Raw genomic sequence first — 56289 nt, forward strand, 5'->3', positions numbered from 1 at the left:
GTGCCGCCAGCACCCCCAGCGGAACCCCCACCGCTACCGAGAGGATCACCGCGGTCGCGGCCAAGGCCAGATGCCGCCACAGTTCTTCCGTAAACTCCTCGCGCCAGGAGGCCAGCTCCACTAGCGGGCCCAGCCGGTCGAAGGCCCCTAGCCCGACCAGAAGGCCCAGCGCAAGGGGTAAGGGAGCCAGCGAGAGGAGCCCGCCCCGGCGATAGGCCGCGAAATACCCCACGTAGAAGGCCAGGATGGTCAACCAGAACCCCGCAGCAGGGGAGGCCCGGGCGCTATCGGGCTGGGCTTGCAGGTAGTGCTGAGCCATCCCACCGGCCAACAGGCCCCAGGCCAGCACCGCCAACCCCAGCAACAGGCCCTGGAGATGGCCTCGAGCCCACCCGACCAGCCCCCACAGCAAAACCAGAGCGCAGGGCCAGAGCGAATTCCACTCCCAGAGGGTGCGAAGAATCCCCCCAGCAATCCGATTGGGTTTGATCTCGAGCCAGGGCAACCCCACCGCCACCAGGCCCAATCCAGCCGCCAGCAAAGCGATGGGCTCGAGGCTTCGCCCAGATCGGCCCTGCTGCGCGGCAGGGAGGGGGTTGGAGCCTGGAAGCATGGTCTACTTCAGGAACCCCTTGGATTTCAAGTAGGCCTGGGCCACATCGCGGGGGTTTTTCCCATCTACTGCGATCTGGGCGTTGAGGCGGGAGAGGGTGGCCTCGTCGAGGGTCTTAAACACGGGGTCAATCAGCTTCTCCAGTTCGGGGTACCGGTCGGCCACACTCTTGCGCACGATGATGGCGGGCTGGTAGACCGCAACCGCCCCCTTGGGATCTGTGAGGGCCACCAATCCCAGCGCAGCGATCCCCCCATCGGTGCCGTAGGCCATTGCCGCATTGACCCCGTTGGTGCCCTTGGCCGCGGCCTGTTCGGTCTGGGTGGTGTTGCCGCCCGGTAAAACAAGGAGCTGGTCAGGCCGGAGGCTAAAGCCGTACACCCGGGAGAAAGCCTTGAAGGCGTCCTCACGGTCGAGGAATTCCTGGCTGGCCGCCAGCTTGATGGGCTTCCCCGCATTCACGTACCTGGCCAGATCCGCCAGGGTTTTGAGTCCTTCCTTATCTGCCAAGGCCTTGGGCACCGCGATGGCCCAGGTGTTGTTGGCCGGAGCCGGCTGAAACCACACCACGTTGTTCTTGAGCTCCACCTCCCTCACTTTGGCGTAGAGCTTGGCCGGGTCGTTGGTCTCAAACTTGACGTCTTTGTACTCGGGGAAGTACGCGGCGGTACCCGTGTACTCTGGATACAGGTCAATCTCGCCGGAGAGCAAGGCCTTGCGCACCACATCGGTGGTGCCGGTGGAGGAGCGATCGTTGACCTTGAAGCCATTGGCCTCGAGCACCAGCCGCACCATCTGGGAGAGCAGGGCTCCTTCGGTATCAATTTTGGAGCCGATGGTGATCGGGCCTTTCTGAGCCAAACCCAGCCCCAGGATTAGCGTGAGCAGGAGTGCAACTCTACCTTTCATCTCTCCTCCTTTGGGTCCAACCTCTGCACCATAGCACCTTGCAACGGGGGATTTCGTCAGGAAGATTACTGAAAAGTCTAACCATATTAGCGAATTATGCCCACAGCAAATCGGGCGGCTGGGCGAGGGGACTGGAACCCCCGTGGATCCACTGAACCCGCACCCAGGCAGCCTTGCGGCTATTGCGGGGTAAAAAAGAAGGCCAGGGCCAGAAGGGCATACACCCCCAGCAGCAAAAAGCCCTCGAGCCAGTTGGTCTCGCCGTCCCGCACCACCGCATTGGTCGCGATGATGCTGGCGAAGAGCGCCCCCAGCTCGAGGGGGTTGCGCAGCACCAAGTCCAGCGGCTTTCCTATGAGCCAGCCCAAGAGCACCAGCAGCGGCACCACCAGCAGCGCAATCTGCAGGGAGCTGCCAATGGTGATCTGCACGCTCAGATCCATCTTGTTCTTGAGCGCAAAACTCACCGCAGCGAAGTGCTCGGCGGCATTGCCCACCAGCGGGATCAAGATGATGCCCACGAAGAACTCCGAGAGGTGCAGGGTCGCAGTAGCAGCCTCGAGGCTGCCCACCAGCAGCTCAGCCATCACCGCTACCCCCACGGTGGCCAACGCCAGAACCCCCACCGCTACCGGTAGGCTCCACTGGGCCTCCTCGGCGTGCTCCTCCCCTTTAGCCCCCACCAGGTCGCGGTGGGTGCGCAGCGAAAAGTAAATGTTGGCCAAGTAGACCAGGATCAGCACGATCGCAGCAGCGTGGCTGAAGGAAAGGTTGGGCAGTCGGGGGTCCACCCGGAAATAGCTGCGTTCGGCCAGGTCAAAGAGGGCCGGCAGGAGCAGTGCCAGCAGCGAAAGGGTGAGGAGCGAGGCCATGATGTTGGCGGCCTGGACATTGAAGCGCTGCGAGCTGAAGCGCAGCCCCCCCAGGAAGATTGACAACCCCAACACCAGCAGCAAGTTGGAGAGGATCGAACCGGTGATGCTGGCCTTTACCACCTCGGTTTTACCGGCAGCAAGGGCGATCCCGGCAATGATCAGCTCCGCCGCGTTACCGAAGGTGGCATTTAGGAGCCCGCCCACCGTGCTTCCAGCCCGCGCGGCCAGCTCCTCGGTGGCCCGGCCCATCCAGCTCGCCAGGGGCAGCAAGGCCAGGGCCGAGGCCAGAAACACCCAAACCCCCGGCGCATGGAGTGCCTCGAGGGCAAACGCCACCGGGACAAAGGCCAGCAGGGCATAGTTCAACATGCAAAGGATTCTATGCGGGGAAGCAGGGTTTCGGCCAAGTTCCCCGCATCCCCTCTCCTCGGCCAGCGGTCAAGCCTAACCAAGCCTACGGGGCTCCTCCTCTGGCAGGGGGTCAAGGTCGGTGGGGAAAGCGTAGTAGAGCTTGAGTGGGGCGGTGTGGATGACCTTGAGGGCCTCGCCACACTCCGGACACTCGAGTTCCTGCCCTAGGGTGGGGTGGGGAACCTCGATCAGCGCCTCACAGACCGGGCATTTGGCAACTTCCAAGCCTTCCATAGCGGCCTCCTTCCTGAGGAGAATCAGGATTGGGGGATGTGCCCCTACCCACGGATGGCCTACCAACCTCGAGCGGGAAGCACCCTTACCTCCTCTGATCGGCCCTCGATGCTCCATGCCTTTAGCCGGAGCCCCTTCAATCGTATACCCCTTGAGCGCGATTGCGGTAAATGCTGGGTTAGACGCCTGGGCAGCCCGCAAAGCCCAGGGAGACCTCCCTGTGCGGGGCGAGCGAATCTGGCCTACACCCTGTTCCTCAGCAGGCAGAGGGGGCATAGTAATCGAGGGCGTATGTTCGACCGAATTGCACGAACCGTCACGCGTTACCCTCTTAGCGTCCTCTTGGCCTGGCTGGTTTTAGCGGTGGGGGCGCTCCCGTTAGCCCGAATGGCCCCGGCCCACCTCGCAGCCAATGCCAGCAGCGTCAAGAACAGTGAGGCTCAGCAGGTCGCCGAGATCTACCAGCGGGAGTTCGGCCAGACCTTTACCGACCGCACCGTATTGGTGAGCGAGTCGGCCATCCCTGCCCGCGACCCCCGCTTTCTCGAGGTCTACAACCGGCTTGTGGCCCAGCTCGAAGCCATTCCAGGGGTTTTGGGGGTGGTGCGTTTTGACACCCCAGGGCCGCTCGAGGGGGTAGGCCAGGGGGGCCGGGTGACCGCCACCCTGCTCGAGACCCGGCTCGAGGGAGGGGAGGCCATCGTTGGGCAGATACGCCGTGCCGCCCAGGCAGCCCAGACCCCGCTGGTTCACTTTTACGTCACCGGGGCTACCGCAGTAACCGCAGATTTCCTGCGCCTGCTCGAGGCCGATGTGCGCCGCAGCGAGTTGATCGCGCTACCCCTCACCGCAGTGGTGCTGGTAGGGGCTTTCGGGGCTTTGGTTGCCGCGGCTTTACCGCTGGTGGTGGGGCTGATGGCCATCACCGTGAGCTTGGCCAGCCTGTACCTGCTCACCCTGCTGGGCCCGGTCAGCAGCTTCGCCCAGACCGTCATCACCATGCTCTGCCTGGGAGCGGGAATTGATTACGCCCTGATGAACGTGGCCCGCTTCCGCGAGGAGCTGGCCAAGGGGCTCTCGGCCCCGGCGGCAGCGGCCCAGACTGTGCGCACCGCAGGCCGGGCGGTGGCCTTTAGTGGGCTGGTGGTGGCCCTAGCCATGGGCGCGATGCTGGTTCCCGACCTGGCTTTCATTCGCTCGATGGGGATTGGGGGGGTGATGGCCATCCTGACCACCGTGCTGGCCGCCCTCACCCTCTTACCCGCCTTGCTGGCCCTGCTGGGGGAGCGAATCAACAGGCCGCACTGGTTCGCCTTTCGCCTCACCACGGGAGGGGCCCATCCCTTTTGGGAGCGTTGGGCTACCCTGGTGATGGGCCGTCCCTGGGTTTTCACCGTGGGGGTGACGGGAATCTTGCTCCTGTTGGCTTGGCCGGCTTGGTCTATGAAGCTCGGCTACACCGGGGCCTTTGGGTTGGGGCCTGGGGTTGAGTCGCGAAAGGGCCTCGAGCTGATCCAGCAAATGGGGTTGGGTGGGGCCAGCGACGCCTTCGAGGTGCTGCTTGACCTGGGCCACGAAGGCTTCACGGCAGAGAACCGCGCCCGGTGGCGGGGGCTCGAGGAAACCCTCTCGTCCTGGCCCGAGGTGCGGCTGGTGGTCTCGCCCTTCCTGGCGGCCCGCCTGCCGAGTTCGGGGAGCCTGGGCGATCTCGCTGCCCTAAGCGCACAGTACCTCAGCCAAAACCGCCGCTACCTGCGCCTTACGGTGATCCCCAAGGACGCCCTGCGGGCCCCCGAGATCCCAGGCTGGGTGGAGCGGCTGCGCGCCGCCGCCCAGGCCGCCGGGTTCAAGCGGGTGCTCATTGGTGGGGCCCCGGTGGGGTCTTGGGAGTTTACCGAGGCTCTGGTCTCCGCCATGCCGGTTGCCATTGGGACGGTGTTTGCGGCAACCTTCGTGCTGCTGGCGATTGCCTTTCGCAGCCTGGTGATCCCGCTCAAATCCCTGGTCATGAACACCCTCTCGGTAGGGGCAGCCTACGGCCTGATCACCCTGGTGTTCCAACAGGGCTTCGGGGCCCGGTTGATCGGAGCCCCAACCGACGTAGGGTACATAGACTCCTCGCTGCCCCTGCTGATGTTTGCCATCATCTTCGGGCTCAGTATGGATTACGAGATCTTTCTGCTCTCGCGCATCCAGGAGGGACACCTGGCAGGGTTGAACACGTTCCAAAGCGTAAAGGCAGCCCTCTCCCGCACCGCGGGGGTTATCACCAGCGCAGCGTTGATCATGATTCTGGTCTTTTCGGCCTTCATCTCCGGGCAGGTAGTGGCCAACAAAACCATTGGGCTGGGGCTGGCCACCGCGGTGTTGCTCGACGCCACCCTGATCCGCCTGGTCCTGGTTCCGGCGGTGATGGTGCTGGCCGGGGAATGGAACTGGTGGCTCCCGGCCCCCTTGCAGCGTCTGATGCCCAGGGTGCGGCTCGAGCCCTAGCGGAGATCCCTCAGGGCCATCTGGGCGGGCAGACCCAGCTCCGCCAAGGCGGCTCGGATCGAGGCCGCATCGATTCCGGCCTCGGCGTGCATTCGCGCGATCGAGCCGTGGTCGTAGAACACATCTTGCAGCCCCAGCACCCGCACCTCGGCCTGGAGGCCCAGCCCACTGAGGCTCTCGAGCACCGCGCTGCCAAATCCCCCCATCCTCTGATGGTCTTCTACCGTAACCAGCTTGTACCCCCCCTGGGCTAGCTGAGCCAGCATCTCCTGGTCCAGCGGCTTGAGGAAGCGGGCGTTGATCACCCCTACCTCGGGGTTATCAAGGGCGGCCTCGAGGGCATACTTGAGGGTTTTGCCAAAGGAGAGGATATACGCCTTGCGGCCCTCTTTGAGAATTTCCCAGCGGCCCCACTCGATGGAAGGCCAGGTTCCCTCGGGAACTTTCTCCACGCTGTCTCGAGGATAACGAAGGGCGATGGGAGCCTGGAGCTCGAGGGCCTTCTTAAGCATGGCCCGCAGCTCGTAGGCGTCCTTGGGGGCCGCAATTTGCAGGTTGGGGACGGTGCGCAAGTAGGCAATGTCGAAGACCCCATTGTGGGTCGCCCCGTCCCCCCCCACGATCCCCGCCCGATCCACCGCAAACACCACCGGAACCTTCTCGATGGCGATATCGTGGATGATCTGGTCGTAGGCCCGCTGCATGAAGGTGGAGTAAATGGCCAGCACCGGCTTGAGCCCGCGCAGCCCCATTCCCGCCGCCACGGTGGCGGCCACATCTTCGGCGATGCCAGTGTCCAGGTAGCGTTCGGGGTGGGTCTGGGAATACCGAACCAGGCCCGAACCCTCGCGCATGGCGGGGGTGATCACAAAGATCTTGGGGTCTGAGCTGGCCAGTTCGGTGATGGCATCGCCGAAGGCTGCCGACCAACTGTAGCCCTTGGAGACCTTCTCCGGTTTATCCGGGTTGAAGCCCGGAGGGCCGTGCCAGTAGATGGGGTCTTCCTCGGCCACCCCGTAGCCCTTGCCCTTCTGGGTCACGATGTGCAGCAGGGTGGGGCCATCGAGTTCCTTGATCTGCTCGAGGATGTGAATCAGCCCCGGCAGGTCGTGCCCGTCCACCGGCCCCACATAGCGAATCCCCCAGGCGTAGAAGGGGTTTTCCTGGTGCAGCATCAGCTTGGCGGCCTCTTTGGCCCGATCCACCAGGTTGAAGAGCTTGGGAGAGATGCCCTCCAGCACCTGCTTGCCCCATTTCTGGGTGTCCTGTACCCATTTTCTGGTCTGGTACTCCTTGAAGTAGCGGTTGAGGGCCCCCACATTTTCCGAGATGCTCATCTCGTTGTCGTTGAGGATGGTGAGCAGCTTGCGCTTTTGCCCACCGATCACGTTCATCGCCGCCAGGGCCATCCCACCGGTAAAGGCCCCATCTCCAATCACCGCAACCACGTGGTAATCCTGACCCAAGGTATCCCGAGCGATGGCCATGCCCAGCGCATTGGCCAGCGAGGTAGAGGCATGGCCCACCGTGATGGCATCGTGTTCGCTCTCCGAGACCTTAGTGAAGCCGGAGATGCCCCCCTCTTGGCGAATGGTATGGAACACCTCTTTGCGTCCGGTGAGGATCTTGTGGGCATAGGCCTGATGCCCCACATCGAAGAGAATGCGATCTCGAGGGGAATCAAAGACCCGGTGCAGGGCCACGATCAACTCCACCGCCCCCAACGACGAGGCCAGGTGTCCGCCGTTTTGCGCGCAGACCCGGATAATCTCACTGCGCAGCTCGCCCACCAGCTCGAGCAACTCCGATTGGGTAAGGGTTTTGAGGTCTTGGGGTGAGTTCACCGTATCAAGAATCACTCGCTCCTCCTCTAGGCATCCGTGCCGGGTTATCCCGCATACCCCTGACTGTAGAGGTTTTAACTGGGGTCATATTACACCCAGGTGACAAACTCTACCCCGACCGGGTTCTGGTACTCGAGTTTTCCTCATTTGGGGAGGGCTTTGGGGCTATTTGAAGTTGCGGTCTACCAGCAACAGCCCCTCCTGGGTGCGTACCTCGCCCACCCCAGGCACGAACCAGATCTCATAGGTCTGGGGATCGCCCTTGGAGGGTTTGAGGTTTAAAGCGATGCGCCAAACCTGAAAATCCCCGGCCGGCACGCTCACATTGGAACGGCCCACCACCTGATAGGTGTACTCGAGGCTCCCCGAGGCCAGCGGGGTGATCTTGCCCCCCACCACGATCTGGCTGTCCACCTGGGTCACCCCACCCCAGCGGGCCCCTATCGCAAAAGCGCTGGGTGCGGGGTATTCCTGCATGGGCGGGGTAAAGCGCACCACGCTGTTGGTGATGGCCTCCTCGAACCCCAAGAGCTGCACTCCGGCGTTGCTGATCACCCGGTAGTAGTAGCGCTCCTGGCCCCGTCCACTGAAGCGGAAGCGCAGGGCCGGCTGGCCATTGAAGGTCGAAGGCCCTAACACCGAGACCCGATACGGTGGGTCGGTGGGGGCTGCGCCTTGGGGTTGATACACCCAGTCCAGCCCCACCGCAGCCGGATAGAACCCCACCGGACCTGTGTACAGCGGGTTGGTTGGGGCAGGGGTGCTGGTCTGAGGGGCACAGGCCGCCAGCAGCGAGCCCAGGACAGCGAAGAGGAGATAGCGTTTCATTCCCCGCTAGTTTACCCGAGCCGGATTAATCCGGATGTAAAACCTCGCCCAGCTCCAGGCGCAGGGTGGGAAACTCCATCAGCGCGGGGGGCTCGTGCAAACCCAGCAACATCTCCGCCCCCAGGCGTTCCAAAAATGCGGTACCACGCTCGAGTTGATCGGCCAGCGCGTTTCGGCGGGCCTCGAGGTGGGTCCGGGTGGAGGCATCCAAACCGGGCTTCGCCAGGAAACGCTCGGTCTCCAGGAGCAGCGGGAACAGCCTGGCCAAGTCCTGCCCATACCCCCGGACTTGCTTCCAGGTCTGGTGGAGTTCGGGAAAGCGCCGCTCCTGCCGGCGAATCTCGCCCAGCGCCGTCATTAACCGGGTTTCGGCTGCGGAGGGCTGGGGGCGCACCAGCACGGCCAGCCCCAGGCCTATCGCCAGCAGGATCAGCACCACGTCCAGTAGCGCCAGCATCCCCCTACCTCCGCCCTGCATCCCCAATCCGCAACAATCCCTCCATCTTGACCCCAAAACGATTGTAGGATCTACCCCTTGGCTTTGGAGGTGAGGAGATGACGATTGAAAGCAAACCCAAAGCCAACGCTCGAGGCCACCGGCATGGGGGTCTTCTGCGAACGGGCGATGATGCTGCCAAAAGACCCTTTCTGGGCCGAATGCCTCCTCAGGGCCCTGGAGGCAGCCCCATCTGTGAAGGGCGCGATAAAGGCTTAGCCGGGGCTCGAGCAGTCTGGGGGTTTCAATTAAGGCGTAAAGCCCTACTTTACCCATACCCCGTAACGACAGCTGTGGCTCGAGCTACATATTTTTTGAATTAACGCTCAAATATCACCGGTTAAGAGGAGGAAGGCTTCTATACTCCTCCTAGGTAAAACAGGGATTTGGATTCCATCGAGAAAATCCGAAGCTTGCAGCACCTGGGGGAACACCGTGAGTTTATTTGGAAACCTATCGGACTTACCGTTTGTGGAAGTGGTTGCACTCCTGAGCCGAAAGTCTGGAGCTCTAGAAATCAGCTTGGGGCCCTTTCGCTCCCATTACCAGCTCTATGTGGCCGATGGCAGCTTACGGGGAATGGTCCGAGATCATTCCCCCGTTGAGGATGCCCTGCAAGCCCGCGAGGAAATCGTCAAGCTGTTCGTTGCCCAAAGCGGTAGCTTCGAGTTTACCAAACTTTCGCCGGAATCTCTGGTGGGAAACCTCGACCTGCCTTTGCAGCGCATTTTGCTCAGTATCTCCACCATGCACGACGAAATAGGGGCTTTTCGTGAGCATTTTGCCGATCCCCGCACGCAATTCCGCGCCACCCAGGCCTTAGAAGAATCGCTTGACCCCACCCTAAGCGACTTTTGGCAGCGCAGCCATAAGTACTTCAGCGACCTACCTTCAGGGATAAGCGCCCAGCAATTGTCTTCGCTTTTGCGAATCAGCCTCGAGCAAGCCCAGCTTTATCTCTATAAGCTGCGGGCGGCAGGGTTGGTAGCCCCCATTCGGGCTGTAGAGCAACCCCCCAAAAATCACCAACCCTTAGCCCCCTCCATCCCGGCTTCCGCTCCCGTTGCGGTTGGGGTGGCCCAGCCATCCCCCAAGTCCAAGCCCCGTTCCGATGGCCTCATCCCCCGCCTACTGCAAGCGCTCAAAGGGAAGATTTTATGAACCCGCTATACGATCCAATTGCATCCTTTGGTACAGGCCCTAAGCCCCTCAAGCTGGTGGTAGCCGGGCCGGTGGGAGCGGGTAAAACCAGCTTCGTGCGCAGCCTTTCTGAAACCGAGGTGGTGGGCACTGATGAACTGGCCACAGAAGACATTGGCAAAACCTTTACCACCGTAGCAATGGACTTTGGCACTTTGGTGCTGGACGGCCAGCCGATTTTTCTCTTCGGAACCCCGGGCCAAGATCGTTTCGATTTCATGTGGGAGGTGCTATGCGAGGGGGCTTTGGGCCTGGTGCTGCTGGTAGCGGGCGATAAACCCTCCGAGTTTTCCCAGGCCCGCCGCATCCTCGAGTTCATCACCAGCCGCATTTCGGTCCCCTTCATCGTTGGGGTAACCCGTCAAGACCTACCCAAGGTTTGGAGTTCTGAAGACGTGGCCGAATATTTCGGCCTCCCTACCGCTCAAGTAGTTAGCCTAAACGCTACCCGCTCCACCAGCAGCATCTTCACCCTTATCCACCTGTTGGAGTTGGTGGGAGCGTATCAACTTTCCGAAAGCTTCGTGTCTTCCGACGCGGGCCTTGCCGAACCCCAAAACGGGTTCGGCCAGCAATAAAAAGTGAAGGAGAAAAACATGAGCAAGCAAGAAACCCTTTACCAAGCCATCAATCAGTTACGTGCTTCCATTCCCGAACTGCGCGGGGCCATCGTGGCCTCTTCCGACGGGCTGGCCATTGCCCACTCGCTATCCAACGGTGAAGACCCCAATCGAGTGGCCGCTATGGCCGCTACTGCACTGGGTTTGGGCAAGCGAATCAGCGAGAGCCTCAACGCCGGTTCGCTTACCGAAACCAGCGTTTCCGGCACCAACGCCCAAATTTATCTGTATGCCGCCGGGCAGAAGGGCGTGCTGGCTATAGTAGCCCCTGCAGGAGCCAATATCGGCCTGATCCATATGGAGGCCCGTGAAACCGCCAAAGCCGTAGCCAGCATCCTATAGGCCCCCCTCCCAGACCTTTCTCGGCCAAGGAATTTAACCCCACCTCTGGACTTTGGGATTCATCTGCCGCAAAACCAAAGCGGTTAATAAGGAACCTTATGAAAAACTTCATCTCCACTGCCCAATCCAACCCCACCCTGCTCTCTGAGGCCGCATCCCTAGCGGATACCTATTGGCAGAGCTTCCAGCGCGATACCAAAGCAGGCCGTGCTTTTACCGAGGCTGGCCCCAAGGTCATTCTTCCCGCCCGCGTGTTGGCGATTAATCTGTTCAACACCCTCGATGAAACCCTGGGGGCTATGGTCTCCAATTTAGTGCTGTACGGTATTGGGAAATCCTGGGGCAGCTTTAATGCCGACCACTTCAAGGAATGGGCAGCCCGCCACAAGCTCGAAGGGGGAGCATTGCGCTACGGCGCCCTATTTTTCCCCACTCAGGTGGGCCTGGCTCCGCGCTTTGACCTGGTGGAGCTCGAGCATGAAGGCGTCTCCACCCTGGTGGTGCGGGTTAATAACAGCGTGCTCAGCGAGATACGCCATAAAAACGGCCTGGATACCGAACCCGCACACTGGTTGATCAGCGGTTGGTTGGCAGGCTGCATGGGCACCGAGCTTGGAATTGCCCTCGAGGGGCGGGCAATCCCCAACAGCGGGGAAACCACCTACCACGTTTTGCTGGCTCCTGCTGAAAAAATTGGGCAGATCAATTTAGGGGATGAAATATGGCTCAAGGCCTTTGATCTGCACCCATCAATCTCTGTCCAGATGTAAGTTGCCCCAACGGGGGTTATATCCCTACCAACCTACCAAACGAAAACGCCCCCTTCGGGGGGCGTTGGGCGGTTGGGGTATTAGCCCTGGGAGCCGCTCGAGCCGCTTGGAGCGTTCCCACCCTCCATCCCAAGCTGCTTCTTCAGCCGGGCCAGGTCATCGTCCACGCCCTTATCCAGGTTGAGGGCCTCGAGCTGCTTGTCAATATCGTCTTTATCCATCTGGGAGAGCGCAGCGTGCTTGTCCTCCATGGCCTGGATACGCTGCTCCATCTCCTGAAAGGCCCCCACCGCCGGATTGGCGTCAAACTTGGAGTCCATCCGGCGCACCGCCTCCGCCGCCTGCACTCCCTTTTGCCGGGCTACCAGCAAGGCCTGCTTGCTCTCAGCTTCCTGAATCTTGCCCTCCAGGGCCTTGAGCTGGGTGGTGAGCTGGTCCACGATGGCCTGTTGCTGGGTCACCTGCTGATTAAAGCCATCGGCGAGGCTCTGGGCCTGGGCTTTGCGCTTGAGGGCTTCCCGGGCCAGGTCCTCCTTCCCTGCCTTGAGGGCTTCGGTCGCCTTTTCCTCCCAGGCCGAAACCTGGTCGGCATAGCTTTGCTGGTCCCGCTTGAGCTTGGCCAGTTGGGCCATCGCCTCGGCCACTTCCATACGGGCATCCCGCAGGGCGGAGCGCATATCCTCCAGGGCCTGGGCGATGATTTTTTCGGGATCTTCGGCCCGCTTGATCAAATCGTTGAGGTTGGCCCGAATCAAGCGCGAAAGACGGTCAAGAATACCCATGTTAAGCCTCCTATCAAGACCTCAGTGTAGCGCATCCGGAATCTGCGCGGTCCTAGGTAGGGCACCATTTCCGGCATGAGGGCTATTGAGCCACCGTTGGCTTACCGGTTCGGATGGGCTTCATTCCCATTCCAAGAAAATATGCTAGCAGCTAGCGCAGATTTTGTAAAATAAGTAGCTCAAATTGGGAGGGTCTGTGAAGGGCGCGATAAGATCGGTCTATGACCGTCCTACCCGCCCCAGCCGAACTGCGCGAGGCCATTCAAAACCATGTGTTGGACGCGCTGCCCTCCCCCGAAAGGGCTCCTCGAGCCGAGCTGGCCGAATACGCCCGACTGCTGCGGGATTATCCCCAGCGTGGGGGTAAGACCCTGCGGGGGATGCTGTTGTGCTACAGCGGTCTGGCCTACGGGGCCGAGCTCGAGCGGTTGCTGCCGGTGGCGGCGGCGCTCGAGCTGTTCCAGCACTGGGCCCTCATCCACGATGATATCGAGGATGGCTCCGACGAGCGGCGGGGTAAACCCGCCCTGCACAAGCTCTACAGCCTGCCCCTGGCCCTGAACGCGGGGGATGCGCTGCATGCCCGGATGTGGGGGGTGCTGGTGGAGGCCAGGGTTTCCTATGCGGTGCTGGAGGAGTTTACCCGGCTGGTGGATCGAACCGCCGAGGGGCAGCACCTGGAAATGACCTGGATGGAAGGGCAGCGCTTTGACCTAACCCCTGCGGATTACCTCGAGATGGTTGGGCAAAAAGCCGCGTACTACACCGCGGTGGCTCCGCTGCGCCTGGGGGCGCTGGTGGCCGGGGTTGAGCCCCCCAAGGTGTTGGAAGAGGCCGGGATGAAGCTGGGGATAGGGTTCCAAATCGTAGATGACCGGCTCAACCTCAGCGGAGACCCGGCCAAATACGGCAAGGAGATCGCGGGGGACCTCTGGGAGGGCAAGCGCACCCTGATCCTGCTGCACTTTTTGCAGAATGCCGCCCCAGCCGAGCGGTCACGGGCCGAGGCCTTGCTCAGAAAGCCCAGGGAACACAAGCCTGAGAGCGAGGTTCGCTGGCTGCACGGGCGCATCCTGGCCTCCGGAGCGCTGGACTATGCCCAGCAGGTTGCCGAGCAGTTGTTGGAGCAGGGGATGACCACGCTGAGACCCGCCTTGATGGGGCTTCCCAACCCGGCCCCGGCCCAGGGGGTGCTCGAGCTGTTGCAACAGCTGGTGCGGCGCGAGGCCTAGCCCTCGTACACCCTCGGGCGCAAGCGCCCCTCTACCGGAGCCATGGGCCAGTCGGGGTCTAGGGTGAGGTTCTCGAGCCCGGACTCGGTGAGCAAAAAGGTGTCCTCGACCTTACCGCCGGGCAGCGAAGGGTTCCAGGCCAGGGCCATCCCCACCTCGAGGCGGGTTCCCTCTCCCGGCACCGCCAGGACCTCTCTGGGCCGATACCCCGTGAGCCCCCCCTGGTGGTGATTCTCAAATTCCTCGGCCTGGCCAAGCTCGGCATAAGCCGCCTGAGCGGTCTGCAGCACCTCCCCCAAGGTCGCCCCAGGCCGAGAAGCCTCCAGGATGGCTGCCTCGACCTGGCATACCGCCTGGTTGAGGGAGGCCGCCTGGGGATGCCCAAAGCTGCGCAGCCGGGTCACACTGGCGATCAGCCCCTGCCTGCGCCCGCAGACCACCGCCATGAACAGCCGCCCCAGTGGGCGCGGCTTGGGAACCGGGTGGCGATAGCGGAACACCCGCTCCTCCCCCGCCACCAACAGCACCAGGGGCTGGATGCCTTTGGCCCAAAGCTCCTCGGAGACCGCGGCAGCCAGGTCGGTCTCGCTCCAGGTGGGGTCAGCAAAGCGCACGCTCTCGCCCAAAGCCACAGCGGTATCGCGCCCTAAAAGGCGGTAGCGTGCCTGCTCCTCTGGGCTCAGCACCAAGCGCAGGGCCGTGAGGTCGTAGTGGGTATCGCTGGGGCCTTGGGGCAAGGGCTTGTACCAGGGATAGGTCACGACTTCCACCCCGGCCAGCTCCTCTTCGCCCAGCCGGGTGGCCTCAATCCTCGAGCTGTGCAACCGTACCGCATCAAAGGTGACCTCCAGGGCTGCTCCTACCGGGCGAAACGCCACCACGGTGTTTTCTCCGCCGCCGCTGAGCCAGGCAAAGTTTTCCGGCTGGGAAACAAAGAGCCGCTCGAGAGAGCGCTCCGCCATCCAGGCACGAAGCCGAGTTAAGCCTGTAAGGTTCATAACTTAGCCTAACACTATCTGATTCCAGATTTGAAGAAGTGGTAAAAACACCTTTCTCAAGCCTCTCGCAGGGCCTGAGCGGTCTCCTCGGGCAAGGCGTCCATAGCAAAGGTGCCCGCCGCAATCTCGGTCCCGGCCAGGTATTTGAGCTTGTCCGCCGTGCGCAGGGCCGGATAGAACTCCACATGAAAATGGAAGTGGGCCTCCTCGCCCTTGGGGGCCGCGTGCAGGGCCATGATATAGGGCATCGGGCGGGCGAAGAGCCGGTCGTACTTCGCCACCACTTCGCCCAGAACTTTGCCAAAGCTGGCGAACTCAGCGTCGTTGAAGGTCCAGGGGCCAGGATGGAAGCGCTTGGGGTAAACGAGCACCTCGTAGGGGTAGCGGGCAAAGGGTGGAACGATGGCGAGGGTGTACTCGTCCTGGCAGACCACGTAGGGTGCAGCGTCGTTCAGCAGCGAGACCAGCACCGGGCCCTCGCGGAAGCTCTGGACCTCCTTCTCTATGACCGGCGGAACAAAGGGATAGGCGTAAATCTGTCCGTGAGGGTGGTGCAGCGTAACCCCTATGGCCTCGCCCCGGTTCTCGAAGGGCATCACGAAGCGCACTTCATCTCGGGACAGTAACTCGCGGTAGCGATCAGCCCAAACCCGTACCAGCAGCTCGCGGCGTTCTTGCGAGAGCGTGGCCAGGCTCCCGGTCTGTTCGGGGGTGTAGACCACCACCTCGCAGTCGCCCTTGGCGGGAGCCACCGGCACCGGGATATTCTCAGGTGCAGGGCCGGGGTGCGGGGTGAGCGAGGGGAAGCGGTTGGGGAAGACCGCGATCTCAAAAGTCTCGAAGGGGATCTCGGTAGGGAAGCCGCCCGGTTTGGTGGGCGAGAGCGGATCATACTCGGGCGGGGGGAGAAAGGTCCGGTTTTGCCGGTGGGCTGCATACACCACCCACTCCCGTCTTAAGGGGTGCCAGCGCATGTGGGGGTGGGGGGTGGGGGCCGGCTCCATCTCCTCCAGCGGAGGTAGGGTGTGGGGTTCATTGCCGTATAAAAACATCACCCGGCCATCGGCTTTTTTGAACATGCGCTTGTGCATCTTGGCGCTCCCTTGCTTTCGCTAGCTTATCAAAACTTTCGCAAGCTTATGTAGAGACCCGAAACCACCAGCCCAGACCTGAGAACGAGAACGGCTGATTTAAGTGGGGGTTGTCATCTTTCGAGTTCCGCGATAGGCGCCTTTGGTTCCCCCCATGATCCTTAGTAAATCTCTAGGGTGGGCTCGAGCGTGGCCCCCACCGGCACCCCTTAGCTCTCCCAGATGCTCAGGCCGTGCGGCGGGACCATACGGCCCCCCAACACGAAGCGGGCCTGCGGGGAGGCCGGAGCTTGCTGCTCGTGTGGGCCATAGTTGAAGGCGAAGGTCAGGTGGCCCCGCCGCCGTAGCCTCAAGCCCTCGGAAAGCGAGAAAGTTTGCAGGCCTTGGCGGTTGGCCAGGTGGCCCAGATAGGCCCGGAGAAAAGCCACCGTGGGCCAGAAAGCCAGGTAGTGCAGGTTATCGTGCTGCCACAGAGCCCCTCGGCCATCGTCGAACTTGGCGACGGGCGCGAGATCGGACTCGACCCACTCCTTCCACACCGAAGAAGTGTAGTGCTGCCCATTCCACTCGAGGGCGAAGTTCACCCCTGGGCAGAGCGATTCGACCCGGGTTACCCGGATGGGCAGCCATTCGGCCAGCTTGCCGGGGGGGAGGTTTGGAGGGATACCCATGGATTCGGTCTTAGAGCCCGTACGTGGCCCGAAGACTAGCTGGGCCTGGGTATTGTGCAAAGCCCGGATCGTGGCCTCGTGCAGGATCGGGGAGCAGGGGACTACCCCGAGCCGGTACCCCTCGAGGCTCCCCCCTGGCTTCACGAAGTCCACATCCAGGCCAAGAGAGCGCAGGGCCTGATAGAAGTTCCAGACCAGGTCGCGGTAGGTGAACTCGCGGCCCTGCGGCTGGATGCGCGTTACCCAATCGGCCTCGTAGTCGAAGACCAGCGCCACCGGAGCTTGTTGGGTAGGGGGCAGCTCGAGCCCTTCCAGCTCCCGCGCGACCTGCTGGGCTTCCCAGTAGCCCACGTCGGGTTGGAAGTCGGGGCGGTTGAGCCCGGCATGCATCTGTTCCTGGGCCTGGGGGAATTGCCGCCAGCGGAAATAGCTCACCACTTCGGCTCCGTGGGCCAGCGCTTCCCAGGTCCATAGCCGCACCATGCCGGGGGCAGGAGAAGGGTTATGGGCTGCCCAGTTCACCGGCCCCGGCTGCTGTTCCATCACCCACCAGCGCGGCTTCACCCCGCGGTAGAGGTCGTGGTGAAAGGCCGGGATGTCGGGGTGGCCGGTGCGGGCGTAGCGGAGCTTTTCCTCTTCGGAGACCGGTAAAACGTCCATGTCGGTAAAGCCCAGCGGGTAGCTGTCCCAGCTGGCTACATCGAGGTCCTCTGCTACTTTGAAGTGGTCGAAGTCGGGGGTATAGCTCATGAAGTTATGGGTGATAAACCGCCCCGGCGAATACTGGCGGATGATTTCGACCTGTAGCTTGTTGTAAGCCGCCACCTGATCCGAGCTGAAGCGGTAGAAGTCGAGCCAGTGCGCCGGGTTAGCCTCGGTGACGGTGAGGTTGGGTAGGTCAATCTCCTCGAAGGTGCGGTACTCCATGCTCCAGAAGACGTTGCCCCAGGCTGCATTCAGCGCTTCGATCGAGCCGTATTTAGCCCTCAGCCACTCGCGGAAGGCCAACAAATCCTCTGGGCCATAGCTGCGGGTGGTGTCGTGGCAGCCGTACTCGTTATCGGTCTGCCAGCCTGCTACGTGGGGGTTTTGTCCGAAGCGTTGGGCCACTGCCGTAACGATACGGCGGGTTTCGCGCCGGTAGGTCGGGCTGCTGAAGGTATAGTGTCGCCTCGAGCCAAAACCCCGCACCCGCCCTTGGCGGTCATACGCCAGGATATCGGGGTGCTGATCGATCAGCCATTTGGGCGGGGTGGGGGTGGGGGTTCCGAGGACGATCTTGAGGCCTTCTTGGCCCAGGGTCTCGATGGCGGCCTCGAGCCACTCAAACTCGAAGCGCCCCGGCTCGGGCTCGAGGCGGCTCCAGGCAAACTCTCCGATGCGCACATAGGTCAAGCCACATTCACGCATCCGCCGGGCATCTTCGGCCCAGCGCTCGCGGGGCCAGTGTTCGGGGTAGTAGCAGACTCCAAGCATAAGGTTTCCCACACAACCTCGGGGATTAAGCGTCGAGATAAGCCGCGGGCCCCAGGGCTAGCCCTTGGTGGCTCCTACCGTCAGGCCATCAATAAAGTAGCGTTGCAGCGCAAAAAACACGATCAAGGTGGGCACCGTAGCGATCAAGCTGCCGGCCACCATCAGAGGCCAGTCGCTGATGTACTGCCCCCGCAGATTGGCCAAGCCGGTGGTGATGGGCTTGAGCTGGTCGCTTTGCAACAGCACGATCGCCCACAGGTAATCGTTGAAGATCCAGGTAAATTCCAACGTGGCTAGAGCGGCCAGACCCGGCAAGAGCAGCGGCAGGGCAATTCGGCGGAAGATGATCCACTCATTGGCCCCGTCAATCAGCGCGCTCTCGAAGAGCGAGAAGGGAATGGTCTTCATGAAGTTGCGCAGCACAAACGTACAGAAGGCCAGTTGGAAGGCCGAATGGAAGAGGATCAGGGCCCATAAAGTGTCATAGATATGCAGCTTGTTGGCCAAAAAGAATACAGGCAGCAAGAGCACCTGAAAGGGCAGCATCAGCCCCGCCACAAACATCAAGTAGATCGGGGTGGAAAGCCGGAAGCGAAAGCGCACCAGCCCGTAGGCGCACATCGAGGAGAAAAGGATGGCGATGGCCAGGGCCGGAAGGGTAATCTCAAAGCTGTTGAGCAGGTATCGGCTCACCCCGGCCTGGTTCCAGGCCCGGACAAAATTATTGAGGGTGAGTTCTTGGGGAATGCTCCAGAACCCCCGGGTGTTGAGGTCATCGAAGGTGCGGAAGCTGGTGATGATGGCCCCCACAAAGGGAATCAGCCACAGCAGCGCAAACACCCACACAACCCCCAAAACCCAGGGATTGGGCCCCTTGCGCACCTTGCGAACACGGAGCTGGGGTTGAGCGGTAGCGGTAGCACTCATGCGGTCCTCTCTTCCTGGCTCATCACCTGGCGCAGGTAGATCACCGAGAAGACAAAGGTGATCAGGAACAAGATCACCGCGATGGCCGCGCCAAAGCCCTGGCGGTAGTCGTGGAAGCTGGCCTTGACCATGTAGTTGGCCAGCACCTCCGAGGTGTTGAATGGGCCCCCATTGGTCATCACGTTGACCAGATCAAAGCTGCGCAGGCTGTCCACGATGGAGATCACAATCACTATCGTGGTAACCGGGGCCAGCATGGGAAGAATCATGTAGCGGAAGAGGTTGAACCCCTCAGCCCCATCCACCTTGGCGGCCTCGAGCACCTCTGAATCCAGGGTTTTGAGCCCAGCCAGGTACAGCACCATCACATATCCCACCTGGCGCCAGACCGCCGCTGCAATCACTGAGATCAGAGATAGGTTGGGGTCTCCCAACCAGCCGATGCTGCGGGCCGATTCAGGATCCACGTTGAAGCCGATGAAGTGCACGAAACGCAGGATTTCGTAGATCACCGTATTGAGCAAACCCTGTTGGGGATGGTAAATCCAGCCCCAGACCATCGCCGTCACCACCGGAGCCAACACCAGGGGCAGATAAAAGGCAATTTTGAGAAATCGGTCAAAGCGTACCCCTTGATTGAGCACCAGCGCCAAGGCCAACCCCGCACTGGTGGGCACGGTGATGAACACCAGGATCCAGATCAGGTTATGGATCAGGGCTTGCTTTAGAACCTCTCCCCCACCCCCCGGCCGCCAATCGAACAGCTCTTTGAAATTGGCCCAACCGATCCACTGTGGGGGCGAGAGGCCGTCGTAGTTGGTAAAAGCCAGGGTAAAGGTGCGGATGGTCGGGTAGACCACCCATAGGCTGTACAGGGCTAACGGAATGCCCAAAAACAGCAGCAACCAGAAAAATTGGCCGAGGTTTCGATTGAGCTGTTTAGCCCTGCTGGGGGTAATGCGTGTGGGTGCGGGCTGCACACCGCCCTCCTCTCTTGAGCCAGAGGCCCCCCGAGGGGCTCTCGAGGGGACCTCGTAGGCACAATAGGCTTATTGGCTGAAGATGCGCTTACGGGCGGTCTCGAGGTCGGCCAGAATCGAGTCCACCTGATTGGGTTGCGACAAGAAGCGCACAAAGCCGTCCATACCGATCCGGGCCATCTCCGGCACGGTATCGCGGTCGTAGAACTGCATGATCAGATCCGCCTGATCCAGGATAGCGATGCCCTTCTGGACATACGGCTTGTCCTTGAAGAGGGTCTTCACATCCACATCATTGCGCACCGGCAAGCGGCCAAGGTCCTGGGCCGCCATCTCGGCCACTTCCTTAGAACCCAAGAAGCTCATGAAGGCCTTGGCATTGGCCACATTTTTGGCCTTGGCCGGGATGAAGTAACCATCGGTGGGGGCTTCCTCGCCAATGGGCACCTTGGGATCAATGATGGGGAAGCGGAAGAAGTCCAGCTCCGCTGCGGCCCGATCCGCCGGGTACTGGTCGCGGATGAAATCGCCCATCAGGTACATGGCGGCCTTACCCTGAATCATCAGGTTGGCTGCATCCTGCCAGGTGTAAGAAGCGGGGTTCTCGAGCAGGTACTTGTTGTTGACTAGCTGGGCCCAGTAGGTGAAGACCTTCTTCACCCGGGGATCGGTATAGGGAATCTTCCCGTCGGTGAGGTCTTTGTGGAACTCCGGACCGTTGACCCGCATGTCCAGGAAGTCAAACCATCCGCCTTGGGGCCAGGTCTCCTTGGCCGCGTTGGCAATGGGGATATATCCGGCGTCCTTGAGCTTCTTGGAAACCGCCAGGAACTCATCCCAGGTCTTGGGCTCCTTGAGGCCCAGCTTGGCAAAGATGTCCTTGCGGTAGTAAACCGCCCACCAGTAGTAGCTCACAGGCAGGAAAACATACTTGCCGCTGCTGTCTTTGGAAAGGGCTTGGAAGCCTTTGGGAACCACCTTTTCCCAGTTGTTGCTCTTCCACACATCGGTGATGTCCATGGCCAGGTCCCGGCTGCTGAAGGCCCGCATGCGGTTGCCCGCGAACCAGGTCAGCACATCGGGGGGGTTATTGGAGGCCAGATAAGTGCGGATGGAGGTGTCCTGGAAGGTCTCGTGGTCTACGGTATTGAACTCCATCTGGATGCCGGGATACTTCTTTTTGAAGGCATCCACCACCTTGGTGTCGAAGGCCCGCGGCTTGGGATCGGATTGGTTGGAGTTGTAGATCAATGGGCCACTGAGATTACTCTGGCTCAACCCAACCAGCATAAATGCGCCCAAAGCGGCAAACAGCCACACCTTTCTTCTCATCGACTTCCTCCAATCGGATGAACCGGTTTCAGCCTTACGGGCAGATCCAGACCAGCGTCGGCCTTATGCGGGAGCTAAGAGATGGCGTTGCGGATTCTGCTCGGCTTCGACTGTGGGGTCAGTCTACTGCGCGTTATCCAAACTTGTCAACGGTTGTGAAGTCTTTCGTTTTTCTCAGACCGCAACCACCTCGAGGCCGCCCTGGCGGATCCGCTCGAGATCGGTGGCAGGGGCTTTGTGGTCGGTAACCAAAAGGGTAGCCCGCTCCAGCGGAGCAATGCGGGCCGCCGCCACCTGCATCAGCTTGGAGTGATCGGCCAGCACAATGGCCTCCCGGGCCGCCTCCAGCATGGCCCGTTTGATCTCGGCCTCTTGCAGGTTGGTGTTGGTAAAGCCTTTTTTGGGGTGTACCCCGTTGCAGCCTAAGAACACCTTGTCGGCGTTAATATCCTTGAGCAACAGCCCACCGTAGGGGTTGACCAGCGAATGTTGCAGAGGGCGAAGGGTTCCGCCGGTCACGATCACGCTCACGCCGGGATGGGACTCGAGCAGCAGAGCGATGTTGAGGGCGTTGGTCACCACCACCACGTTGCGCAGGCTAGGGGAAAAGGCTTTGGCCATCTCCGTGGTGGTTCCCCCCACGTCCAAAATGATGGTTTCACCGTCTTGAACCAGGCCTGCGGCGTAATTGCCGATGCGGGTTTTTTCCTTGGAGAAAACCTGGCGGCTTTCTTCAAGGGGGAGTTCAAAGCGCTTGACCTCTGGCGGTACCGCTCCCCCGCGGGTGCGGCGCAGCAGGCCCTTAGACTCCAGGTATTCAAGGTCAGCCCGCACCGTGACCGCCGAAACCCCGAAGCGGCTGGCCAGCTTTCCTACATGAACCTGCCCCTCGCGCCTGAGCAGCTCGGTGATTTCTAAGTGGCGAAATGTGGCCTCGAGGGAGGGCATAGCGAAAGCATACGAAAGTTTCGAGGGGTTGCCAATTACCCCCCAAGCCCCTATGGTTTGCCCCCCCGCTTGGGGTGCAGCCGTTCGGTGGAATCTAACCCCAGGGTTACCGGGCCATCGTTGACCAAGTGCACGGCCATATGAGCCTGAAACACCCCGGTCTCCACCGGAATCCCTTGCCGCTCGAGCAGGGCGCAAAACTGCTGGTAAAGCCGCTTACCGTCATCGGCGGCCGCCGCCGAAACGAAGCTTGGACGGTTCCCCCCTCGAGTATCGCCGTAGAGGGTGAACTGAGAGACCACCAGCACCGCCCCTCCCACATCGGAAAGGGCCAGGTTCATCTTGCCCTGGGAATCCGCAAAGATCCGCAAGCCCGCGATTTTGCGGGCCAGATATGCGGCATCCTCTGGGGTATCCCCTTTCCCTACCCCCAACAACACCAGGAGCCCCTGCCCGATCTGCCCCACGACCTGTCCTTCCACCACCACCTTGGCCTCGGAAACCCGCTGGATCACCGCACGCATGGGAATAGGGTACAAGAGCTATCCCGCATGGCTTCCGGCCTGAGCAGCGGATGTCCTCTCCCCTGCTCCAACCAGCGCAAAACCTCACCCCAATCAAAGCCGCTGGGCAATGGAGCTCCCATGGCCCCGCTAACGCGGCTCGACCCGCGTAAACCCAATGAAGGTTTCGCTCAGGAGGAGCCGCCCGGCTTTTTGTACGGTAAGCCTAGGTTGGTCAGGAGAGGTGTGAAGGCTATAGGTATAGCCTCGGTGGGTGAAGGTGAATCCCCCTGGAGTGGCTTTGCCCCCACGAATTTCCAGCGAAGGCCCAGGGGAAGGGCTGGCCCCGAGGAAGTTGAAGCTCTGATAGGTGAGCTGCCCGCTCGAGTCCTGGGTGATGAGCACGCTGCGGCGGGAACTAAAGCCCCAGAACCGCGTTCCGAGGGCCCAGCGACAGGAGACCTCTCCACTTGGGAGCTTGAGCGAGAGGATGGGCGGGGTAAAGGCCAGCTCGGGGTGCTCGAGCATCCCCGGATTGACCGCATGCACAAACCCCACCGCTTTCCCGCCCTGCGAGAGGCTGTAGTAGATCTGCCCCGCCCCAGGATCGGGCTGACCCAGCCCGTAGACTTGGCGGCCCAATTGTTTGGGATTAGTCTTGCTAAAGCGGATCACGCTCACCTGACCGGCAGCGTTGGGCCTTCCAACCGCCACCACCCAGGGGGTTTGTAGGCCGTCGCAGATAAACCACACCGGCTGGGTCTGGCCCTTCAACCTCAGGTAGGTATGGGCCTGGAGGCCCGATTGCGCCCACCCCACCAGCAACAGAAACCCCAAGCCCATGGCCAGGTTTGCGGCCCACCTTGGGGGGCTCGAGGCTAGGGAGCGATCCCTCACCCCCCACCTACAGGCTATAAGCGTAGAATCCATAGACCCCGGGGCCGGTATGGGTGGAGATCACCGCACCCACCTCGCTGGTGCTGCGCTCTTCCACCGGCAACCCCGAGGCCGCGATCTCGGCCTTAAAGGCATCCACCGCACGAGGATCCGCATTGTAGAGGTAGTAGACGCGGATCTTGCTGCGGCCTGCCGCCCAGGTCTTGAAGGCCTCCACCATCTCGGCCAGGGCTTTCTTCTCGCCCCGGGCCCGACCGGCGGGCTCTACCCGGCCCTGTTTGAGGGTGAGGATGGGCTTGATCCCCAGCAGCCCTCCCAGCAGGGCCTGGGCCCCGCCAATCCGCCCGTTCTTTTTGAGGTATTCCAGGCTGGGCAAGGTAAACCGCACGATGTGGTCGGCGCGGATGCGCTCGAGCTCCACCATCACCTGGCTCAGTTCATCCCCTCGAGCGAGCATCTCCTGGGCCCGCTCGACCATCATTCCGATACCCTGGCTGGCTGCCAGCGAATCAAAAACGGTGATCTTTCCGGGGAATTCCTGGGCGGCCAGGGTGGCCGATTGAACGGTGCCGGAGAGCTTGGAGGAGATGTGAATGGAGAGCACGTGATCGGCCTTTTGCAAGGCCCGCTGGTAAACCTCCTTGAAGTCGGCGGGGGACGGTTGGGAGGAGGAAGGCAGGGCTGCTCCGGCCTTCACCCCGTCAAAGATGGCTTGGGGGGTGATCTCGAGCCAATCCTTGGCGATTTTGCCTTGGAAGTTGACATACAGCGGCACAATTTCCACACCCAACTCGGGGGCCTTGGCCTGCAGATCGGCGGTTGAATCGGTGACGAGGGCTACACGCATAGGTTCTCCTGAACATCAACCCAGGCCTTACCCAGGCTGGACACTGGAAGCGTACTTGGTAATGCCGTAAGTCTAGCACAGGCTTCATTGCCACTCTAGCCTAGAAGCGGATCTCCCTGGCCCCCTTTCCCCCAGATGTGTTAGGATTCCATGCCATGTGGCGGGTATTGGTGACCGATGAGATGCGGCTGGGGGAACTCAAGAACCCTGAGGTGCGGCTGGACTACAAGCCCAACCTGCCGCGTGAGGAAATTTTGCGGCTGATTGAGGGCTACGATGCCCTCATCACCCGCAGTCGCACCCATGTAGACGCCGAGCTGCTGCAGCGGGGCACCCAGCTCAAGGTGGTGGGCCGGGGTGGGGTGGGGGTGGACAACGTGGACTTAGAGGCCGCCTCCCGCCGGGGCATCCTGGTGGTCAACGTCCCCGAGGCCAACACCCGCAGTGCAGCCGAGCTGGCCTGGGCCCTGCTTTTGGCCTCGGCCCGGGGAATCGCTGAATCCGATCGAAAAATTCGCGAGGGCCAGTGGGACCGCAAATACCTGGGTCTCGAGCTGGACAAGAAGACCCTCGGTATTGTGGGCCTGGGGCGCATTGGGGGACAGGTGGCCCGGTTTGCCAAAGCCTTCAACATGCGGGTTTTGGCCTATGACCCCTATATCCCCCATAGCCGGGCCCAGACCCTGGGGGTCGAGCTGCTCGACGATCTGGCCGATATGCTGCGCCAATCGCAGTTCCTCACCGTTCACACCCCGCTCACCGAGGAGACCCGGGGCATGATTGGCCGGCGCGAACTCTACTTGCTGCCCAGGGGGGCGGTGGTGGTGAATGCCGCCCGGGGCGGGATCTATGACGAGAAAGCCCTGGCTGAAATCCTAGAAGAAGGCCATCTATGGGGTGCGGGGCTAGACGTGTTCGAGCAGGAGCCGCCCAAGGCCGAGCATCCTTTGGTCCGTAGCCCTAGAGTGGTGCACACCGCGCATCTCGGGGCCAACACCCTGGAAGCCCAGGAGCGGGTGGGAGAGGCGGTGCTCGAGCGTGTCATCGAGACCTTGAAGGGCAACCTGGCCCACGCCCTCAACACCGGCTTCGATGCCGAAGGCTTGCAGCTTTTCTCAGCCTGGCTGCCGCTGGGCGAAGCCCTGGGCAAGCTGCTGGCCCAGATCACCCAGGGCCGCCCTCAAACGGTGGAGGTTTCCTACTACGGGGAGTTCGAGAAAAACCCCGACCCCATCGCCTCGGCGGTGGCCAAGGGGCTTTTAGACCAGGTGCTGGAAGCAGGGGCGACCAACCTGGTCTCAGCGCGGCCCCTGCTGCGGGACCGGGGCATCTCGCTCATCACCCGCCAGGTTGAGCAGTCGCTCGACTACCGCCAGGTGCTCGAGGTGCGCCTCGAGACCGATCGGGAGACCCGCCGGGTGCGCGGGGCGGTCTTGGGGGGAAAGCCCCGCATTGTGGGGATTGACGAGCATGGCGTGGAGGCCATCCCCACCGGACACATGCTGGTCTGCGTGAACCGCGACCGACCGGGGGTGGTGGGCAAGGTGGGCACGCTCTTGGGCGAGAATGGGATCAACATTGCCGGTATGCAGCTAGGCCGCGACAACCCCGGCGGCAAGGCGCTGTTTGTGCTGGCCATTGATGAGCGCCCCAGCGAGGCGGTGCTGGAGGCGCTGCGAGGGCTGGACGTGCTCGAGCGGGTGGATCTGGCTGAGCTTTAAAGGCGATCTTGAGCCAAAGGGGGTAGACTCTGGCCTATGTTGGTATACCGAAATCGCCTGCTCACCCCCGGCCCGGTTGAACTGCACCCCAAGGCTCTGGAAGCCCTCTCCCGCCCGCAGCTTCATCACCGTTCGGATGCCGCCAAACAGGTCTTCTTGCAGGCCAAGAGGGGCCTCGAGCAAGCCTTCCAAACCCAGGGCCAGGCCCTCTTGCTCACCGGCTCAGGAACCTCGGGCATGGAGGCGCTGGTGCAGAACCTCTTTGCGCCGGGAGATCGGGTGCTGGTGCCGGTGCACGGTAATTTCTCCGAGCGCTGGGCCAGAATTGCCCAGCAGGCGGGGCTCGAGGTGGAGCGGATGGAACTTGAGTGGGGCCGGGTGGTGCATCCAGAATACCTGGAAGGCCCCAGTGGCCCCTTTCAGGGCCTCCTGCTCACCCACTCCGAGTCCTCCACCGGGGCCTTGAACGACGTGCAAGGGCTGGCCCAGGCCTTCAAGGCCCGCTTTCCCCAGGCGCTGGTGGTGGTGGATGCCATCACCAGCCTGTTCGTCAGCGAGTTTGCCCTCGAGGGATGGGGCCTAGACGCGGCGGTAGCCGGTTCGCAGAAAGGCCTGATGTGCCCTCCAGGTCTGGCTTATGTGGCCCTTTCACCACGGGCCTTGGAGTGCCTCAAACCCCGGGGGTTCTACCTGAACCTGGCCTCCGAGCTCAAAGTGCAGAATTCCGGCGAGTCGGCCTGGACCCCCGCCATCAACCTGGTCGCGGCCACCGCCGCCGTACTGGAAGAACTCCTGCCCCATCTTCCGGAGCACCTGGCCCTCAAGCAGCGACAAAACCAGATCCTGTACACAACAGGCCAAGGACTGGGGCTCAAGCCAGTGCCTGAGGTCCAAAGCCCCGCCACCACCTGTTTTTACTTGCCTGAAGGGACCGCCTATCCTCAGGTCAAGGAGGCCTTTGCCCGGCGTGGAGCCACCATCATCGGTGGACAGGGGCAGCTTAAGGGCAAGGTTTTCCGCGTCTCCCTGATGGGATACTCCGACCTCTACGATGCCTATGCGGTAGCCGAGCTGATGCGAGAGGCCCTGAGGTCTCAGTAAGACTATCTTTCCCGCACGATATCCACCGAGATTTCCACCGCCGAAATTACCCCTCTATTCTCGAGCCAGTGGAGGGTATTTCTATCCTCGGGCCAGCCTAGGCCGGGCCCGTAGTCAGTGGCAACCCCATCGCGGTGGTCTGTAATCGTTCCCTGCAGGATATACACCACCCCTGGCCGGTCCTTATGGTCGTGAACCGGCCCAAAAACACCCCCGGGCTCGATGGTCACCTTGCGCATGCGAAGTTTGCGCCCGGCCATGCCCTCAATCTCAGGGCCAAGGTCAATGGTTGCCAACAGCTCTACCGTAACCCCTTTTGTCTGGGGAAAAGCCTGTTCTCGGCCCATTTCTTGCGCTCCTTACCAAGTTTCCCTCGGAGGTCTCCGAGGGAAACTTGAGGGACTACCTACCGATTCCGGGGGAAGCCCAGATCCACCTTAGAGGTGCTGGGGTCGGGCCAACGGCTGGTCACGATCTTGGCCCGGGTGTAAAACTGCACCCCCTCGGGGCCGTACATGTGCAGATCGCCAAAGAGCGAAGCCTTCCAACCGCCAAAGCTGTAATAGGCCACCGGAACGGGGATAGGCACGTTGATGCCCACCATCCCAGCCTCCACATCAAACTGGAACTGCCGAGCGGCCCCGCCATCGCGGGTAAAGATGGCCGTACCGTTGCCGTAGGGGTGCTCGTTGACCATTTTCAGGGCCTCCTCGTAGGTTTTGACTCGAGCCACCCCCAGGACCGGCCCGAAGATCTCGTCGTCGTAGCACTTCATCCCCGGCTTCACATTGTCCAGGAGCGAGGTCCCCAGAAAGAAGCCCTCACCCTTCGCGACGGGGTCCTGCCTCCCGTCCACCACCACCGTAGCCCCTTCCTTGGGAGCATTCTCCACGTACGAGGCCACCTTGTCGCGGTGCTCGCGGGTGATCAGGGGCCCCATCTCGCTCCCCTCCTCGAGCCCCGGCCCCACCTTGATCTTGGGCATCCGCTCCTTGATCGCCGCAATCAGCTTATCGGCGGTCTCATCCCCCACCGCTACCACCTGCGAGATGGCCATGCAGCGCTCGCCCGCCGAGCCATAGGCCGCCGAGACCGCGGCATCCGCAGCCATGCCAATATCGGCATCGGGGAGCACGATCATGTGGTTTTTGGCCCCACCCAGGGCCTGCACACGCTTGCCCTGCTTGGTTCCGGTCTCGTAAATGTACTTGGCAATGGGGGTAGACCCCACGAAGCTTACCGCCTTGATGTCGGGGTGCTCGAGGATCCGGTCCACCGCCACCTTATCCCCCTGCACCACGTTGAACACCCCATCGGGCAACCCGGCCTGCTTCCACAGCTCAGCCAGGAACAGCGAGGGCGAAGGGTCCTTCTCCGAAGGCTTAAGGACAAAGGTGTTGCCCGCCGCAATGGCATTGGCAAACATCCACATCGGCACCATCGCCGGGAAGTTGAATGGGGTAATCCCGGCCACCACCCCTAGGGGCTGACGGATCTGGTACACATCCACCCCCCGGCTGGCCTGCTCAGAAAACCCGCCCTTGAGCAGGTGGGGGATGCCACAGGCGAACTCCAGGTTCTCTAGCCCTCGCGACACCTCACCCATGGCATCGGCCAGGGTTTTGCCGTGCTCGAGGGTGATCAGCTCCGCCAGCTTCTTGTAGTTTTGATGCACCAGCTCGCGCATGGCGAAGAGAATTTCGCTGCGGCGCGAGAGGGGGGTGGCCCGCCAGGTTTTGAAGGCCTCCTTGGCCACGGCAACCGCGTGGTCCAGCTCCTCCACGCTGGCAAAATCCACCGTGGCCTGTTGCTGCCCGGTGGCCGGGTTCCAGACCACCCCGCTGCGGCCCGAAGCCCCCTCAACCCGCTTGCCCCCAATCCAGTGCGAAACCCGCTTGATATTGATTTCCGGTTCTTTGATGGCCATACCGTCCCTCCTTTACACCATCCAGGTTGCTCAGTCTGCGGCCGCCTTGGCCACCCCCAGCATCTCGTCCACCAGGGCCAAGCCTTCTTCGTATGCGTCCAAGCCGTACTTCAGCTCCTCCTGATTGATCACCAGGGGCGGGCAGACAAAAGCCCAGTTAAAGCGCAGGAAAGCATAGATGTGCTTGCTCTTGAGGTGGGCGGCCAGCTTGGCCATCTCCGGGGAGGTGCCGTTGAAGGGGGCCAGCGGTTCCTTGGTGGCTTTATCCCGCACCAGCTCGAGCACGCTGAAAAGCCCCTTGTAGCGCACATCACCCACACAGGCGTACTTGCGCTTCATGGCCTCGAGGCGGCTGGCCAGGTAAGCCCCTTGCTGCTCCACATTCTCGAAGAGGTGCTCCTCCTCGTAGACCGAAAGATTGGCCACCGCCGCCGCGCAGGAAAGCGGGTGACCGCTGTAGGTCAGACCTCCCCACAGCATGTGGGTCTCGAGCCACTCGGCAATCTTGTCCGAGACGATCACCGCCCCCAGCGGCAGGTACCCGCTGGTCAGGCCCTTGGCGCTGGTCACGATATCGGGCTTGATGCCGTAGTGCTGCGTGGCCAGCCACTTCCCGGTGCGCCCAAAACCGCTCATCACCTCATCGTCAATCAGCAGGATGCCGTACTTGTCGCACAAAGCCCGCAGCTTGGGGTAATAGTCATCGGGCGGAACCAGCAGACCGTTGCTGCCGGTAATCCCCTCAACCATGATGGCCGCAATGGTGTGCGGCCCCTCCATCTGGATGACCTCCTCGATGTGGCTCACGCATTCCCGGCTGCAGGAATCGGGGGTTTTGCCGAAGGGGCAGCGATAACAGTAGGGGTCGAACACCCGCACGATCCCAGGAACCCCGGGCTCCACCGGCCAGCGCCGAGGGTCCCCGGAGGCGGTCATGGAGCCCATGGTGGCCCCATGGTAGCTGCGGTATCGGGTGATGATCTTGTTGCGCCCGGTGTAGAGCCGGGCGATCTTCATGGCGTTTTCGTTGGCCTCGGCCCCTCCCAGGGTGTAAAAGCTCTTGGCCAGCCCGGTGACCTCGGCCAGCTTCTTGCCCAGCACCCCCCGTGGCTCGGTGGCGAAGCTGGGCCCCGCAAAACAGAGCTCATCCACCTGGCGCTTGATGGCCTCGAGCACCTTGGGGTGCTGATGCCCCACGTTGATGTTGATGAGCTGGGAGCTGAAATCCAGCCACTTATTGCCGTCCCCGTCCCAGAACCACACGCCCTTGGCCGACTTCATGTGGATGGGGTTGGCGGTGCTTTGCACCGACCACGAGAACAGGGTGTAATCGCGATTCTCCTGGATAATCTCCTTGCTCGAGCGCTCCATAGGGAAACCTCCTGGCCTTCAGGTTTCCCTATGGTAGACCTGGCCCTACGGGGGCGCAATGGACAGAGTGTAAAAGAATCGCTTCCATAGCTCGAGGGCCACCCATAACCCCAACCGACGTTCGGGCAGGTCTAGGTCCCCCAGCATCCCGGTGAGCTGCTCGAGCCGATAGTACACACTCTGTCGCCGCACCCCCAGCTTTCGGGCGGCCTCGGCAATGTTGAACTGGGCCGCCAGCAGGGCCTCGAGGGTCGAGAGCAGGGTGCGCCGGGGACGCTCCGGCAGGGACAGCACCGGGCCGAGCTGACTGTGCAAAAAGGCCGTGCTGCGCCCAGTCTCGACCAGGGCCTCGAGCACCGACTCGAGCGCGGGTTCTTCCTCTTGAATCTTGGGACGCAGGATACGCTCGTGGGCGGCGCGGGTGAGATCGGCGAAGCGCACCTCCGAGCGAAACACCAGGAGGGGAAATTCCAAAGCCTGGGCGGCCCAAAGCATCTCTACCGGAACTTCCCTGAGCCCCTGCACCAGCTCCAGCGCCAGCCCGTGAACCCCCGCCTCGGCCAGGGAGCGCACGTAGGTTGCGCGCTCCTCGGGGGTAGCCCGGGCCAGCTCGATCCCTGTGGATAGGACCAGCTCCCCCCCCGAAAGCAACCGCCCCACATCCAAGACCTCGGCCACATGCACCCAGGTAACCTGCTGCCCCAACTGGGACTCCCCCGCGAGCACCTCGGCCTTGCGAAACGCTGGAAGCTCGAGCAGCTGGCGCAGGGTGGGCAGGCTCATGGCGTCAGGGGAATTGTATACCCCAAGATGGGGGCGGCGCCGTTAGAGCCGGGTTAGGGCCGCCCTACCGCGCCCTTCGCAGGCGGCCCCGGTTTTGTCCAGGACAAAGCCCTATTGCTGCAGGATCCAGCGCATGGTCTTATCGGCCAGCCGATCAAAGGCCCGCACCGCCAGCTCGAGGTGCTCCTCCTTGGTGTCTTCAATCTTGTTGTGGCTGATGCCGTAAAGGGACTGGGTGAACATCATCACCGTGGGAATCCCCGCCCGCGCCACCTCCGCGGCATCGTGCAGCGGGCCAGAGGGCAGACGGTGCGAGGTGCCGGCCACCTCCCGGATGGCTTCGTCACAGAACTCGATGAGGTTGGGGTGGAAGAGGATGGGGTGGATGTGCCAGATGCGGCTCCACTCGGGGTCGCTCAGCCCACCCTCGCGGGCGAAGCGCTGGCTGGCCTCGACAGCTTCGGCCTTGAGCCGGGCGAGGGCCTGGGCGTCGAGGTGGCGCTGGTCGAGGGTGATGGTGCAGTCGGCCACCACACTGGTCACGATACCCGGCTTGGTGACGCAGGAGCCGATGGTGCTCACTCCACCGTTGCGGTCAGTGATGCGGTAGATTTCCTCCGCCATCTTCGCCGCGGCCAAGAAGGCATCCTTGCGCCTGTGCATGGGCGTGGAACCGGAGTGAGCGGCCTGGCCCAGGAAGCGAATGGCGTGACGCTCGACCCCAAAGGTGCCCAGCACCACGCCCAAAGGCAGGTCCATGTCCAGTAGCACCGGCCCCTGTTCGATGTGGATCTCGAGGTAAGCCGCGGCGTTCTTCTGCTCGGAGCTTGCTTCCAGCATCCGGCTCATCTCCACCCCGCAACGCCGCAGGGCCTCCTCCAGACGAATCCCATCCTTGTCGGTCCGATCTTTCTCGGCTTCGGGATCCAGGGTGCCGGAAAAAGCCGACGAACCCAGCAGGCTGCGCCCGAAACGGGCCCCCTCCTCATCGGCCCAGTCCACCAGCCGCACCGTGATGGGGGGGGTACCGCCATACTCCTCGTGGATTCTCCGCAGGACCTCGAGCCCCACCAGCACGTTCATGCAGCCATCGAGCCAGCCGCCGTTCGGCACCGAATCCAGGTGCCCCCCCAGCAGCAGGGCTTTTTCCGACTGGCCTTTCAGCGTGACCCAAAAGTTTCCGGCAGCATCATAGTGCTGCTCAACCGGAAGGCCCTCGAGCTTGCCCTTGAACCACTCCCGGGCCTTCAACCAGGTGTCCGTCCAGGCCACCCGTTGGGCTCCATGTTCATCCGCGGTGAGGGCACGAAGTTCCTTGAGTTCGGCGATGGTGCGTTGAGGGTTTAGCATACCTACCGTCTTACCTTTCCAGATCCTTGCTCTTGAAGCGGGCTACCCCGAAAGGACTTCCCCTCTCTGGAGGGAGAGGGGCTGTCCGGAAAATGGGTTATTTGTAATCGCTGGCCTTTTTGCCGGTGGCTTGTTCCCAAGGCCCGTAGTCCACCGCGGCTGCTGGGGGGTCCTTGCTGAGGATGTTCTGGTCGCGCAGCAGCTTAACCGAGGCCTGATACTCCGCCGGAACCAAGAACCCGGCCCAGCCTTTGAGGGTGGGCCCGGCGTTGTAGAGCTTGGCCACCTCGGTCATCTGCCAGGTCTGGTGCTCTTTGGCACCCGAGCGGGTACCTGAGCCCTTGCAGGTGTTGCCGCAGAAGGGCAGCACATATTTCTCCACGGTCTCGGCCTGGTTTTTCACCGCCCAGTCCCACCCCTGCAAGCTGGCTTTGATCAGCCGGGCCGCAATTTCCCGTCCACTCATCCCCGAGCCTTTGAAGTTCTTGTCGTTCAGAACCTTCTCGGTGGTGAAGATGTTGTCCTCGAGCAGGTTGATGCCGTGGTCGGCCAGAGGGAAGATGTCGAGTTTGCTCTCATCATAGCCCAGACCGATGATCTGATCCACCTCGTTGTAGGTCATGGCCGAGACCAGCTGCACCCGGTTGGGAAACACCAGGGCCGGATCAAAAGGATAGGTCACCGCGGTCACATCAGGGTTGGAAACCTTGGGATCCAGCGAGCTGGTCAGTCCACACTTGCGGAACAAGGCCACCACCGGATACTCGTTGCCCGAGGGCCAAACCCCCACACTCTTGCCCTTGATGGCACAGAGGTCTTTAATCCCCGAGGATTTGAGGCTTACCAGGGTAAACCCGGATTTTTGGAACATCTGGGCGATATGCACCACTGGGAGGCCCTTCTCCCGGGCGGTAAGGAGGTCCGCAATCCAGGTCGTGCCGAAATCGGCCGCACCCGAGACCACCACCTGGATGGGGGATTGATCCCCGGCCGGAAGTAAGGTTACATCCAGGCCCTGGGCTTTATAGAACCCCCGCTCCTTGGCCACGAAGAACCCCGCAAACTGGGCCTGCGGAAACCATTTGAGCTGCAGGTTGACCTTCACCAGGTTCTGAGCGCTAGCCAAGGAACAAAGCGCCAGCGCACCGACCGCCAATAAAGCCGACCACTTCCGCATATACTCCTCCTGTTCCTGCTCCTGTAGCCTACCGGATTTTTATGCCGATTTGTCAAGCAGATACGCTTTGACACCCCTTAAAACCCCCTGGAGCTACTCTCTAAACGAGACGTGCCAGCCGGTGAGGCGCCGCTCGATCCAAGCCACCAGGTTGTACCAGACAATTCCCAAAATTGAGGCCACGATGATCGCACTCCACACGATATCGAAGCCGAAGCGCCCCGCTTCGATCTGGATTCGGAACCCCAGTCCCTGCCCATTGGCCCCAAAAAACTCGCCCACGATGGCTCCAATCATCGCCAAGGTAGTGCCCAGCTTGAGGGCGTTGAAGAGAAAGGGCAGGGCATTGGGCAGCCGCAGCCAACGGTAGGTCTGGGCCTCGGGAGCAGCATAAGAGCGCATCAGATCAAGCGAAAGCGGGTTGATCTCGGTCAATCCCCGGAAGGTGTTGATCACCACCGGGAAAAATACCGTGATGGCTACAATCACTGCCTTAGAGGGCCAGTCCAAGCCGAGCATTTTCACCAGCACCGGGGCTAAGGCCACGATGGGGATGCTCGAGAAGGCCGTGGCATAGGGCAAAAGACCCCGCTCCAGGAATACGAACCGGCTCACCAGCAGCGCCATCAACACCCCCAGGCTGCATCCGATCAGATACCCCACCCCGGCCTCGAGCAACACCGTCTGCCGAGCATCCTGCAGCAGCACCTCTCGTGAGTCCCACAGGGTCGAGAACACCCGGGTTGGGGTGGGGATGAGCCCGGCCGGAACCTGGTACGCCCGCAGCAGGGCCTCCACCATCACCAAAGCCAACAGCAGGGTCAGCCCGGCTGGAACAAAGCCCAGCAGGGGATTGGAGGTGCGGTCGCTCAGGTGACCGGCCACCCGGGCCACCCCCAGCGCCGCCAGCAGGAAGCCTATCCAGATCAGCAGTTTTTGCCCAGGAGAGGCCGGGTTGCTCTGGTTCCACCAATCCGCGATAAACCACAGCAACAGCACCAGCCCTACCGCCAGCAGCCCCCAGCCCATGGCCGGGTTTTCCCGCCGAACCCCCCCCATCCCTCGAGCCCCTACCGGCGCCATGGGGTCACCCGCCTTTCCACCCAGCCCACCAAGGCCACCAACAAAATGCCCAGTATGGCCGAGGAAATCATGATCACCCAGATGGATACCACATCCGAAGCCCGGGAGTTCTCAAAGAGCATCCGACCCAACCCCTGTTGAAACCCCACCGTGCTGATCTCGGCCACAATCGCCCCAATCAGGGCGGCGGTCACCGCCACCTTGAAGGCTGTGAACAAGTAGGGGACCGAGGCCGGAAACCTCAGCTTGAGATAGGTCTGGGATTGCGTGGCGTTGTAGGTTTTCATCAGGTCCAGGGCCAATGGGTCGGGGCTGCGCAAGCCCTTGGCCACCCCGATGGTGATGGGGAAAAATGCCACGAAGGCCGCGATGATGGCCTTAGGCAAGGCCCCCTGAACCCCGTACTGCCCCAGCACCACCACCAGCATCGGAGCCAGGGCGATCACCGGAACGGTCTGCGAGGCCACCACCCAGGGCAACAGGGAGCGCTCGAAGGCCCGGCTGGCCACAATCCCAATGGCAAAGAAAAAGCCCACCACCGTAGCCAGCAGCAGGCCCAGGAGGGTATTCCCCGCGGTAGCCCAGGCGTTGGGCAGGATCGAGGTGGGGGCGGTGAGGGGAAAGGTTAGGTTGCGAAAACCCTGCAGCAGTTGCTGAGGGGAGGGCAGCACGGGGCTGCGCAGCTGACTCGCACAGGCCAAGGCGGTTTTGCACTCGAGCGCCGCCCCGCTCTCGAGGGCCCGCTGAGCCACCGGCACGTTTGCTAGCAGCATCAGCGGGTAGTAGAGGGCCACCACCACCAGCGCCACCACCAACATGGGAAGCAGATTGGGGGAACGAAGACGGGTCATAGGAAGTTGATGCTGCGCTCCTTCAACACGGACCAAATCCTCAGGGCTTTACCCCACTCGGAACCGCCTGCACGAATCCGGCAAGCGAAGCACTCTCCAGAATCCCCGCGGCTTGAAGCTGCTGGGCCATCTTCTGCAGCTTGGCCACATCCACATACCCCAAGCCGTTTTTCTGGGTCTCTGGGGTGACCATGATCTTCTTAATCTGCTCCAGGCCCTTCAGCTCGAAGGGAATGTCCAGGTTAGGGTTGTATTTGGCCAGGATCTTTCCGGCCTCCTCGGGGTTGGCCAGGGCATACTGATACCCCTTGTAGCGGGCCTCAACGAACTTCTTAACCTCGTTCGGATATTTCTTCAGCACATCCTCAGTGGTAAACAGCACGTTCTCTGGCCAGTCCACGCCGAACTCTTTGTAGGAGTACTGGTAGTACTTCTCCTTGGCTTGCTGCTGCGCCACCATCACCTCGTTGTAGATCATCGCCGAGGCGTAGTTGTACTGCTTGGCCAACCAACCGCCCAAGGTGGCCGGGTCGCCCTGCTGGTTGACGATTTGAATTTTGCTCTCCCAGTCCTTGCCGATGGCCGCCTTGATGGGCTTGTCGTAGCCGATCCAGGTGGCAAACTTACCGCTGATATCAGAGACTTTGTCGATCGGCTTCCAGGACAGAATTTGCATGGCCGAATCCTGGAAATCGGCAGCCAGAATCACCAGCGGGAGCTTTTGCTTCTGCCGGGCCTCGAGCAGGTTGTAGGGGTAATCAATCCCGAAAACCAGCTTTCCCGCCTTGCTCTCGGCCATCACCCGGTCTATCGGGGAGAGCCCCGGCCCCCCGGGCACCACCGTCACATCCAGCCCCGCCGCCTTGTAAAAGCCCTTGTCCACGGCTACGGGATCACCGATACTCTCGGCGTGGATGAACCACGACTCAATCATCGAGACCTTGGTCGGGTTGCCCTGAGCCAAGACCCACGCCAGCCCCACCAAAACGCCTACCGCCATAATCCCCATCGCTCTTCTCATGCCTCCCCCTCCAATTGAGAACCCGGCCCTAGCGCTGCCGGGTCATCTCCAGATGCCAACCCACCCAGCGGCGCTCGAGGGCTGTCAGAAGACCCAGGAGCAGCCAGCCCACCAGGGTGCAGCACACCGCGGCCAGAAAGACCCGGGCGGTGTTCCCCACGTAGCGCGAATCCAAGATCATGAAGCCCAGGCCCTGAAAGGCCCCGAACAGCTCCCCCACGATGGCCCCGTTAACCGCGGCCATGGCCCCCCCTTTGAGGCTGGTGAAAATGATCGGCAGGGCCGAGGGCAGCTTGAGAAAGCGCACCCGCTGAGCAAAACTCACGTTGTAGGAGGTGAGCAGCTCCTCCTTGCCGGTATCGGTCGAAACCAGCCCTTTGTGTACAAAGTAGACCAGCGCAAAGAAGGTGTAGAGCCCCGCAATGGCTACCTTGCTGCCGATGCCATTGACCCCCAACCACACCACCACCAGGCTGGCCAAGGCCACAAAGGGAATCGAGTTGAGGGTACTGACCAGGCGGAAGATGAAATCCTCGAGCCACTTGGGCAGCACGATCAGCAGCACCGCGGCCAGGTGCGCGATGAGGGCCCCCAGCACGAACCCCAGCACGATCTCCTGCGCGGTCACCCAGGCATTTTGCAGCACCAGGTTGGGGGTTTTGAGAAACTCCTGAAGAATTCTCGAGGGCGTAGGCAGCAAGAAGGGGGCGTTGTACAGCCGCGCCCCCAGCTCCCAAACCCCCAGCGAGACCACCGCGAAGACCAACCAGCGCATCCCCTCCCCCTGCAGCAGAGCAGGGGTGGGCTTGGACGGGGTGGGACGAATCGCTCGAGCCATCTAAACCTCAGTTGGATGTTCCTCGTAGGGAAAGCTTTGCCGGTGCCGGTAGCAGCGGGGTTAGCACCATGCGGGTTTACCGTAAGAACCGAACCTCCTGGCCCTCTACCCGGGCGATCTCCGGCCGGGTCTCTGCCACCACCCGCCCCCGCTTGAGCACATAGCGGCGCATGGGCAGAATGCGCAGGGCGTCGTCCTCGGTGGGCACCGGCCAGACAATCAGATCGGCTGGGTTGCCTACCGCCAGGCCATGCCCCTCCAGGCCCTCGCTGCCGCGCACCAGGCGGTTGTTCCAGATCGCCGCAGCCCGGCTCGAGAGCATCGGGAAAAGGTGGGCCCGGTCATCGCGTCCAGACATCAGGCCATAGTGCAGCAGCACGAACGCGGTGTGCAGCGGGTCCCCCTTGCCCATGGGGTACCAGGGGTCCATCACCGAGTCGTGTCCAGCCGCCACATTTACCCCGGCGGCCAGCAGTTCCTTGACCCGGGTCAGGCCACGGCGGATGGGATAGTGGTCGAAGCGTCCCTGGAGGACGGAGTTGTCCGGCGGGTTGCAGATCACGTGCAGCCCGGCCCGCCGAACGTTCCCGATGATCTTGTCGGCGTAGGCGTTGTTATAGGAGTGCATGGCCGTAGTGTGGGAGGCCGCTACCCGCCCGGAGAGCTTGAGCCGCAAGGTCTCAGCGGCCATGGTCTCGAGAAAACGGCTCTGCTCGTCGTCGGTCTCGTCGCAGTGGATATCCACCGGGAGGCCGGTCTGATGGGCCAGCTCGAGGGCAAACTTAACGTTTTGCACCCCATACTCGCGGGTGATCTCGTAATGGGGGATCCCACCCACCACATCCGCACCCAGCTCGACCGCCCGGCGCACCAGCTCGTCGCCGCCTTCCCAGGAGAACATTCCAAGCTGGGGGAAGGCCACGATCTGAATCTCAATCCACTCGGCAACCTCGCGCTTGATCTCCAGCAGGGCTTTGAGGGCGGTCAGGCTGGGGTCGCAGGTGTCCACATGGGTCCGGATATGGGTCACCCCGTGGGCCACAAACCAGGGCAGGGCCTTGAGCACCCGCTCCCGCACATCCTCGCGGGTGAGCCGCTTGACCCGTTCGCTCCAGATGGCGATGCCCTCCCACAGCGAGCCCGACCGGTTGGGCCGAGGGTCACCCTCGGTCAGGATGGCATCGAGGTGGATGTGGATCTCGTAAAAGCTGGGGCTCACTAGGTTGCCCTCGGCGGAGATTTCCTGTGGGGCCTTCAGGTTGGGCTCGAGGGCCACAATCTTCCCACCTCCCAGACCGATGTCCACCCGCCCTTCTCGGCCGGTAATCCGCGCGTCCTTGATCACCAAGTCCATAAGCTATTCCTGTACCTCAAACCCATGCCCCTTGCGCAGGGCCTCGCGCACCTGGGTGGCGATCTCAAAAAACTGAGGGGTCTCGCGGGTCTCGAAATCGCGCGGCTGGGGCAGATCTACCGGGATGACCGTCTCAATCTTGCCGGGGCGAGGGGTCATCACCACAATCCGGGTGGATAAAAACACCGCCTCGGGGATGGAGTGGGTCACGAAGATGATGGTCTTGCCGGTCTCCCGCCACAGCCGCAGCAGCTCTAGGTTGAGGTTCTCCCGGGTGATCTCGTCCAGAGCCCCGAAGGGCTCATCCATGAAGAGGAGCTGCGGATCAAAAGCCAGGGCCCGGGCAATGGAAACCCGTTGCTGCATCCCGCCCGAGAGCTGCCAGGGGTAGCTCCGGGCAAACTTCTCCAGGCCCACCAACCCCAGCATCTTCTCCGCTCGAGGCCTGCGCTCATGCGCGGGGAAGTTCATCACCTCGAGCGGCAGCATCACGTTTTGCAGCACCGTGCGCCACTCCATCAGGGTAGGGGCCTGAAAGACATACCCATACGCCCGCGATTTCCGGGCCTCCTCGGGGGTCTTACCCCCAATTCGAATGGCGCCCGAGGTGGGCTGGATCAGGTCGGCCAGCAGGCGCAGCAGGGTGGTCTTGCCACAGCCCGAGGGGCCGATCAGGCTGATAAACTCACCCGCGCCGATCTCGAGATTGGCCTCCTTGAGGGCTACCGTCCCGGTGGCAAAAACCATTGAGACGTTTTGTACCGAGACCAGACTGCCGGTAGGGGTGGATTTGGCTTTGACTTGCGATTCGGTCACAGGCACCTCGAGGTTATTTATGCGACCCGGTGAGGGCTGAACTCAAACCAAGGCCGATATAGTGGAAGCTTCTCGGGGGAGATCAACATGGCCATTCCCTGGGCTCAGAAGTACATCGGCTCCCGCCGCAACAACTTCCCGCGCCCCTTCTCGCCCACAAACTGCCCATCCCTCACCGCAACCTTTCCCCGCACCGTGACCACCCTGGGCTTTCCATCAATCTCAAAGCCCTCGAAGCCGTTGTAGTCGTTGTTGACGCTCTGAGTGGCGGCGGAAATCTTGCCCCGGTAGCTGGGGTCGTAGATCACTAGGTCGGCATCGCTCCCTACTGCGATCGTCCCCTTGCGCGGAAACAATCCGAAGAGCTTGGCAGATTTAGTGCTGGCTGCGTCCACGAAGCGGTGAATGTCCAGGTTGCCCCGGCTGACCCCATAGGTGTAAAGCAGGTTGACCCGATCCTCGATGGCCGGAATGCCGTTGGGGATTGCGGTGAAGGCGTCCTTGCCCAACAGTTTTTGCGCGGTGTCGAAGGGGCAGTGGTCGGTGCCTACGGTGTCAATAAACCCCATGGCCAGCGCGTCCCATAGGGCCTTCTGGTTGCGCTTGTCGCGCAGCGGAGGCGACATGATGTACTTCATGGCCTCCACCCCGCCCCGCTCGGCATAGGTTTTGTCCAGCAGGAAGTGGGGGATGACCGATTCGATGAAAAGGGGCACCCCCCGCGCCTTGGCATCCATGGCCGCGTCCAGGGCGGGTTTGCAGGAGAGGTGCACCACATACCCCGTGGCCCCGGTGTTCTCCAGAAAGGTGGCAAAGCGAGCGGTCCCCTCGGCCTCTACCGACTCAGGACGGCTGGGCTCGTGCCACTCGGGGCCGGTCTTGCCCTCGGAGAGAAGCTTCTGCTGCAATTGCCCCACTAGCTCGGCATTCTCGCAGTGGGCGGTCACAATCACCCCCAGCTCCTTAGCCAGCCGCAAGGTTTGGTACATCTCGCCATCGTCCACCCCAAAGAAACCCTTGTAGGAGAGGAAGATTTTGAAGCTGTTGATCCCATCCTTAACGATCTCTCGGAGTTGGGCCGCGGTCTTGTCGTCGAACCGGGTCACCGCCATGTGGAAGGTGTAGTCGCAGTAGCTGTTGCCTTCGGCCTTGCCCTTCCAAAGCTGATAGCCCTCGAGGGTGTCCTCATGGCGACTGGGGGCGCACATCTCGATATAGGTGGTGGTACCCCCCATCAAGGCCGCCTTGGAACCGGTCTCATGGGTGTCCTTGGCGAAGGTGGCCATGAAGGGTAAATAAATATGCACATGCGGATCGATAAACCCAGGGAAAACATACTGGCCCGAGGCATCGATAACCTCTGTGCCAGGAGGGGCCTCGAGGGATTGCCCGATGCGGGTGATGGTCTCGCCTTCCACGTAAATATCCGCTTTATAGCGCGAGTCTGCCGTGATGATTTCACCGTTCTTGATCAGCAGTGCCATAATCCCCCCATGATGTGTGAGAAACTATACGCCCGCCAAGGGTGCAGAGCATAGAGCCGCTCGCCGATAGGCCGAGGGGGTGGCCGATCGCCACCCCCTCACAAGCGCGCAGGTCTCCAGGCCCTCGCAGCCCACACCAGGAGCACGGTATCCGGGCAGGAGGGTGCGGGTCAGGGCCTCGAGGTCAGCGCTTCGGTTCATCGTCGGATCCTCGGCGGGGCATTCAATGGATCTCGATCCCCACCTCTTCGCGGTAGGCCTTCATGGCTTCCCAGTCGGTGGTCACCTCGGTACGGGTCTGGGTGAGCTGCCTCCAGGTGACCGGAGCCCGGCCCGAGGGCACCTCGACCATCTCAATGCAGTCTTCCACCGGGCAGACGTTGTAGCACAGCCGGCAGCCCACGCAGTCCTCCTCGCGCACCTGGGGTTGGGGGCGGCTCGAGAGGGCCTCGTTTTTTCCATTGGAACGCACATCGTAGGCGTAGGGCTGCACCAGGTTGCCGCCGGCATCCACCAGGTCAATGCACTGGTGGGCGGTGTCGTTGCAGGCGATGTAGCAAAGGTTGCACTTGATGCACTTGTCGGTGTCAATGCGGGCCACGGCCCGGAAGGAGAGGTCGAAATCGTTGAAGTCGGAGATGCGGTGCAGGCTTTTGCCCACCACCTCGTCAATGGTGCGAAAACCTTTGGAGTCCATCCAATTGCTGAGCCCGTCGCACAGGTCTTCGATGATGCGGTAACCGTAGTGCATCACTGCGGTGCAGACCTGGAGACTGCTGGCCCCCAGCAGCAAGAACTCGGCAGCGTCCTTCCAGGTGGAGATCCCCCCCATCCCCGAGATGGGCAAGCCCGAGTTGCGCACAATTTCATCGGTGCCCAGGCTCGAGAGCATGTTCAGCGCGATCGGCTTGACCGCGGGCCCGGCGTAGCCGCCGTGTCCGCCTTTGCCCCCGATGTTGGGGGTGATCTCCAGGGTATCCAGATCCACCGCCACGATCGAGTTGATGGTGTTGATCAGGCTGAGCGCGTTGGCCCCGGCCGCAATGGCGGCTCGAGCCGGGGGCACCACACTGGCCACATTGGGGGTCAGCTTGACGATCACCGGGATCTTGGCCACATCCATCACCCATCGGGTGATCTGCTGGCAGTATTCCGGCACCTGCCCTACCGCGCTGCCCATCCCCCGCTCGCTCATCCCGTGCGGACAACCGTAGTTAAGCTCGATCCCATCCGCTCCCGTGTCCTCGATCTTGAGGATGATCTCGCGCCAGGCCTCGGGGTTGGACTCCACCATCGCCGAGACAATCACCGCGCGATCCGGCCAGTTCCGCTTAACGTCACGGATTTCTTGCAGATTGACCTCGAGCGGCCTGTCCGAAATCAGCTCGACGTTGTTGATGGCCAGCATCTTCTGCCCGCCATAGTGCCAGGCTCCGTAGCGGTTGGAGACGTTCAAGACTGGCGCCCCGATGGTCTTCCACACCGCCCCTCCCCAGCCCGCCTCAAAGGCTTTGTGGATCTGGGCTCCGGAGTTGGTAGGGGGGGCGGAAGCCAGCCAGAAGGGGTTGGGGGATTTGATTCCAGCAAAGTTGATTCGCAAATCGGCCATCGTATGCTCCCTTTTCCGGTTTCAAAGGCAAATGTTTCAGTCGTCTGCGGCCATGCCCACGCTGGGAGCAAGCCTGCGGTGGATCGCAAAGGCCGCCAGCTTGCCGTCCTCCACCGCCATCACCGTGGAGGCCGAGCCCCTGGCCCGCACGCAGTCGCCACCGGCATAGACCCCAGGAAGGCTGGTCTCGAGGTGCTCATTCACCTTGATGTAGCCCTTCTCCGTCTCCAGGCCCAAAAGCCGGGCCAAGCTGGGTTTCTCCTGGCCAATCGCCTTCACCACCTGGTCCGCCGGGAGGACAAACTCGGAGCCCGGCACCGGCAGGGGGGCCGGGCGGCCCGAAGCGTCCGGCGCACCCAGTTCCATCCGCACGCAGCGCAACCCCTTAACCTGCCCGTTTTCGCTCAGCACCTCTACGGGTTGGGTCAGGAAGCGAAACTCAATCCCTTCGTTCTTGGCGAAAGCGTATTCGTGCGGGTAGGCGGTCATCTCCGCCTCGGTGCGGCGGTAAACCATGGTCACCCGCTCGGCCCCCAGCCGCTTGGCCACGGTAGCACAGTCCACCGCGGTGTTTCCCGCCCCGATCACCACCACCTCACGCCCCACCTCGAGCTTCTGGGGATCCATCTTGCTGGCCTCGATGTAGCCCAGCCCGTCCACGATGAGCTCCTCCCCAGGAATCCCCAGGGCTGGCACCGCTCCGAGCCCCACTCCTAAAAACACCGCGTCGTACTGGGCCCGCAGCTCCTCGAAGGAGAGGTTGCGGCCCAGCTCGAGCTCGGTTTTCACCTCAACCCCCAGCCGCTTCACCATCTCGACCTCGGCCAGGGCTACCCCCACCGGCTCGCGCAGCACGATAATCCCGTAGGTGCTGAGGCCACCGGGCAGGCTGCGCCGCTCAAACACGGTGACGCTGTGCCCCAGCTTGGCCAGCTCCCCAGCGCAGGTTAGACCCGCCGGACCCGCCCCCACCACCGCGACCTTCTTTCCCGTGGGCGGACCCGCTTTGAACACGTCTATTCCCCGTTCGTAGACGTAATCGGTGGCGTAGCGCTGGAGCCGCCCGATCATGATCGGCTTCTCCTCGGCGTTCAGCACACAGGCCCCCTCGCACAGTTCCTGCACCGGGCACACCCGGGCGCAGGTGGCCCCCATCAGGTTGGCCTCGAGGATGGTCCGGGCAGAGCCCACGGGGTTCTCGGTGGCGATTTTCTTGATGAATTTGGGGATATCTATGTGGGTTGGGCAGGCATGGGTACAAGGGGCATCGTAGCAGTAGAGGCAGCGGTTGGCCTCCACAAGGGCCTCATGGTCGGTTAAAGGGGGATAGTATTCCCTCAGGACTTCCTCTGGCCGGATCACTTGCACATTTCCTCCTTCTGGTCTCTGCCAACAGTACCTATTCGCAACCAGGTAAAACAAAAAACCTTCCCCGTGAGATTCTCACTAAGAAGGTTCGTGCCCTCGCTGGAGCCGACTTAACCCAACCGATGCCGATTGACTAACCGGAATCTTACGAATCCAGTCCGGGCCTGTCAAGCTTAGATGATATCTTTACAAATCAGATATCTTATGAAGATAGCATGTATTTAAATCCATATTTTCCAATCGAGACCTAGGTTGGTCCAATAACTAAAATGCGGCATTCTTTTATGTCTTGACTTAACTCGCTTTATGCTATATACATATCACATGGCCCTCAAACGCAAATCGCATAAAAACCCCCCTTCGCATGGCCTGTGGATGGATATCGCGACCGGGGCGATTGCTGCGGCGCTTTTCATCTTGTTTGCCCTCCTGATGCCCAAAATTTAGCCGGTTGATGCCGAAACGCTGCGGGGTTTATAGGCTGCCCTTACGGTTCATTTTCCTCAAGCCTCTACAGTAAAGGGGATGCCCCTTGCCATCGAGACCCATCACCTGCGCAAAGTCTTCCACGGCCGCCCAGCGGTTGAAGACCTGAACCTCGAGGTAGCCCAGGGCGAGGTCTTCGGCTTTCTCGGGCCCAACGGGGCGGGCAAGAGCACCACCGTCAAAATGCTCCTGGGCCTGACCCATCCCAGCGCCGGGGTGGCCCGGATTCTGGGGCAACCGATAGAAGATCTGGAGGTCCGACGCCAGGTGGGGTTTTTGCCTGAGCTGTTCCGCTTCCACGACTGGATGACCGGAAGAGATTTCCTGCGCTTTCACGGGCAGCTTTACGGAATGGAAACAGCAGATCTGGAGCGCCGAATCCCGGAAGCGCTGGAGTTGGTGGGTCTGGCGGGGCGCGAGCGGGAGCGAATCAAGGGCTATTCCAAGGGGATGCAGCAGCGCATCGGGCTGGCGCAGGCTATCCTAAACCGCCCCAAACTGGTCATCCTCGATGAGCCCACCTCGGCGCTAGACCCCATTGGGCGGCGCGAGGTGCGCGAGCTCATCGCCCACCTGAAGGCTGAGGGCACCACGGTGTTTCTCAATTCCCACCTGCTTTCTGAGGTCGAGCTGACCTGTGACCGGGTCGCAATTGTAAACAAGGGCCGGGTCATCCAGAGCGGGAACCTGGCCGAGTTGCTCAACCCCCACCTCGAGGCCGAGCTCCGCGTAGATAAGGTCACCCCCGCCCTCCGGAACGCGCTGTCTGGGTTGGCCCGGATCCTCGAGGAAAACGGGGAACGGCTGACCCTGGCCCTGCCCAGCGAGGATACGCTCCCCGCGGTAGCCGAGGCTGTGGTCCACTCAGGAACCAAACTCTACGCCCTCACCCCACGGCGGGAGAGCCTCGAGGATCTCTTCGTAACCCTAATCGAAGGGGGGGACTCGTGAGAAGCCTGCTCCTGATCGCCCGCTTCACCTGGCGCGAGGCCCTGGCCCGCCGCCTGATCCTGGCGGTGCTGCTGCTGACCCTGGTCTTTGTGGGGCTCTACCTCTACGGCACCGACGCCCTGCTGCGCAGCTTCCAGCGCCGGGCCGCTGAGCTGGGCCGCGAGCTGCCGGGCCAGGCCCAGCTCTTTGCCAGCGCCACCCTGGTCCTGATGGGGATGTACATCGCCAACTTCCTGGGCAGCCTGCTGGCGGTATTCTCCACGGCGGCTGCGGTGAGCGGTGAGGCGGACTCCGGTACCCTCCAGGCAGTGCTGCCTAAGCCCATCCGGCGCTGGGAGTTCCTGTTGGGGAAATGGCTGGGCCACCTGAGCTTGGTGCTGCCTTACCTTGTATTGCTGACCCTGGCCTTGCTGTACGGCGCCCAGGCCATCACCGGATACTTACCGCCACAACCCTTTTACGCCATCGGCCTGATGTTGTTGGGCGCCCTTTTTTTGCTCACCTTGACCCTGCTGGGCAGCACCCTCTTCTCCACCCTGACCACCGGGGTGGTGCTCTTCATGCTGTATGGCTTGGGCTGGGCCGGGGGAATTGTGGGCAGTGTGGGGGCCCTGACCGGCTCTAAAACCCTGCAGCAAATTGGCACCTTGAGCAGCTATGTGGTGCCCAGCGATCGGCTCTGGCGGGGGGCTTCGGTGTACTTGCAGCCGGAGGCCTTGCGGCAGGTACAGGACGTGGCGAGGGGCAACCCCTTTGTGGGGACCGAGCCACTGGGGGCAGGGTATCTGCTGTGGGTGGGGATCTACACGCTGGGGGTGTTGTTGCTGGCCCTGTGGGTGTTTCGCCGGCGGGATTTCTGAGCGACTTTTGCGGCACACTCCTTCGGCCAAATCCAGCCTACACTGTGGGCATGATTCGCATTTATGGACTCACCGGCTGCGGGCCCTGCGAGGTGGCCAAGCTATTCCTACGGCAAAAGGGGATGGAGTTTGAGTTTGTGGATGTGAGCGAGAACCTCGAGGCCAGGGCCAAGGTTCAAGAGCTGGTCGGCTCCCCGAGCGCCGGGGTGGTGCTCGAGGTAGATGGCCAAGCCGAGCCCCTCACAGGAGTTTCAATCCCCAAGCTGGAAGCCTGGTACCGCCGCCACACTGGGTCAAACCCCTGAACCCTATACTCAGGGCCGTGCGCCGCGAACACCTGCTCGGGGTTTTCTATCTCAGCCTGGCCACCCTGCTGTGGGCCACCACCTTTGTGGTGGTGAAGGACTCCCTCAAAACCCTCAGCGCCGGACAAATCACCCTGGTGCGCTTCTTTTTTGCCACCCTGTGCTTTGCCCCCTTTCTCTGGGTGCGCAACCGCAGGCTGTGGGCGGCGGGCCTTGAACTGGGGATATACCTGTTCCTGGCCTACTTTAGCCAGACCATCGGCCTGGCCTCCACCAGCGCCAGCCGAAGCGCTTTCATCACCACCCTCTACGTGGTCATGCTGCCGCTGCTCTTGGGCCTGCTGGGCCAACGCCTGGGCTGGAACATCTGGTTGGCCGCTCTGCTGGCCATTCTCGGGGTAGGGCTCCTTTCCTATGACGGCTCACCGCCCGGTCCGGGGGACTTCTGGACCCTCCTCACGGCCCTTTCCTATACCGTCTACATCTGGCGAATTGAGGGCTTTGCCACCCGCTTCCCCTCCTTGCCCCTGACCGGCATCCAGATGTTGGTGGTGTTGCTGCTGGCCTTGGGGTGGGTGGCGTGGGAGCAGCCCCGCTGGAACTGGGAAGGGTTCCCCTGGGGCAGCCTGATCTACCTGGGCTTGGTGGCCAGCGCCCTATGCGTATGGCTGCAAGCCTTGGGTCAGCGGTTTGTCCCCGCCGCCGAAGCAGCCATCATCTATGCCCTCGAGCCGGTTTATGCCTCGATCTTTGCCTATTTTCTCCTGCATGAACGGCTGGGCTGGCAAGGGCGTATTGGGGCGGCCCTGATCGTGCTGGCAACCTTGGTCAGCCAACTCCTGAGCGCCCGCCCCCACTCCGGGCAGATCACCACCGAGCCGAGCGGTGAGGACTAGGCGCCCTGAAGGCCCTTAGCCCCCCACTCCAAAGCTGCCGACCAGCCGGGCCAAACCATAGGCCGCGCCCGCTGCGATGCTTCCTACCAGCGTGGTCTGCCAGGCTCCCCGGAAGGCCGAAACCCCGGTGAAGCGGGCTTTTACCCCACCAAAAAGGGCCAGGGCAACCAAGGTCACCCCGATGCTCCAGGCAAAGGCGGTGTCCAAGGGCAACCGAAAGGCGTAAGGGGCCAGGGGGATGATTCCGCCCGCGATGTAGCTTCCCCCGATGGTTAGGGCGCTGCTGAGGGCGCGGCGAGGATCGGGCTTCTCCAGGCCGAGTTCATTTTTCATCATGAACCCCACCCAGATCTCGGGTTTGGCGGTGATGGCTTGGGTGGCCTTTTCCAAAGCCTCGCCCTGCAAGCCGTACCCCCGGAAGACCTCCCGTACCTCCTCGGTCTCTACCTCGGGCAGCTCGAGCACTTCTCGGTGTTCACGCTCCAATTCCGCCCGGTAGTGATCCTCCTCGCCTCGAGCGGCCAGGTATCCCCCCAACCCCATCGCGATTGAGCCCGCCGCCATCTCGGCAATCCCCGCGACCAAAACCACGAAGCTGCTGTCCACCGCTCCTGAAAGCCCAGCCGCCAGGGCAAAGGGCACGGTGAGCCCGTCGGACATCCCAATCACGATATCGCGCACGGTGTCTGAGCCGCTGAAGTGTTGTTCGACGTGGGTTCGCTGGTACATGGGGACCTCCCGGCCTCAGGATATCCCCCGGATGCAAGAGAAATGCCCCTCGAGCTCGAGGGGCAAGGACGGCTATAAAGGGCGCTCTGGGATCAGTTGCTGATGGGAACCACACCCCCGTTGTAGCTGAGGGTGAAGTTACCGCAGCCGTTGAACTGAAGGCTGAGGGTGGTCTGCACCCCACTGGCACTGGTAAAGAGGTAGTCTTTCTCGCCCGCATCGAAACGGGGCCGCAGCGTGCAAGCGCTGTTCCAGTGGATGGTGGGGTTGGTGTAGAAGCTCAGCGAGCGGGTTTTGTTGGTGACCAGATTGGTAAACACGTCGCTGCCGGGGGTGCTCTGGGCTATGGTCACCGTTCCGGCCAGACCGGGGGCCGAGAGGTTGTCGGGTTGGTAGGTCTTGCTCACGCTGAACACGTTCTGGCCGCTCCAAAGGAGGCTGCCGCTCGAGTCCTTCTTGCTGACGGAGTAGGTATAGTCCTTGCTGAGCTTCCAGGGCAGCCCGCTTTTGTCCAGGCTAAACTGGCCGTCCAGCTTGCGCTCGAGGCGGCTTTGGTCGGCAAAGGTTACCAGCGCGTCGAAGCCCTTGAACTCGGCGGTGTACCCAGCCGCCTCATCTTTACCGTTCTGTAGGGAAAGGTCTATCTCCCCCTGGGTGCTGTAGCTGCGGGTATCGGCGGGGTTGGTGCCGCTGCAGGTGAAGTTCACCAAATACTGCGGGGCGCTGCTCGAGGCGCTCACCGTGATGGTGCAGTTCGCCGCGGCCTGCGTACCGCGCACCGGAATCCAAAGGCCCAGGTCGCGCAGCAGGGCATAAACTCGAGGAGGCAGATTCCACGATAGGGCCGCAGCCTCTAAGCCACTTCCCCCCTGCGCGCTGGCTCCAGCCTGGAGGCTGCTGCTGCTAACACTGCCGTCCAGCATGGCCCCGGTGGTGTTGAGGTCGTCTAGGGCTGCGCTGGCGGTGGCTTGCACCTCTGCGCTATTGGCGCTCAGATCCCCGCCCCCGGTCGCGCCAGTACTCAGGCTTCCGCACGCCGCCAAAACACCGACCAAACCCAGCCCTGCCAGTTTGAAGATGCCTTTCATGGGTGTACCTCCGGACGCCAGCATGTCGCCGGAGCCTGAAGGTGAGACCGGGCGCAGTCTTAAGGAGGGCTGAAGAAAGCGTTACTTGGACCAAGCTTTCAGGGCCTTTTCCAGCGGGCCTCGGTCCACTTCTGATCGGATCTGGAAGACTCCACCGTTTTCTCGATGAAGTAGACCCCTCGAGCCCCGTCGTAAACCGTAGGGAAATCCCCCTCATTCTCGCCCAGGGCACGGCCTTCCTGCTTGGCCCGGATGGCCTCCATGGCCCCCAAATACACGTTGGCAAAGGCCTCAATAAAAGCCTCGGGGTGACCGGTGGGCAGCCGGGTGGCCCGTTGAGCCGCAGGGCAGAGGTAGGCATTGCCCCGGGTGAGCACTTGCCGTGGCCCCTCGAGCGAGTCGTGGATTAGGACATTAGGGTCTTCCTGGTGCCAGGTGAGGCTGCCCTTTTCACCAAAGATCCGGATGCGCAGGTCGTTTTCCGCTCCAATCTCGACCTGGCTGCACCACAGAAGACCTTTGGCTCCTCCCACAAAGCGCAGCAGCAGGTTTCCATCGTCGTCGAGCCGGCGCCCTGGCACAAAGGTGGTCAGGTCTGCGCAGATCTGCTCGAGCTCGAGCCCGGTAATGGTTGCAGCCAGGTTTTCTGCGTGCGAACCGATATCCCCTACCGCTCCGGCAATCCCGCTACGGGCAGGATCGGTGCGCCACTCGGCCTGCTTTTGGTGGGAAGCCTCGAGCTGGGTGGCCAACCAGCCCTGGTTGTACTCCACAATCACCTTGCGAAGGGGGCCCAACACCCCATTTTTCACCATGTCCCGGGCCTGCTTGACCATCGGGTACCCGGTGTAGTTGTAGGTGACCGCGAAAACCACCCCCGACCGCTCGACCACCTGGATGAGGTCATGGGCTTGCTCGCTGTTGTGAACCAGCGGCTTGTCACAAACCACATGAATCCCCGCCTCGGCAAAGGCCTTGGCCACAGGGTAGTGCAGATGGTTGGGGGTAACAATGCTGACGAAATCAATCCGCTCTTGGGCGGGAAGCCGGAGCTCCGCCTCGAGCATCTCCTCCCAGGAACCGTAATTGCGCGCATCGGGAAGTCCCAGCTCCCGCCCTGAAGCCTTAGCCTTGTCCGGGGAGCTCGAGAGGGCTCCGGCCACGAGTTCGGCTTGGCCGTCTAAAGCCACCGCCTTGCGATGCACCGCCCCGATGAACGCGTCGCGGCCACCCCCCACCATGCCATAGCGAAGTTTGCGCATTGGACCTCCTAAATAGGGGCTATTCCTTGGCAAACGCCGCGTCAAAAGCCCGTCCCGCCGGCTCAAAGTCGAGCTGCTTGCAAAACGCAGCGCTCTCGGTGGCCCCATGCACCCGGTCCATCCGACTGTCCTCCCACTCCACCGAAAGCGGGCCTTGGTAACCGATGTCGTTGAGGGCCACGATGATCTCTTCAAAATCAATATCGCCTCGGCCTACGCTTCGGAAATCCCAATAGCGCCGGGCATCTCCGAAGGAGGTGTGTCCTCCGAAAACCCCTGCCTCGCCCGTGCCGTGCCCCCACCACACATCCTTCATGTGGACATGGAAAATCCGATCCCTGAAGGTGCGGAGAAACCGAACGTAGTCCACCCCCTGATACCCCAGATGAGAGGGGTCATAGTTGAAACCGAACCGCCGATGGTGGCCAAGGGCCTCCAGGGCCCGCTGGGCTGAGGCGATATCAAAGGCAATCTCGGTGGGATGCACCTCTAAGCCGAAGTTAACCCCAACCTCGTCAAAAACTTCCAGGATGGGCAACCAGCGCTGAGCAAAATCCTTGAAGCCCTGTTCCCAGTAGGCCTGGTCGGTAGGGGGGAAAGCATAGATCGAGTGCCAGATCGAGGAGCCGGTGAATCCGTTGACCACCTTGACCCCCAGCTTGGCCGCAGCTCGAGCAGTCTCCATCATCTCCCGCGCTGCCCGTTGGCGCACCCCTTCGGGATCGCCATCCCCCCAGACCCGTGGGGGAAGGATGGCCCGGTGCCGCTCATCAATCCGGTCACAGACCGCCTGCCCCACCAAGTGGTTGCTGATGGCGTAGATCTGCAAACCGTTCCGCTCGAGCAGCCCCCGTCGCTCCTGAACGTAGCTCTCGGACTTGAGGGCCTCCTGTACCTCGAAATGGTCTCCCCAGCAGGCCAGCTCGAGGCCATCGTAACCCATCTCCTTGGCCATGGGGGCCAGCTCTGCCAAGGGTAAATCTGCCCATTGGCCAGTAAATAGGGTAACCGGTCGTGCCATAGATGCATCCTCCTAAAACCCAAAATTCCAATGTTGGGGCGGGTTTTCACCCGCCCTTATGATCAAACTTTAGAACGGGCTGTCCGGAAAGTAGTATTCTTTGGCGTTCTCTTTGGTCACCAACACTGAAGGAATAATGGTGGGGGTTTTCATTGGCTTTCCAGTGACTCGAGCCTCAGCCGTGAGCATCATCGCATCCTGAATCATTCGAGGTGGATAGGTTACATCTGCAGTGATCAACTTATCCCCATCCATTACCTTTTTGATCATCTCCTTCATGCCGGCACCCCCCAGCACGAACTTGATATCGGTGCGCTTGGCTTCGTCTATGGCCTTGAGCACCCCTACCGCTATGTCATCATCCTGAGCCCATACCGCATCGATCTGCTTAAAGCGGGTCAGGAAGTCCTGCATCACTTTAAAACCATCATCGCGATTCCAGTTGGCGTATTTTTGATCCAAAACCTTGATTCCGGGATATTTCTTCATCACCTCCATGAACGCATCGTAGCGTTGGTTGTCAATCACGGTGGGAATGCCCCGCAGTATGACGATGTTGCCTTTGCCACCCAGTTGCTTGGCCATATATTCCGCAGAAACCCTGCCCAGACCAGGGTTGTCTCCTGCTACGTAGGCATCTTGAGCGTTGGGGTCGGTAAGCCCCCGATCCACCACGGTTACGAAAACACCCTTGGCTTTTGCCGCTGCTACCGGCTTGGTCAGAGGCGCTGATTCATACGGTAGGATCACCAAGGTGTTGATCTTGTTAACCGTGACCAGGTCTTGAATTTGGTTGGCCTGCTCAGAGGCATCTTTAGCGGTTTTGACGATCACCTGAATACCGGGATACTTTTTCTCGAGTTCCCCCTTGGTTTGATTGGCCCAGTATACGATTCCCGCAGTCCAACCGTGGTCAGCCGCAGGGATGGAAACCCCCATGATCACTTTGTTTTGAGCAAAAGCCGCCATCAGCAGCAATGCCCCCATTACCACAAGCCCACGCAGCACTCCGTGCATGTTTACCTCTTTTGCGAGTTCATCCAAGAAGCCTCGAGCCGAATGCCAGCGGTTGTATTCACCCCATCCCTCCTTCTCACCTGCGGCCCCTCTGCAAGAAGGCCACGATGATGATCACAATGCCTTGCACCGCCGCGTTGAGATAAACGCTGATGATGCTGGTAAGGTTTAGAACATTGCCAATGGTTGAGAGCAAGATGGCTCCAACCACCGTGCCAGTGATGCGCCCACTGCCGCCCCGGAGGGAGGTTCCACCGATGATCACGGCCGCAATGGTCTCGAGCTCCCACAAAAGCCCTGTGCTGGGCGTGGCTGAGCCCAGTCTTGGCACATAGAGAATCGTTGCCAAGGCCACACAAATCCCCAAGATCACATAGGTGAGTATTTTGATACGATCCACCCGAATTGCTGCATAACGGGCCACTTGTTCGTTGGAGCCGATGGCCTGAACATAACGCCCGAATCGGGTACGGTTCAGCACCAATCCACCTATTAGGGCCACTGCCAGGAATACCCAGATGGGGATGGGCACTCCCAGAAAAGCCCCGTAGTAAACCGGGCTGTAGCGGTCAGAAAGGTCCTGTTGCAGGGTAATTGCTCCACCTTGGGAGAGATAAGTCAGAAAGGATCGAAAGATTCCCAGGGTTCCCAGGGTGACGATGAAGGGCTCTATCTGACCTTTGGTAATGATCAGGCCATGCAGCACCCCGAATATAGCCCCCAATCCCACCGCCAAGAGCATCCCTACCAACACCGTGAAGGTGCCTCCACCCAGGCGGGGCTCGAGGGCATTCATTACCAAAATCATCACACCCGCAATGAGGGCCGCCATAGACCCCACCGAGAGATCAATCCCACCACTAATGATGACGAAGGTCATTCCCACTGCAATGATCCCGGTGAAGGCAGTGCGGGTAAGCACGTTAAAAACGTTGTCTAGGGAAATAAAGGCCGGGTTGAGTAGGGTGGCTAAGATACAAAGCAAGATCAAGCCCAATAATGGGCCCCACCCCGAAAGGTTAAAGCGAATCTTAGACGATTTGGTGGCGGGTTTTTCAGGCTGTAGCATGACTTCCTTTTAGGCCGGTGGCGTAGGCGATAATCTCCGGCTCGCTCATCTCTTGCTGATCGAGCAGCCCGGTGATCCGGCCCCCACGCATCACCACCAGCCGATGGCAAAGACCGATCAGCTCGATCAGCTCCGAGGAAATTACAATCACCGATTTTCCTCTTTGGGCCAGACCTTGGATCAAGAAGTAGATCTCTCGCTTGGCTCCTATGTCCACCCCTCGAGTGGGTTCATCGAGGATCACAACCTTAGGGTCAGGATGCAGGATTTTGGCCAGGGCCAGCTTTTGTTGATTGCCCCCCGAGAGCGCAGAGGCTTTGGCTTCCGCACTACCCCCACGGATGTTGAAGCGGTTGGCGTTTTCAGCAAAAGCCCGGGCTTCAGCGCTTGTATCTAGCAGTGGGTGCGCATAACGCTCGAGCGCCATCAGGGTCAAATTCGGGCGAAGGGCCATATTGATGTGTAGGCCTTTACCTTTACGGTCTTCGCTGAGGTAGACAATTCCCTGCTCGAGAGCTTGGGAAGGGCTCTTTAGGTCGATGGGCCGGCCTTCTAAAGCAAACCGCCCACTGGTTCTCGGCCTCAAGCCCAAAATTCCTTCAAAAAGCTCGGTCCGGCCCGCTCCAACCAGTCCAGCAAATCCCAAGATCTCCCCTCTGCGCAGTTCAAAAGAAACCTCTCTGGCCCATCCAGGAACGCTCACCCGCTCAGCTTGGAAAACGGTTTTGGGTTGCTCAGGGGCTGTTTTGGGGGGGAACATGTCAGAGAGTTCCCGCCCAACCATCAGATTGGCCATCTCCTGCTGGCTCAAATCTTGGGTGGGGGCGGTCTGGATATGTCTTCCATCGCGTAAAACCGTGACAGTATCGGAAAGGGCTTTGACCTCCTCGAGTTTGTGCGAGATGTAAAGGATCGTCACCCCCTCAGCTTTGAGCTGAGCAATGAGTTTGAACAAGGTTTGAGTCTCATCCGGGGTAAGGGTGGCTGTGGGCTCATCCATAATTAGGAGCTTGGCATTGCGCGAGAGCGCTTTCGCTATCTCCACCAGTTGTTTTTCAGCCACAATCAGGCTACGCAGCTTGCGGCGAGGATCCAATTGCAGACCCACCTGCTCCAGCGCTGCCACAGTCTTCTTGTTCATGGTGGCTTCATCCAGCAAAAAACCTCGGTGTAGCTCACGTCCCAAAAACACATTTTGGGCAATGCTTAAATCTTCTGCCAGATTGAACTCTTGATGGATCAATACAATGCCCAGTTCTTCTGCTGCCTTGGAGTCGTGAAACTGCACCGCTTCTCCATTCACAAATATCTGTCCAGCACTCGGTGCATGGTATCCCCCCAGAATTTTCATCAGGGTGCTCTTACCGGCCCCATTTTCACCAATTAGCGCATGGACTTCGCCTTTTTGGATGGAGAAACCAACATCATACAGCACCCGAACCGTACCAAAGTCCTTGCAGATCCCCTCAAATCGAACCGACAACACACCTATTCCCTTTCCCTGCACCCTTCGGTTTCGCACGAAGTATAAACCGCAAGGCTGCTGTTGACGTGCAATTCCTAGCGGTGGTAAATTTTGCACATTTATGGACAATCACGCCACCTTTTGGGATGCGGGAAACAGTGTACGTGCGGATTCCTGTGAGCCCCTCAAGGCTGCGGCGCGGCGCGGGGAAGTAGGGCTACAGGCTTGGGGGCACGGGCTATATCCAGGCCATTCACTGCCAGAAGAGGTGTTACCTGAAGTGCGTTCAGCAGGGGTTTGGATGGCCCCTAAGCGCCAGAGTTGGGGATTAGGCTCACATTGCAATGAGGGGATTGAGTTTTCCCTTATCAGCAAGGGCAAACTCGGTTTTGAGGTAGGTGACCAGTCTTGGTTGCTGCACAGTGGCCACCTGACCATTACCCGCCCCTGGCAGTATCACCGGGTCGGTAACCCCGAGGTAGACGGGGGGGTCTTCCACTGGCTAATCCTGGATGTGGGGGTGCGACGGCCCAATCAGGAATGGCGTTGGCCGGAATGGTTGTTGTGGTCCAAGGCTGATCGAGAGCGCTTGTCTGTGTTGTTGCGACACAACGAGCACCCGGTTTGGCGGGCTAATCCGGGGATTATACGGGTTTTTCGGCGGATTCAATCGGCATTGCAGCTCGAGGATGCCGAACAAGTCGTGGCCCGGCTTAAGCTGCACGTCAATGAGCTATTGATCGAGGTCCTCGAGCTATTGGGGGATAAGCAGATCGCTTTGGACGAATCGCTGGTTAGCTCCCAGCACACCGTGCGGGTGTTTTTGCAAGGGCTGGCCGAGCGGCTCGATCAAAACTGGACCCTCGACTCAATGGCCGAGGCTTGTGGGCTGGGCCGTACCCAATTTGCCCGCTACTGCCAGGAAATCACCGGAATGGCCCCCATTGAATACCTTTCCCATCTCCGC

53 protein-coding genes and 1 pseudogene (1 of these 54 only partly in view) are annotated in these 56289 nt (G+C 61.3%); 14 read left to right on the forward strand and 40 right to left on the reverse strand.

What is annotated here, in order from left to right; genetic code table 11:
* The 4 genes and pseudogenes from Mgrana_RS06410 to Mgrana_RS06425 form a co-directional block, all read right to left on the reverse strand.
* A pseudogene (locus Mgrana_RS06410) lies at positions 1-613 on the reverse strand (ABC transporter permease); the annotation flags it as partial.
* Positions 614-616: 3 nt separating this feature from the next.
* Positions 617-1522, reverse strand: coding sequence for an ABC transporter substrate-binding protein (locus Mgrana_RS06415; protein WP_119356781.1), 906 nt, complete (start codon positions 1520-1522; stop codon positions 617-619).
* Between the two features lie 179 nt (positions 1523-1701).
* Positions 1702-2766, reverse strand: coding sequence for a calcium/proton exchanger (cax, locus tag Mgrana_RS06420; protein ID WP_119356782.1), 1065 nt, complete (start codon positions 2764-2766; stop codon positions 1702-1704).
* Between the two features lie 75 nt (positions 2767-2841).
* Complete coding sequence (locus tag Mgrana_RS06425; protein WP_119356783.1) at positions 2842-3042, reverse strand: hypothetical protein; 201 nt, start codon at positions 3040-3042, stop codon at positions 2842-2844.
* A 291-nt stretch (positions 3043-3333) separates the two neighbouring features.
* Between Mgrana_RS06425 and Mgrana_RS06430 the strand changes: the two genes are divergently transcribed.
* The gene (locus Mgrana_RS06430; protein ID WP_119356784.1) at positions 3334-5535 is read left to right on the forward strand and encodes an MMPL family transporter; all 2202 of its coding nucleotides are present in this window, start codon (positions 3334-3336) and stop codon (positions 5533-5535) included.
* Here Mgrana_RS06430 and dxs read toward each other — a convergent pair.
* From dxs to Mgrana_RS06445, 3 genes are all read right to left on the reverse strand, one after another.
* The gene (gene dxs, locus Mgrana_RS06435) at positions 5532-7394 is read right to left on the reverse strand and encodes a 1-deoxy-D-xylulose-5-phosphate synthase (RefSeq protein ID WP_119356785.1); all 1863 of its coding nucleotides are present in this window, start codon (positions 7392-7394) and stop codon (positions 5532-5534) included. The two genes, Mgrana_RS06430 and dxs, sit on opposite strands and share 4 nt — an antisense overlap.
* 150 nt (positions 7395-7544) lie before the next feature.
* A complete protein-coding gene (locus Mgrana_RS06440; protein ID WP_119356786.1) occupies positions 7545-8207 on the reverse strand; it encodes a hypothetical protein in 663 nt (220 codons plus the stop codon).
* Positions 8208-8232: 25 nt separating this feature from the next.
* Positions 8233-8664 (reverse strand): hypothetical protein, encoded by a 432-nt coding sequence (locus tag Mgrana_RS06445; RefSeq protein WP_119356787.1) that lies wholly within the window; start codon positions 8662-8664, stop codon positions 8233-8235.
* A 474-nt stretch (positions 8665-9138) separates the two neighbouring features.
* Here Mgrana_RS06445 and Mgrana_RS06450 point away from each other — a divergent pair, with 474 nt between their 5' ends.
* The 4 genes from Mgrana_RS06450 to Mgrana_RS06465 all read left to right on the forward strand — a co-directional run bounded on the left by Mgrana_RS06450 (position 9139) and on the right by Mgrana_RS06465 (position 11635).
* The gene (locus tag Mgrana_RS06450) at positions 9139-9864 is read left to right on the forward strand and encodes a DUF4388 domain-containing protein (protein WP_170146414.1); all 726 of its coding nucleotides are present in this window, start codon (positions 9139-9141) and stop codon (positions 9862-9864) included.
* Positions 9861-10481 (forward strand): GTP-binding protein, encoded by a 621-nt coding sequence (locus Mgrana_RS06455; RefSeq protein WP_119356789.1) that lies wholly within the window; start codon positions 9861-9863, stop codon positions 10479-10481. The genes Mgrana_RS06450 and Mgrana_RS06455 overlap by 4 nt, the downstream gene beginning before the upstream one ends.
* Before the next feature lie 18 nt (positions 10482-10499).
* Positions 10500-10865 carry a roadblock/LC7 domain-containing protein gene (locus Mgrana_RS06460; protein WP_119356790.1) on the forward strand — a complete coding sequence of 122 codons (366 nt, stop codon included), beginning with the start codon at positions 10500-10502 and terminating at the stop codon, positions 10863-10865.
* Positions 10866-10963: 98 nt separating this feature from the next.
* Positions 10964-11635: a hypothetical protein gene (locus Mgrana_RS06465; protein ID WP_119356791.1), complete on the forward strand. Its 672-nt coding sequence runs from the start codon at positions 10964-10966 to the stop codon at positions 11633-11635.
* Between the two features lie 80 nt (positions 11636-11715).
* On the opposite strand, the gene Mgrana_RS06470 is transcribed toward Mgrana_RS06465, so the two are convergent.
* Positions 11716-12417 carry a PspA/IM30 family protein gene (locus Mgrana_RS06470; RefSeq protein ID WP_119356792.1) on the reverse strand — a complete coding sequence of 234 codons (702 nt, stop codon included), beginning with the start codon at positions 12415-12417 and terminating at the stop codon, positions 11716-11718.
* A gap of 221 nt (positions 12418-12638) precedes the next feature.
* Here Mgrana_RS06470 and Mgrana_RS06475 point away from each other — a divergent pair, with 221 nt between their 5' ends.
* On the forward strand, positions 12639-13649 hold the full coding sequence (locus Mgrana_RS06475) for a polyprenyl synthetase family protein (protein WP_119356793.1): 1011 nt from the start codon (positions 12639-12641) through the stop codon (positions 13647-13649).
* On the opposite strand, the gene Mgrana_RS06480 is transcribed toward Mgrana_RS06475, so the two are convergent.
* From Mgrana_RS06480 to Mgrana_RS06525, 10 genes are all read right to left on the reverse strand, one after another.
* Positions 13646-14647, reverse strand: a complete 1002-nt coding sequence (locus Mgrana_RS06480; RefSeq protein WP_119356794.1) for a M24 family metallopeptidase — start codon at positions 14645-14647, stop codon at positions 13646-13648. The genes Mgrana_RS06475 and Mgrana_RS06480 overlap by 4 nt on opposite strands.
* A 56-nt stretch (positions 14648-14703) precedes the next feature.
* The gene (gene galT / locus Mgrana_RS06485) at positions 14704-15738 is read right to left on the reverse strand and encodes a galactose-1-phosphate uridylyltransferase (protein ID WP_119356795.1); all 1035 of its coding nucleotides are present in this window, start codon (positions 15736-15738) and stop codon (positions 14704-14706) included.
* A gap of 209 nt (positions 15739-15947) precedes the next feature.
* A complete protein-coding gene (locus Mgrana_RS06490) occupies positions 15948-17885 on the reverse strand; it encodes a beta-galactosidase (protein ID WP_119356796.1) in 1938 nt (645 codons plus the stop codon).
* 57 nt (positions 17886-17942) lie between these two features.
* Positions 17943-18812 (reverse strand): carbohydrate ABC transporter permease, encoded by an 870-nt coding sequence (locus Mgrana_RS06495; protein ID WP_119356797.1) that lies wholly within the window; start codon positions 18810-18812, stop codon positions 17943-17945.
* A complete protein-coding gene (locus Mgrana_RS06500; RefSeq protein WP_240631269.1) occupies positions 18809-19792 on the reverse strand; it encodes a carbohydrate ABC transporter permease in 984 nt (327 codons plus the stop codon). Before Mgrana_RS06500 ends, Mgrana_RS06495 begins: the two co-directional genes overlap by 4 nt.
* Positions 19793-19861: 69 nt before the next feature.
* Entirely contained in the window at positions 19862-21124 is a 1263-nt protein-coding gene (locus tag Mgrana_RS06505) for an ABC transporter substrate-binding protein (protein ID WP_119356798.1), read from the reverse strand.
* Positions 21125-21298: 174 nt separating this feature from the next.
* On the reverse strand, positions 21299-22072 hold the full coding sequence (locus Mgrana_RS06510; protein ID WP_119356799.1) for a DeoR/GlpR family DNA-binding transcription regulator: 774 nt from the start codon (positions 22070-22072) through the stop codon (positions 21299-21301).
* 50 nt (positions 22073-22122) lie between these two features.
* Positions 22123-22596, reverse strand: coding sequence for a D-aminoacyl-tRNA deacylase (gene dtd, locus Mgrana_RS06515; RefSeq protein WP_119356800.1), 474 nt, complete (start codon positions 22594-22596; stop codon positions 22123-22125).
* 129 nt (positions 22597-22725) lie between these two features.
* Positions 22726-23472, reverse strand: coding sequence for a hypothetical protein (locus tag Mgrana_RS06520; protein ID WP_147021176.1), 747 nt, complete (start codon positions 23470-23472; stop codon positions 22726-22728).
* 7 nt (positions 23473-23479) lie between these two features.
* Positions 23480-24319, reverse strand: coding sequence for a DegV family protein (locus Mgrana_RS06525; protein WP_119356802.1), 840 nt, complete (start codon positions 24317-24319; stop codon positions 23480-23482).
* Between the two features lie 155 nt (positions 24320-24474).
* On the opposite strand from Mgrana_RS06525, the gene serA reads away from it, so the two are divergent.
* Together serA and Mgrana_RS06535 are read left to right on the forward strand one after the other, a co-directional pair.
* Positions 24475-26040 carry a phosphoglycerate dehydrogenase gene (serA, locus tag Mgrana_RS06530; protein WP_119356803.1) on the forward strand — a complete coding sequence of 522 codons (1566 nt, stop codon included), beginning with the start codon at positions 24475-24477 and terminating at the stop codon, positions 26038-26040.
* A gap of 36 nt (positions 26041-26076) precedes the next feature.
* Complete coding sequence (locus Mgrana_RS06535; RefSeq protein WP_119356804.1) at positions 26077-27141, forward strand: pyridoxal-phosphate-dependent aminotransferase family protein; 1065 nt, start codon at positions 26077-26079, stop codon at positions 27139-27141.
* 2 nt (positions 27142-27143) lie between these two features.
* Here the strand turns inward: Mgrana_RS06535 and Mgrana_RS06540 are convergent, their stop codons facing one another.
* The 15 genes from Mgrana_RS06540 to Mgrana_RS06610 form a co-directional block, all read right to left on the reverse strand.
* The gene (locus tag Mgrana_RS06540) at positions 27144-27488 is read right to left on the reverse strand and encodes a cupin domain-containing protein (protein WP_119356805.1); all 345 of its coding nucleotides are present in this window, start codon (positions 27486-27488) and stop codon (positions 27144-27146) included.
* Positions 27489-27547: 59 nt separating this feature from the next.
* The gene (locus tag Mgrana_RS06545; RefSeq protein ID WP_119356806.1) at positions 27548-29068 is read right to left on the reverse strand and encodes a CoA-acylating methylmalonate-semialdehyde dehydrogenase; all 1521 of its coding nucleotides are present in this window, start codon (positions 29066-29068) and stop codon (positions 27548-27550) included.
* A 30-nt stretch (positions 29069-29098) separates the two neighbouring features.
* On the reverse strand, positions 29099-30439 hold the full coding sequence (locus Mgrana_RS06550; RefSeq protein WP_119356807.1) for an aminotransferase class III-fold pyridoxal phosphate-dependent enzyme: 1341 nt from the start codon (positions 30437-30439) through the stop codon (positions 29099-29101).
* A gap of 45 nt (positions 30440-30484) precedes the next feature.
* The gene (locus Mgrana_RS06555; protein WP_119356808.1) at positions 30485-31222 is read right to left on the reverse strand and encodes a PucR family transcriptional regulator; all 738 of its coding nucleotides are present in this window, start codon (positions 31220-31222) and stop codon (positions 30485-30487) included.
* A gap of 111 nt (positions 31223-31333) precedes the next feature.
* Positions 31334-32572 carry a Zn-dependent hydrolase gene (locus Mgrana_RS06560; protein WP_119356809.1) on the reverse strand — a complete coding sequence of 413 codons (1239 nt, stop codon included), beginning with the start codon at positions 32570-32572 and terminating at the stop codon, positions 31334-31336.
* Positions 32573-32669: 97 nt separating this feature from the next.
* Complete coding sequence (locus Mgrana_RS06565) at positions 32670-33749, reverse strand: ABC transporter substrate-binding protein (protein ID WP_119356810.1); 1080 nt, start codon at positions 33747-33749, stop codon at positions 32670-32672.
* Between the two features lie 93 nt (positions 33750-33842).
* A complete protein-coding gene (locus Mgrana_RS06570; protein ID WP_240631270.1) occupies positions 33843-34832 on the reverse strand; it encodes an ABC transporter permease in 990 nt (329 codons plus the stop codon).
* A complete protein-coding gene (locus Mgrana_RS06575) occupies positions 34820-35683 on the reverse strand; it encodes an ABC transporter permease (protein ID WP_240631271.1) in 864 nt (287 codons plus the stop codon). The genes Mgrana_RS06570 and Mgrana_RS06575 overlap by 13 nt, the downstream gene beginning before the upstream one ends.
* A 40-nt stretch (positions 35684-35723) precedes the next feature.
* On the reverse strand, positions 35724-36704 hold the full coding sequence (locus Mgrana_RS06580) for an ABC transporter substrate-binding protein (protein ID WP_119356812.1): 981 nt from the start codon (positions 36702-36704) through the stop codon (positions 35724-35726).
* Positions 36705-36732: 28 nt separating this feature from the next.
* The gene (locus Mgrana_RS06585) at positions 36733-37542 is read right to left on the reverse strand and encodes an ABC transporter permease (RefSeq protein ID WP_119356813.1); all 810 of its coding nucleotides are present in this window, start codon (positions 37540-37542) and stop codon (positions 36733-36735) included.
* 76 nt (positions 37543-37618) lie between these two features.
* The gene (locus Mgrana_RS06590) at positions 37619-38896 is read right to left on the reverse strand and encodes a cytosine deaminase (RefSeq protein ID WP_119356814.1); all 1278 of its coding nucleotides are present in this window, start codon (positions 38894-38896) and stop codon (positions 37619-37621) included.
* A 3-nt stretch (positions 38897-38899) separates the two neighbouring features.
* Positions 38900-39712 carry an ABC transporter ATP-binding protein gene (locus Mgrana_RS06595; RefSeq protein WP_240631272.1) on the reverse strand — a complete coding sequence of 271 codons (813 nt, stop codon included), beginning with the start codon at positions 39710-39712 and terminating at the stop codon, positions 38900-38902.
* Between the two features lie 104 nt (positions 39713-39816).
* Positions 39817-41196: a dihydropyrimidinase gene (hydA, locus tag Mgrana_RS06600; protein ID WP_119356816.1), complete on the reverse strand. Its 1380-nt coding sequence runs from the start codon at positions 41194-41196 to the stop codon at positions 39817-39819.
* Positions 41197-41419: 223 nt separating this feature from the next.
* A complete protein-coding gene (gene preA, locus Mgrana_RS06605) occupies positions 41420-42805 on the reverse strand; it encodes an NAD-dependent dihydropyrimidine dehydrogenase subunit PreA (protein ID WP_119356817.1) in 1386 nt (461 codons plus the stop codon).
* Between the two features lie 36 nt (positions 42806-42841).
* Positions 42842-44173 (reverse strand): NAD(P)-dependent oxidoreductase, encoded by a 1332-nt coding sequence (locus Mgrana_RS06610; protein ID WP_240631273.1) that lies wholly within the window; start codon positions 44171-44173, stop codon positions 42842-42844.
* A gap of 324 nt (positions 44174-44497) precedes the next feature.
* Between Mgrana_RS06610 and Mgrana_RS17235 the strand changes: the two genes are divergently transcribed.
* From Mgrana_RS17235 to Mgrana_RS06630, 5 genes are all read left to right on the forward strand, one after another.
* On the forward strand, positions 44498-44620 hold the full coding sequence (locus Mgrana_RS17235; protein ID WP_276309155.1) for a hypothetical protein: 123 nt from the start codon (positions 44498-44500) through the stop codon (positions 44618-44620).
* Between the two features lie 78 nt (positions 44621-44698).
* Positions 44699-45610, forward strand: coding sequence for an ABC transporter ATP-binding protein (locus Mgrana_RS06615; RefSeq protein ID WP_119356818.1), 912 nt, complete (start codon positions 44699-44701; stop codon positions 45608-45610).
* Positions 45607-46470: an ABC transporter permease gene (locus Mgrana_RS06620; protein WP_119356819.1), complete on the forward strand. Its 864-nt coding sequence runs from the start codon at positions 45607-45609 to the stop codon at positions 46468-46470. Before Mgrana_RS06615 ends, Mgrana_RS06620 begins: the two co-directional genes overlap by 4 nt.
* A gap of 50 nt (positions 46471-46520) precedes the next feature.
* On the forward strand, positions 46521-46775 hold the full coding sequence (locus Mgrana_RS06625) for a glutaredoxin family protein (RefSeq protein ID WP_119356820.1): 255 nt from the start codon (positions 46521-46523) through the stop codon (positions 46773-46775).
* A gap of 17 nt (positions 46776-46792) precedes the next feature.
* A complete protein-coding gene (locus Mgrana_RS06630; RefSeq protein ID WP_119356821.1) occupies positions 46793-47671 on the forward strand; it encodes a DMT family transporter in 879 nt (292 codons plus the stop codon).
* A 15-nt stretch (positions 47672-47686) separates the two neighbouring features.
* On the opposite strand, the gene Mgrana_RS06635 is transcribed toward Mgrana_RS06630, so the two are convergent.
* The 7 genes from Mgrana_RS06635 to Mgrana_RS06665 form a co-directional block, all read right to left on the reverse strand.
* Complete coding sequence (locus Mgrana_RS06635) at positions 47687-48400, reverse strand: VIT1/CCC1 transporter family protein (RefSeq protein WP_119356822.1); 714 nt, start codon at positions 48398-48400, stop codon at positions 47687-47689.
* A gap of 92 nt (positions 48401-48492) precedes the next feature.
* Positions 48493-49488 carry a hypothetical protein gene (locus Mgrana_RS06640; RefSeq protein ID WP_119356823.1) on the reverse strand — a complete coding sequence of 332 codons (996 nt, stop codon included), beginning with the start codon at positions 49486-49488 and terminating at the stop codon, positions 48493-48495.
* Between the two features lie 98 nt (positions 49489-49586).
* Entirely contained in the window at positions 49587-50750 is a 1164-nt protein-coding gene (locus Mgrana_RS06645) for a Gfo/Idh/MocA family protein (protein ID WP_119356824.1), read from the reverse strand.
* 19 nt (positions 50751-50769) lie between these two features.
* Positions 50770-51771, reverse strand: coding sequence for a sugar phosphate isomerase/epimerase family protein (locus tag Mgrana_RS06650; protein ID WP_119356825.1), 1002 nt, complete (start codon positions 51769-51771; stop codon positions 50770-50772).
* Positions 51772-51840: 69 nt separating this feature from the next.
* Positions 51841-52815, reverse strand: a complete 975-nt coding sequence (locus Mgrana_RS06655) for an ABC transporter substrate-binding protein (protein WP_206075058.1) — start codon at positions 52813-52815, stop codon at positions 51841-51843.
* Between the two features lie 49 nt (positions 52816-52864).
* Entirely contained in the window at positions 52865-53779 is a 915-nt protein-coding gene (locus Mgrana_RS06660; protein ID WP_206075059.1) for an ABC transporter permease, read from the reverse strand.
* Positions 53780-53843: 64 nt separating this feature from the next.
* A complete protein-coding gene (locus tag Mgrana_RS06665) occupies positions 53844-55343 on the reverse strand; it encodes a sugar ABC transporter ATP-binding protein (RefSeq protein WP_206075060.1) in 1500 nt (499 codons plus the stop codon).
* 391 nt (positions 55344-55734) lie between these two features.
* Here Mgrana_RS06665 and Mgrana_RS06670 point away from each other — a divergent pair, with 391 nt between their 5' ends.
* Positions 55735-56289, forward strand: partial view of a helix-turn-helix transcriptional regulator gene (locus Mgrana_RS06670; RefSeq protein WP_170146415.1) — the 5' portion only. It continues 168 nt past the right edge of the window; 555 of the gene's 723 nt are visible here — the first part of the coding sequence; it begins with the start codon at positions 55735-55737; its stop codon lies off the right edge, out of view.

The organism is Meiothermus granaticius NBRC 107808 (assembly GCF_003574355.1).
Taxonomy (GTDB): domain Bacteria; phylum Deinococcota; class Deinococci; order Deinococcales; family Thermaceae; genus Meiothermus; species Meiothermus granaticius.

What these genes read in the sequence shown, in the direction of transcription:
- Mgrana_RS06585 (WP_119356813.1), bottom strand. Translation starts at nt 37,542, where the DNA reads ATGGCTCGAGCGATTCGTCCCACCCCGTCCAAGCCCACCCCTGCTCTG.
- galT (WP_119356795.1), bottom strand. Translation starts at nt 15,738, where the DNA reads ATGCACAAGCGCATGTTCAAAAAAGCCGATGGCCGGGTGATGTTTTTA.
- Mgrana_RS06645 (WP_119356824.1), bottom strand. Translation starts at nt 50,750, where the DNA reads ATGCGCAAACTTCGCTATGGCATGGTGGGGGGTGGCCGCGACGCGTTC.
- Mgrana_RS06495 (WP_119356797.1), bottom strand. Translation starts at nt 18,812, where the DNA reads ATGAGTGCTACCGCTACCGCTCAACCCCAGCTCCGTGTTCGCAAGGTG.
- Mgrana_RS06560 (WP_119356809.1), bottom strand. Translation starts at nt 32,572, where the DNA reads ATGCTAAACCCTCAACGCACCATCGCCGAACTCAAGGAACTTCGTGCC.
- Mgrana_RS06565 (WP_119356810.1), bottom strand. Translation starts at nt 33,749, where the DNA reads ATGCGGAAGTGGTCGGCTTTATTGGCGGTCGGTGCGCTGGCGCTTTGT.
- Mgrana_RS06415 (WP_119356781.1), bottom strand. Translation starts at nt 1,522, where the DNA reads ATGAAAGGTAGAGTTGCACTCCTGCTCACGCTAATCCTGGGGCTGGGT.
- Mgrana_RS06575 (WP_240631271.1), bottom strand. Translation starts at nt 35,683, where the DNA reads ATGACCCGTCTTCGTTCCCCCAATCTGCTTCCCATGTTGGTGGTGGCG.
- Mgrana_RS06590 (WP_119356814.1), bottom strand. Translation starts at nt 38,896, where the DNA reads ATGGACTTGGTGATCAAGGACGCGCGGATTACCGGCCGAGAAGGGCGG.
- Mgrana_RS06525 (WP_119356802.1), bottom strand. Translation starts at nt 24,319, where the DNA reads ATGCGTGTAGCCCTCGTCACCGATTCAACCGCCGATCTGCAGGCCAAG.
- Mgrana_RS06475 (WP_119356793.1), top strand. Translation starts at nt 12,639, where the DNA reads ATGACCGTCCTACCCGCCCCAGCCGAACTGCGCGAGGCCATTCAAAAC.
- Mgrana_RS06535 (WP_119356804.1), top strand. Translation starts at nt 26,077, where the DNA reads ATGTTGGTATACCGAAATCGCCTGCTCACCCCCGGCCCGGTTGAACTG.
- Mgrana_RS06470 (WP_119356792.1), bottom strand. Translation starts at nt 12,417, where the DNA reads ATGGGTATTCTTGACCGTCTTTCGCGCTTGATTCGGGCCAACCTCAAC.
- Mgrana_RS06550 (WP_119356807.1), bottom strand. Translation starts at nt 30,439, where the DNA reads ATGGAGCGCTCGAGCAAGGAGATTATCCAGGAGAATCGCGATTACACC.
- Mgrana_RS06505 (WP_119356798.1), bottom strand. Translation starts at nt 21,124, where the DNA reads ATGAGAAGAAAGGTGTGGCTGTTTGCCGCTTTGGGCGCATTTATGCTG.
- Mgrana_RS06545 (WP_119356806.1), bottom strand. Translation starts at nt 29,068, where the DNA reads ATGGCCATCAAAGAACCGGAAATCAATATCAAGCGGGTTTCGCACTGG.
- Mgrana_RS17235 (WP_276309155.1), top strand. Translation starts at nt 44,498, where the DNA reads ATGGCCCTCAAACGCAAATCGCATAAAAACCCCCCTTCGCATGGCCTG.
- Mgrana_RS06510 (WP_119356799.1), bottom strand. Translation starts at nt 22,072, where the DNA reads ATGCCCTCCCTCGAGGCCACATTTCGCCACTTAGAAATCACCGAGCTG.
- serA (WP_119356803.1), top strand. Translation starts at nt 24,475, where the DNA reads ATGTGGCGGGTATTGGTGACCGATGAGATGCGGCTGGGGGAACTCAAG.
- Mgrana_RS06650 (WP_119356825.1), bottom strand. Translation starts at nt 51,771, where the DNA reads ATGGCACGACCGGTTACCCTATTTACTGGCCAATGGGCAGATTTACCC.
- Mgrana_RS06460 (WP_119356790.1), top strand. Translation starts at nt 10,500, where the DNA reads ATGAGCAAGCAAGAAACCCTTTACCAAGCCATCAATCAGTTACGTGCT.
- Mgrana_RS06625 (WP_119356820.1), top strand. Translation starts at nt 46,521, where the DNA reads ATGATTCGCATTTATGGACTCACCGGCTGCGGGCCCTGCGAGGTGGCC.
- Mgrana_RS06570 (WP_240631270.1), bottom strand. Translation starts at nt 34,832, where the DNA reads ATGGCGCCGGTAGGGGCTCGAGGGATGGGGGGGGTTCGGCGGGAAAAC.
- Mgrana_RS06425 (WP_119356783.1), bottom strand. Translation starts at nt 3,042, where the DNA reads ATGGAAGGCTTGGAAGTTGCCAAATGCCCGGTCTGTGAGGCGCTGATC.
- preA (WP_119356817.1), bottom strand. Translation starts at nt 42,805, where the DNA reads ATGGCCGATTTGCGAATCAACTTTGCTGGAATCAAATCCCCCAACCCC.
- Mgrana_RS06555 (WP_119356808.1), bottom strand. Translation starts at nt 31,222, where the DNA reads ATGAGCCTGCCCACCCTGCGCCAGCTGCTCGAGCTTCCAGCGTTTCGC.
- dtd (WP_119356800.1), bottom strand. Translation starts at nt 22,596, where the DNA reads ATGCGTGCGGTGATCCAGCGGGTTTCCGAGGCCAAGGTGGTGGTGGAA.
- Mgrana_RS06540 (WP_119356805.1), bottom strand. Translation starts at nt 27,488, where the DNA reads ATGGGCCGAGAACAGGCTTTTCCCCAGACAAAAGGGGTTACGGTAGAG.
- Mgrana_RS06580 (WP_119356812.1), bottom strand. Translation starts at nt 36,704, where the DNA reads ATGAGAAGAGCGATGGGGATTATGGCGGTAGGCGTTTTGGTGGGGCTG.
- Mgrana_RS06615 (WP_119356818.1), top strand. Translation starts at nt 44,699, where the DNA reads ATGCCCCTTGCCATCGAGACCCATCACCTGCGCAAAGTCTTCCACGGC.
- Mgrana_RS06640 (WP_119356823.1), bottom strand. Translation starts at nt 49,488, where the DNA reads ATGAAAGGCATCTTCAAACTGGCAGGGCTGGGTTTGGTCGGTGTTTTG.
- Mgrana_RS06635 (WP_119356822.1), bottom strand. Translation starts at nt 48,400, where the DNA reads ATGTACCAGCGAACCCACGTCGAACAACACTTCAGCGGCTCAGACACC.
- Mgrana_RS06445 (WP_119356787.1), bottom strand. Translation starts at nt 8,664, where the DNA reads ATGCTGGCGCTACTGGACGTGGTGCTGATCCTGCTGGCGATAGGCCTG.
- Mgrana_RS06490 (WP_119356796.1), bottom strand. Translation starts at nt 17,885, where the DNA reads ATGCTTGGAGTCTGCTACTACCCCGAACACTGGCCCCGCGAGCGCTGG.
- Mgrana_RS06430 (WP_119356784.1), top strand. Translation starts at nt 3,334, where the DNA reads ATGTTCGACCGAATTGCACGAACCGTCACGCGTTACCCTCTTAGCGTC.
- Mgrana_RS06455 (WP_119356789.1), top strand. Translation starts at nt 9,861, where the DNA reads ATGAACCCGCTATACGATCCAATTGCATCCTTTGGTACAGGCCCTAAG.
- Mgrana_RS06440 (WP_119356786.1), bottom strand. Translation starts at nt 8,207, where the DNA reads ATGAAACGCTATCTCCTCTTCGCTGTCCTGGGCTCGCTGCTGGCGGCC.
- Mgrana_RS06465 (WP_119356791.1), top strand. Translation starts at nt 10,964, where the DNA reads ATGAAAAACTTCATCTCCACTGCCCAATCCAACCCCACCCTGCTCTCT.
- hydA (WP_119356816.1), bottom strand. Translation starts at nt 41,196, where the DNA reads ATGGCACTGCTGATCAAGAACGGTGAAATCATCACGGCAGACTCGCGC.
- cax (WP_119356782.1), bottom strand. Translation starts at nt 2,766, where the DNA reads ATGTTGAACTATGCCCTGCTGGCCTTTGTCCCGGTGGCGTTTGCCCTC.
- Mgrana_RS06480 (WP_119356794.1), bottom strand. Translation starts at nt 14,647, where the DNA reads ATGAACCTTACAGGCTTAACTCGGCTTCGTGCCTGGATGGCGGAGCGC.